Raw genomic sequence first — 42906 nt, forward strand, 5'->3', positions numbered from 1 at the left:
CAATGCTGTTCACTTAAGCGGTGCGGCGCGTCGATTTACTGGATATCGGGTTTTACTCATCTTCACCGTCCTGGGCCTTGAGGGTCTGGGACGGTAATTCACACAAAGCTCTCCAATACCTGACCTAAGATGGGCTAAGCGAGTGCCTGTTTTTGACACAGGATGTGCTTGAGCCATCACAATGAGTTGACTCGCGATATAGCAGCAAGCAGCTTTAAAGCTCATCTCACCAGGCGTTTTCTGATAAGCAATAGCCGCCTGTCCTGCCTCTCGGCGCACGACATTATATGCAAGCAATAAGCTCCAAACCTCCTGATAGATCAAGTCGACCTTTTTGCTACGTAGTGTCAGAGCATTGTGATTCATGGAACTTTTAATATCTCTGAAGCCCAACTCTATCTCCCATCTCTCATGGTATAACTCCGCCACCCTTTCGGTATCATATTGTGCGTAAGGCAATGAGGTATAAACGGTTTTCTCCACACCGTTGATGTCATAGGTCACTGCGCGAACGTCCCAGCTTTCGGGCAGACTCGGGTTACGTTTTCTTGCTTGAGCCGAAACCTTCATGCGAAGTAGCTTGTCGTGTGTGTTGTAACTCTCAACCTCCTCATAAACCAAGCCTTTACGTGCGGGAATCAACCAATGACGGTTATCTCCATGAATACCAATATTGAGTAAAAGATCCGCACCCCAAAAACCTTTGTCTAGCAACGTGACTGAATGATCTGGAATACGAGAGATAAAACTCTCTGCCATTCGTATTTCACCTTTACGGTAGGGGCTTATTTGAGCATCCAACATGATATGGGAGCGCGTATTCATGAGCCCAACTAAGCGCATCACAGGATACGGTGTTTTCCGATTAGTTGAGGTATTACCCGAGCCAAAATGCTCGCGTAACTCGGGCGTATCAGGGGTCCGAAACAGCGCACCATCAACCGCTAATACCTGCAACCCATTCCAATCATCATCGGGATATCGTTCTCGTCCCCAGTGTGAACCTGTTTTGCGAAATAGCCATTCAAGTGGTTGCGGCCCTAAGCGTTGGCGAGCTGTGGATATACCGCTTTTTGCCAGCAGGCTTTCATTAGCTAAGCCTTGTGCGCAGATGTTTAATCGCCGCGCCACATCAGACATAGGCTCATCCCTGAAGAGCGACATACCCAGCACCAACCAAAGCACTTGATCGGTCGGTAATCGTCTTCTGCGAATGGTGGCACTTTGAGTCAGGGTCAGGGCAGATTCAACCCATTCAACGGGAATATTCTGAGAGAAGGTGCTTTGATCTGAAAATTGATGAAGATCGTCAATATCGAGCAAGGTTTGGTGCAAAGGCATAAAAAAATCCAGCAGCCTGAATGGTTGCTGGATTTTAACTAATCATGCTGTTTTTTTCTTAAGTGAACAGCATTGCACTTTTTAGTGGCTTTTTTTGTGCTTCCTATTTTAGTTCTCTGTTCGAACAGCCTCTCTGGGGTATTCAATTAGAGCAATAAAGAGGCTCCCAGCCAGTATGCCTAATAGGTGTGCTGGGAAAAATAGAGTCCAGCCCTGAGATACAAAAGTGGCTTCTTGCGCGACGATCTCTATAAATGTTTTTGCTATGACCATCATAAGAGGCAATGCACCTAACAAGCCTCTATGCTCTTTATACCAGAGCCAACCCGCTAAGATCACAACAGTATAAAGAATGCCTGATAAACCACTGTATTGTGCAATCTCCGACCACGGGGAGAGTAGATAGCCATTTAATATCAAGATACTGCAAAGTAGGGCGATTTTGAAATACTTCACTCCTTTTCTTTCGACATAACAGCCACAGACTAAAAATGTGATTAGATCCCAAAATAGATGACTGTTGGAGCTGTGAACGATATGTCCCGTTAGCAATCGCCAGTATTGATGATCCTCAATAATGGCTCTGTAATCAAAACACAGTGATTGCAGTAGAGGGAATAGATTATCTATAGCGCCTATCACTAGGGCGATACAACCGACAGATAAAGATACCCAAGGCGTTGTTGTGCCACAGTGTTTAGCAATGCCACGACTACCGCCCCCAAGGGCGGTAGTCGTGGATAGGTTTAATCGACAGTTAGGCATGTGAGTCACCTGTAGGTTAACGTCAGTTTTCATCTGATGTCGCTCATGCTTAAAGCGAGTTTTGTTTGGTGCTTTTTTAAAAGCTTTGCTATTTATTTTTTAAAGCGATGTAGCTGCACCAGTGCAATCGCTGCGGCTATGAAGATTACTAGCCAGGGTGATACGGCACCACCACCTGAACCCGAACGGCTTGGCTGGACAGACGCACGCTGCTGGCTTTGTACTGGCTGGCTCGCTGCTGAATTGTTAGGCCTTTGTTTAGAAGAAGAGTGTTTAGAAGAAGAGTGTTTAGAGGAAGAGTGTTGTGAGGACGAAGGCTGAGCAGTTGATTGATCAACAAACATAGGTTTCTTTTGATCAACTCTATGCTGTTGAGATTGAATTGTGTTGTTTAAACGAAGTTCACGTGCTGTGTTTTCTTTAACCGTACGAGCCTTGTTTGTGCGCTGAATGTTAAGCGCTTTGAAAACCTCTTCACGAACAACCAGCATAGATGTGTAATCTGTCACAAGCCCGTACTCGACTGCTGTATCAACAATAGCTTGTTCGCTGTCTTTATCACTGCCTAAGTAGTCCAATTGGGCTTGTAACTCTTCTATCGCCGTGAATGCCCAAAGGCGTTCAAGTTCGGGATGATGTGATGCCTGTTCCGGTAGATTAAAACGTGTCATGTAAGTTTTCTTCTCTCCGTTGATAGTTCCTGTCAATTTTACGCTGGCTTCTCCAGCTTTATAGTAGTGGCCCAGAACAGTTAACTGTTGGCCGTGATAAAGCGTGTTCGATAAAGCGGGTGTTACAAGATCCTTGCTTCGTACGCCATCGACTTCAATGGTTACGTTACGCATGGCTGCATGGCTCATTTTTCCTTTGGCTAGCATTAACTGACCGCTAATATCATCAGCATTCGATATAGACATCGCAAAACCATTTGAAAGTTCAGTCATTCCCTCAAGTAGAGGACGGTTAGCGCTATTGCCCATTATGAAGGTGAATAAACGCACATCACGATTTTCAAGTAATTTAAGAAACTTTGACTTCTCAGTTGTACCGACATTAGCAACGCCGTCGGTGACTAGAACAACCGCAGTGCTTCGATCGCTATCTAGTTGATTAATACCATTCTTAAGGCCTGCATAAAGGTTAGTGCCCTTATTGGGTGTAACCTGATCAAGTTTCTGGATAATGCGATTCACATTGTTTTGATCTGCTGGAAGGTAGCCCTTGGTGAAGTTACTGGCTTGATCATTAAACAGAACCACTTTAAATCGATCTTGAGGGTTTAAATCACTTAAGCCTTGACGAACACCTTCAACCAGAGTGGAGAACTTACCCTGCATCGAACCAGAGATATCTAGAATGAAAACCCAATCACGCCCTTGTGTTAATGGCGGTAGATCTGTACCGGGTGTTAGGGTGAGTTTGTATGTGCCCTTAGAGTCATTTGATTCTTTATAAGCAATCATATCGACACTGGCTGGTAAATTTGGCGCATGCCTCCAATAGAGCAAAATGTCCTGATCGAGGCGCGTTACTGTTGTAGGGGCTTTTGTAGGTACAGCAGAGAACGATTCTGAGGTGACCGCTTGGGTTTGAGATTCAGAGCTATCAGTGGATGTCAGTTCACGCACACCTAATGGCAATGGAGCTACATTATCAGCAACATGGTTGTGATTTTGGCTTTCATGAGTGACCGTTATATCAATCGGCTGATCAGCTATTGCCGCTTTTAGAGCTCTTTGGTTTATGGATGTATCGTTTATTGAGTTAGTGTGATTGTTTGATGAGCTATTCATCTGTTTAGCAGAATTGATAAGACTCGCTTGCCACTCATGAGCGCCTGTTTGCTGTAATGAGGCGTTTGGGTGTTTAGGCATACGTAATCCATCTACTGGATAGCTGGTGCGTAGTTTAACGTTAAAAGAGAACTGCTCTTCTACTGTTTCGTTACGATCCCAAAAACTAAGCGCTTCCTGATCAACACCGCCATCTTCAAGCGGATAGACATAACGGCCAATGCCTGTATCTGTCTGTGTATTTTGCAGGTAGACCAGCCTGATTTTTACATCTTGATTGGCTTTGACAGGGAAGACTGAGATATCGAAGGTTTTATAACTGTCTTTTTCCACTAGCGCGGTTTCACGGCCTTGCTGTTTTTCTTGTTCATAGATCTGTCTGGCTTGTTTCTTTTCAACCACCTCACCTGTGACGGGCATACCATCGATCCAATAACTGAACTCTCCTACCGCTGCTTTGGCTGGAACTGGAAACGAATAAATTGCCTCTAGGTCTTGGGGGTTAGGGTTATGGAAAATCTGTTCTACTGTGGTGGTAGCGTACATGTCTTCGATAACAACATTAACGTGGTGCTCCTTAATACTGAGTTCTGAATAAGTAGAGTTACTAGGTTTTAGCAAACCTGCGGCTTCAACCGCAGGAGAATCTAGCAGCATCACCCCTAAACCAATACTAAGGCTGACGCCTAGAAAATGTTTGTAGCCGGAACTCTTTGGTTTTGGGTTTAAAGTTGTTTCATGTGAATTATTCATCACTGGCTCCTCGTGTAATCAGTGACTTCGAGGGTGATGGTTTTGACTGTTTTTAGTTACTATTTTTAGATAAGTGACGATGAGAGGGGCTTTAAGTATTGTATTTTAATACCTCAGTGTTTTGGCCTAGTTGATTAAAGCTACGGATCAAAGTGTGTATTAAGAAGTAGGGGCTTTCTTAGGGCGAAAAAAAACCGCTTATTAAAGCGGTTTTTTTTAAGAGGCAGTTCTACATCTGTTTAGCGTTTTAGGTACTCATTGAAGTCGATGTTACCGGCAGATAGAACGGCTTGAATTCGATTATGTACACCAAGCTTTCTCAAAATAGCTGAAACATGTGCTTTTACTGTCGTTTCTGCAATATTTAGGTTGTATGCAATCTGCTTGTTTGATTCGCCTTTAGACATACGTTCTAAAACAAGTAGCTGACGGCGTGTTAAAGATGAAAGAAGTTCCGGAGGGATCTGATTATCATCTTTACGCTGCATTCTTCTATTATCAGGCTGACTTGCTCGAATAATATCAGAAGGAAGGTAAACATTACCCGCAAGGATCTGCTTAAGAGCATCAGACATCTGCTCTCGAGGTGATGATTTAGTGATGAAACCTACAGCACCGTATGTAATAGCTTGTAGAACAATCTGTTTGTCTTCTTCTGCTGAAACAATGACGACCGGCACGGTAGGGAGATCGTTTCTTAATGTAATCAGGCCATTAAGGCCGTTCATCCCAGGCATATTTAGATCAAGTAAAATTAGGTCCAGCTCTTCTTCTTTTTGTGCAATCTCCAAAGCGCTATCTAAATCTTCTGTTTCAAGTGTTTGACATCCCTCGAAGCTGTTTTCGATAACATTACTAATGGCTTCGCGAAAAAGAGGGTGGTCATCTGCGATCAGGATCTTGTACACAATGTATCTCCAATCTCGTTATATTTATTATAAACACTATAAATAAGAGTCTTAACTCGTCCTGAGGTATCTTATCCCTAACATTAACGCTTACGCGCTAGTTATTACAGTAACTTTTAACGCTATTTTAATAAATTAGTTATTCTCTGCCTTAAATGGCACGGGCTGAGCAGTTACAGTGTCTAAATCATGCTCAATCCAGCCATCAGAACCGTTCCGATACCAATATAAGTTGGTGTAGCCCCAGGAAGACGCACGTTTTAGTGCATTCCAAGACATCCAGCAGTCGGCTCTACAATAAATGACTAATGGGTGCTCTTTGTTGCCTTTTGTTATGTTGACTAAATTTGAACGGAAATACTCTTCCCATGCAGGTTCAAGTTCGCCCAGACCGACATTTGGAGTCCATATACTCCCAGGAATATGTAGCCTGGGCTCTTTCTGAATGAAAACACGATTCCACTGAATGGGCTGTACATCCAAAAGAAGAACTTGGTCATCACGCTGAAGCAATTCAAGAAGTTCTTGAGTTGTCAGTGTAACTGCGTGCTCACTACTTTTAGGTGTTGGACTGCGGTATCGAACAAGTCGATAGCCATCAATGCTGAATAGCTCAAAGTTGTCTTCAGAGTCGTCAATATCTGCATACGCTGGTAGGCTGAATGCTCCTATTAGAGAAAGCAGAATAAGACATTTCTTGAGTAATATAATGATCACTTTCCCATCAACCTTTTAATGTCCCTATTACAACCTGCTAAAGTTGGGGTCAAAATTCTACCATCGATTAAAAAAACAGGTACGAAAGTATCATTTTGAGTCGTGAAGGGTAAGCATATGTTGGTATCTAGTTTTTTACATGCCATTAATAGCAGTTAGTAGGGCTCTTATGCGACCTTTCTTACCTTTGTTTTGTTCTTTGATCTTTTCCTTAATTTCGACCTCCTTGCTAGCAAAGGAGCTGCCATCATTGCGTATAACAGTTATTGCTTCTGGAACCGTTAATTGGGAATTACAACATATAAAAGATAATAAACTAGATCATAAATTTGGTTATGATCTAGTTATAAATAAAGTGGCAAGCTTGCCTGCTGCTCGAATTGCTATCACAGCAGGAAACGCTGATCTTATTGTTTCTGATTGGTTGTGGGCATCTGATAGAAATTCCAAAGGTGAAAATCTTCGCTTTATTCCATTCTCTAGGCAGATTGGGTCGGTTATCGCTGGAACAAGCAGTGAATTAAGAAGCTTTTCTGATCTCAAGGGGAAAAGAATAGGGATCGCAGGTGGGCCACTTAATAAGGGCTGGGTTTTGATCCGCGCAGCAGCGATGAATGATGGCGTAAATTTAGAGAAAGACGCTGAGATACAATTCGGTGCGCCGCCACTGTTGAATCAAGCAATGAAAAGCGGCCGCTTAGATATGTTAGTTACTTTTTGGCATTATGGCGCTCGTTTAGAAGCTGAGGGTTACAAAAAGTTATATAGCTTGAGTGATTTAATGAAAGGCTTAGGTCTTGAAAGTGATGTGCCAATGTTAGGTTATCTTTATGATGCTAAATTTGGTGATCAGAATAGTGAGTTAATTAGTGGTTTCTATTCTTCCATCAACGCTGCTAAATCTGAACTTCTTGAAAATGACAGTGCTTGGCAAGCGCTTAAGCCTATTATGAAGGCTGAAAATCAAGCCATCTATAGTGCGCTCATTAACGGTTACCGCGAGGGCATTCCAAGCAAGTTAAATGCACAGCAGATTGATGATGCCGTGCGTTTTTATGAAATAATTGATCGCCTGAAACCTTTCCCCGTGGGTGATTCACTCAATCCAGAGCTTTTTTATAAGGCTAATCAATGAATACCGGTCGTTTGTTGGATCAGGTCCTAGCGATTTTTGCTCTTGTCGTGCTGTGGTGGCTTGTTTCAGTACTTGTCTCAAGTCCCTTATTACCGACTCCTGCAGAGGTTGGTTTTGCTCTTAATAAAGAGTGGCAGCAGGACCGCCTTATGGAAAGTCTTGGTGTAACTTTACAACGAGTTGCGATTAGCTTTGTTTTCGCAATGCTGATCGGTGGAATCATCGGCGTGTTGATGGGGCGATACAAACTGTTAAATCGCGTTCTGGATCCGATACTCGTAATTTTGCTAAATATCCCTGCTTTAGTGGTCATCATTCTGCTATACATCTGGTTTGGCTTAATTGAAGTTGCAGCGGTTGCTGCGGTCATTATCAATAAACTACCCAATGTGGCTGTTACCTTAAGAGAAGGTGGAAGGATGTTTGATCATGAGCTTGAAGAGCTTGCGGTTATGTATCGCTTTACCTTTAAGCAAAAACTCTGTGATGTATGGTGGCCCCAGCTCTTTCCCTACATCATGATTGCTACACGCAGTGGTTTGGCTTTAATTTGGAAAATTGTACTGGTAGTAGAACTATTAGGGCGTTCTGATGGGGTGGGTTTTCAACTTCACTTAGCGTTTCAGGTGTTTGATGTTGCCACCATTTTAGCTTACAGCATTGCTTTTATCTCAGTTGTTCAGTTTATTGAATGGTTTATTCTTCAGCCCTTAGATCGCAGGGCATCACGCTGGCAGAAGGGTAGCAGCAGTGTTTAAATTTAGCGTTAACGGACAAATACTTTCTGGCAGGCAAGTTCTATCTGCTCTGGATGTTACGGTTAAGACGGGTGAGACTCACTGTCTACTTGGCCCATCAGGGAGTGGTAAAACTACTTTATTAAACTTGATGGCTGGGTTACAGAAGCAAAATAGTCAGCCCTATTCTGAGGGTAAAGATTCTGCTGATACTTTGTGGGGTCCAGCAAAACCTGACATTGGCTATCTCTTTCAGCAGCCTCGTTTGCTGCCTTGGCGCACAGTTTTACAAAACCTTTTGTTAGTCGAACCGGATAAACATATTGTTATCGACTTTTTGAAAGAGGTCAGGCTGGAGGAGTATGTTAATTATTACCCATCTGAAATTTCACTTGGAATGGCGCGACGTATAGCGCTTGTTCGCTGTTTGTTATTAAAACCTGATTTGGTTTTGATGGATGAACCGCTTACTTCGCTCGACCTTCCAACTGCACGAGAGATGAGAGGGCTGATCAAGCGTCTTATATGCGACGACCCGACACGTAGCATGATTTACGTAACTCATGATCTAGATGAAGTACTCGAGCTGGGTGATAGCGTCTCTATCATTGGTGGTTCTCCGTCCAAAATCATCTACGAAAATTCAGTTGAAGATGTTTCTCGCCAAGAGTTAGAGGATTTGCTTGAACATTAGTCATATTCTTAGACTGGATCTGTTAATGTCGAGTATATGAATACACGCCCTTGGTACATCTTACCCGCTATCGTAATGGCCCAGTTACTGGGAACTTCAACTTGGTTTGCTGGTAATGCTATATTGCCTGCGCTACAGGAGCAGTGGTTGTTACCCAGCTCTGCTGTAGCGGGGTTAACTAACTCCATACAGCTTGGTTTTATAGTGGGTGCTCTACTATTTGGCCTTATGGCACTTTCTGATCGAATCTCCCCCAGAATACTGTTTTTTATCTGTGCGTCAGGTACAGCGTTGTTTAATTTGCTTATTGCATTTTGGGGCAGTGATTTAGCAAGTCTATTGTTTTTACGATTTTGCGGAGGTTTGATGCTCGCAGGCGTTTATCCTGTGGGGATGAAAATCGCAACTGGATGGTATCCTGAAGGTCTCGGATTAGCGCTGGGCTATCTTGTAGGGGCGCTAGCGCTCGGAACTTCATCAGGTCATCTATTTGCTTCATTTCAATTTGAAAATTGGCATTTTGTTATTTATATGACCAGCGCCTGTGCATTAATAGGTGGATTGATAGTTTTCTTTGGGGTTCCTGATGGCCCAGCGCTTCATAAGGGAGCACCATTACGATTTAGAGATATGCTAAAGGCTTTTAAGCATAAACCCCTTCGTGCTTCTGCTGGTGGCTATTTCGGACATATGTGGGAGTTATACGCGGTATTAGCCTTAGCGCCTCTATGGCTGTCGGCCTGGCAAGATTTGACACATGTTGAATTCAATATCTCCTTATGGTCATTCTATATTATTGCTATGGGGGGATTAGGCTGTGTCATCGGTGGTTATGCGTCTCTTTTGTTTGGGAGTCGCAAGGTCGCAAGCTTCATGTTGTGCTGTTCTGGGGTCTGCTGTCTGCTATCACCGTTAATATTTAACTTCTCTTTTATCTGGGTGATTTTATTTTGGACTGTTTGGGGGATAACGGTTGTGGCTGATTCGCCTCAGTTCTCTGCACTAAGCGCGCAAACGGCACCTAAGGAAGTGATAGGTAGTGCCTTAACAATGATTACAGCAATAGGGTTTACTATTACGATGGTCGCAACACAGTTAACAGCGATGTTACTAGCAGTGGTGCCTGTTGAATGGGTTATGTTGTTATTGGCGCCTGGGCCGGTATTGGGATTGCTCAGCTTATATAAGCTTAAAAAAATACAGCCCGATCTTTGACCGGGCTGATAGTTGATCGTCTCTTTTACTTGGCTGATTTTTGTGGATTAAAGCCTGTTACTGCAAGCCCCGCAAATAACAGTGTTGCGCCGGCTGTAATCATTAACGAGTTAACATCTAATTTTACATATAGAGCGTGACGCACAAGCTCTACAGCATAAGTAAATGGATTAGCCATACAGATCCAATAGAGCCATTCGCTTGCTTCCTGCATCTTCCAAAGCGGATACAATGCTGACGATAGGAAAAACATTGGGAAAATGACAAAGTTCATAACTCCCGCGAAGTTTTCTAGCTGTTTGATTCGAGTTGATAGAAACAACCCTAATGAGCTAAGCAACAGTGCGACGAGCATCAGTGCTGGAAGTACAGTTATGTAACCTAGCAGAGGCGGCTCAACTTCTACCAATAGTGCGATTAACAAGAATGCGTAAACTTGTGTTAATGAGATCAACGCTGTTGAAACCATTTTACATAAGAGTAAATAGGGGCGTGGTAAAGGGCTCATTAACAACACGCGCATGCTTCCCATTTCACGGTCATACACCATTGAAAGACTGCTTTGCATGCCATTAAATAGAAGAATCATGCAGCATAAGCCAGGTGCAATATAGGTTTCATATGTAATATATGTCTCATAAGGTTCTATGATCGCTATACCTAGTGCTGCACGAAAACCTGCGGCAAAGACAATCAGCCAGAGAAGAGGGCGCACAAGGGCGCTAAGGAATCTAGAGCGCTGTTGTACAAAACGTAAGAATTCACGAACTAAAATGCCTTTAAAGCAATACCAGCCTGCCGTAAGGTTCATTTTGTACCTCCAAAAGAATCGCTATCTGTAAGCTGGTGGAAAGCATCAGTAAGGTTGTTTTCGCCTGATTGGTCAAGCATGACTGACGCTTTATCGTCTAAAAGAACCTCGCCTTTATGCAGCAGTACAACAGGATCATCAAGATCGATCTCTTCCATTAGATGTGTTGCCCAAAGAACAGTAAGGTTATCGGTTTTACATAATTGGCGAACATGTGTATTCAGCGAACGTCTGGTTTGAGGGTCAAGACCTACAGTGGGCTCATCAAGTAGTAAAATATCCGGATTGTGCAGGAGTGCGCGTGCAATCTCTACACGTCGACGGTGACCACCGTTAAGCCCTCTAACCTTTTCATTTGCTCTAGATTGCATCTCCATTCGCTCAAGTTCTGCGTCAATTCTTTTAGTAGCGGTACTTGTAGGAATACCATGTAACGATGCGTGATAAAGAAGGTTCTGCTTAACGGTAAGATCTAAATCTAAGGTACTTTGTTGGAAGACAACACCTATGCGTTTCATCGCACTAGCCGGTTGTTTTTTTATGCTTTGGTCATCAATTTGAATGTTCCCGCCTTGAAGTTCATATAAGCGAGTTAGTAAGGCGAATAGGGTTGATTTACCCGCACCATTTGGACCAAGAAGCGCATGAAACTTACCTTTCTCTAATTGAAATTCTACATCTTTAAGCGCAAGTTTAGGCCCATAACTAAAACTAAGTGACTCGGCTGTAATTGTCATTTTTATTCTCTAAAAGGAAAGGCCTCTATATAGAGGCCTTAGATATGACTAGGGTTTAAAGCGTTAAGGCTTAACGATAATACCCCAAGGGTAGCGTCCAACCTTAATACTTTTAATCGCTTTCATTTTGCTTACGTCAATCACGGATACATCACCACTGATACCGTTGGTGGTCAATAGGCGACTTTGATCACCATTGAATGCCATATGCCATACTCTTCGACCTACAAGTATATAGTCTTCTACCTCATAGGTTTTAGCGTTAACCACTGCGACATGGTTTGAAGGGCCTAAAGCAACAAATGCATAGCGACCATCATCTGATAGCTTGACACCTACAGGCTGAATTTTGTCTCTATGGACACCCTTTATCTCGAAATTAATTTTTTCGACAATTTGACGTTTTTCTGTATCTATAACCGATACTGTGCCACCAATTTCAGAGCTTGCCCAAAGTACTTTACTGTCTTTGCTGAATTCCACATGGCGCGGACGTTGGTCAACAAGTGTGTTGTCAATTAATTCATAGGTGGTTGTATCAATCCAGTGAACCATGTTGGTTGTCTCACTGGTGTTGACAGCGATTTTACCGTTTGGACTAACAGCCATGCCTTCAGGTTCAACCCCTACGTCAATTTGAGCAAGAACATCGCTTGTTTCTGTATCTACGATTGTTACAAGTGCATCATCTTCATTTGAGATATAGAGGTGTCTGTCATTAGGGTGTAGTGCGAACTGCTCTGGGTCTTCACCTGATGGCAACTCGCTAATTATCTGGTGAGTCTTAACGTCCATTACTTGAACGGTGTCAGAATCAGATGCGCAGATGTATAGCTTTGTATAATCTTTAGAAAAGATGATGCCGCGAGGGCGCTCACCCACATTTAGTGTTTCAGTAACCTCCATAGAATCCAGATCGATGACAGAAATAGTGTCATCCTTTTCATTAGAAACATAAACTGTTTCAGCATATAAAGATGTGGCTGCTAAAGTGCTGCAAATAGCCAGTGTTGTCAGTGTTTTTTTAAAATTCATAATTTTTCCAATGGTTAGCGACTTACTTGCAATCTACTTCTGCACGGTCGAAGCCTAAAGTATCAAGTTCATTTTTAGGATGCAGAAAGCCTTCCTGCGGAGATTGAGAAACCAAAGAGCGAGGATGGATCACTGGGATAGGTTGTCTTAGCTGCCCATTCCACTCTCTGTAATTTAATTTACGGCCTTTAAAAGCCGCTAGTTCGAACTGGTCCGATCTGATGTAGTCCCTGATATTAATAGCATCACTCTTATTTGTACGGGTGACTGCCTCAGCAACGCTTCGTACTGCCGCCCATGCAGCATAGTCCTTGTCATTCATCCAGCGGCTAGATAACTTATCAAAGCGGCTTTGTAGCTGTGCAGCACCATATTGCTCTACGACACGGTGCCAAGCTACCGGTGAAAGCCCTTGCGTGCCAATTACGGGGCGCGGAAGCCAAGTGTTATATAATACATATTCACCAAAGTCACCGCGTTCATCGGCAACAAATACAGCATCGTAACCTTTATGTTGAGTAAATAAAGGCATCTCTCTTTGTGCTGTACGGCGTAAATCAGTATCAAAGCTCCAGTTTTTCTCTTTTACAATTGATAAACCAAAGCGTTTAGCTGAGCGTTTAAAGGCATTGCTATAGGCGATGTCTTCAGGTTGCTCCCCAGTAATGACAAATATTTTCTGTAGTCGCTTCGCTTTAAGTAATTGCGCAAGAGCATCGTTCAACATTGCTCTACTGGCAGATGTGTGAAGCAGGTTAGGGCTGCAAAAGCTTTGTCTAAGGTCATCGTCTTGCGTCCCTGCATTAAAAAATAGAGCATCAGCAGGCAGGGCTTTGGTGATCTCTTTAAGGGTTTTAGCATCTGTGTTGAGAACGAAAAAACGGGTTCCCTCAGAATACTGTTGCTGTGCTTGCATCAATAACTGAGTTGCATCCGAGTGTGAATAATCTTTCAGATCGTATTTGTGCTTCAGGAAGCGTCCAGTTGTATTGCTGTCTTGGATGGCAAGCTTTGCGCCCTGAATACCGGCGTTCTCAGGTTCTGGGAGAATATTTGATAAGACGGGGCCTTTATCAATCTCTTGCTTAAGATAGCTTATGTTAACTTCTAGGTTTGCATATGCTTCGCTGCTGAGGAGCAAAGCCAGCGAGATCGCCAGAGTGTTCTTTTTTTTGTTTAAGCGCATAGGTATTAATGATTCGCTGTTATTATTTTAACCCCAGCATATGTGGGAATCCGTGAAGTCGGAATATGAAGAAAGTAGAAAACAATTACTACCTAAGTAGCATTCTTTTACCCAGTGCGACCTTTAGCATTAAGTCCATAAAAATTAAATCACCTTCGGAACCTACGAGCAAGTTCTAAACGGCTCTGTAATTGATAATTACCTATAATGCGTCATATTGTCTTGTTTCTGAGTCCTTATGAAGAGTTCGGGCTATTAAGTTACTTTTTCAAAATGAACAACTTATTACCAGAGTTAAAATTATCTGCTTTTATTGGGGTTTCCTTATATGCCAGAGGTTAAATATGAGTTTTGTTAAAACATTAGCAGTGAGTGCAATTGCATCGATTATGGCGGTTACAAGCGTAACCGCTGTTGCAAAGGGCGATCTGACTCGCCGTCCTGCGAAACTGCCTGATTTGGTATTGGGAACAGAGGACAACCGTTATCAGCTTTCACATAAAGACTATCAGCTAGAAACGGGTAAATCTTATAAGTTGAAGATAGTTTCAAGTGGTCAAACAGAATATGCATTAAAAGCTCCTGGCTTCTTCTCTTCAATTTTCTTACGTAAAATTGAAGCGGGCGATATGGAGATTAAAGCGACTAGCATTACTGAATTGGAATTTGAACAAGAAGGTGAGGCTGAGATTTATTTTGTTCCAATTAAGCCAGGTAACTTCGAGTTTTATGCTGAAGGCTTGGAAGAAAAAGGAATGGAAGGGACCTTCATGGTTAAATAGCTTCTTTGCTGTCAATCTCAAGCTTGTTACCCAGGCTTGAGATTTCCCTCTTTTTTTGTTCCCGACATTGTATTCACTGTATTCAAAAGATAACGCCTCTATTATTTCGTGATAGTATAGCTAGGCGCTTTTGCTTTATGGAGAATACATGAAAATCCTTATCACTGATGATCATTCTGTTGTACGTCAGGGCTATGCTAGCGTTCTTTCAACGGTTATTGACGATTGTGAAGTGCTTGAAGCCAGTGATAGCGATGAAGCATACAAGCAATTTTTAAGCGAATCCCCTGATCTTGTTATCATGGATATTAACCTTCCAGGGGTAAGTGGAATAGAAGCTGCGACGCGTATTCTTTCCTTAGACTCAACCGCAAAAATTCTATTTTTCAGCATGTATGATGAAGCGCCCGTAGTTAAGCAAGCGTTGGATGCTGGCGCTATGGGATATATCACAAAAACAGGATCACCTAAGGTGTTACTGGAAGCTGTTTCTAAAATAGCTGCGGGGGAAATTTTTATTGAGTATGAGCTTATTATGAAGCTTGCACTGAATAATCAGAACTTGTCTGATGGTGGCTTAAGGGATCTCACTCAGCGTGAGTTTGAGGTATTTATACTGTTGGCGCGTGGTAACAGTAATCAGGTAGTTGCTGAAACCCTTAATCTAAGCGTTAAGACAATCTCAAATTATGTCACGATAATTAAAAGTAAGTTGAACATATCTTCTACAGCGGAATTAGTTCACATCGCCGCTAATGCCGGCATTATTAAATTCATTACTTAAAGCGAATGAAGTTTTTTGCTTTGCTTCTTGGGTGAACTTCGGTACCTAAGTACAATAAAGTATACTCCTATGGAGGGGTACAGGCGCATCCCATAATCTCTGCATACTAGATGTCTGCATTATTAGATAATGATCTATGTGCAGATTTTTTTATTGCAGGTACATTAATGAACGCTGTTCTTCGTTTAAATCTAGTCGTCACTTTTGTTTTCATACTTGCTTTGTGTGTAACTCTATATGAGATGTTGCAGCAAGCGTCAAAAGATATAACAAGAGAAGTCTCTTCAGGGCTGACCTTTACACATCTTATTCTTAGCGCTGCAATTTCAGATCGAGAGCTTTTAGAGGAGGTTCTTGAGGGCGAAACTCGCCATGTAAAATTAACCATTCTGGATTCAAGAGAGTCCCCACTAATTAATTCGTCTGAAGAGGCATCATTGCTAAGTGAGGATGATGACATAACGTCAGAGTGGTTGGTTCAACTAATCCCAGATATCGAGCGTTTAGCAGATAAAGAGTATTTCAGGTATCTACCTGATGGAAGGGTTTTGAAGCTCACGGCTGATGTTCATGATGAGCTTGAAGAGGTATGGGAGTCTGTTGCGCTTGTCCTGATGCTGTTTTTAATGGGAGCGCTTCTTTCAAATATAGCTATCTATATCGGAGTTCGTCAGGGAATAAAGCCTATAACTGATTTTTTAAATGCGCTGAATCATATTGGGAAAGGTAATTTATCAGCTCGGCTTTCCGGATATTCCATAAAAGAAATCAATCTGTTATCTCAGTATTTTAATGTAATGGCTGAAGCGGTTGAGCTTGCGGAGGCTGACAATAAAAAGCTAACGCATGAGCTTCTTAATCTACGTGAATCTGAGCGCTCATACTTGGCTCGAGAACTACATGATGATCTTGGTCAGTACCTAACAGGTATAAAAGCACAAGCTTATTTAATAAAGGCTGCAGCGGATAAGCCAGAAATTATTGAAAAAGTAGGTGGGCAAATAGCCAGTAATTGCGATGCTATGCAGGTTAGCTTTAGGCAGCTAATTCACGATTTACATCCAGTCATTCTAGAGCAGTTAGGTTTCATTGAGGCGATAAAAGCGCTGATTGATACATGGCAACAGACTCATTCAATCAATGTTACATCCTCATTTATTGATGAAATGCCTGTAATGACCGATGAGCATAATACGCACTTATATAGAATCGTCCAGGAATCACTTAATAACGTTGCTCAGCACGCAGATGCGAGCAATGTTGATGTCACTTTAGCTATTGATAACTCAGAACTTGTCTTGTCTATACATGACGACGGGCGATGGAGCGAATCAAATACTACGAATGCAGGCATGGGGTTGCGCTCAATGAAAGAGCGCGCCCATTGTATGAATGGGAATTTCCAATTTACACATTCCGAAGCGGAAGGTACTACGGTAGTTCTTAGGATCCCGATCTTAAAGGAAGTTACATGAAAATTATTATTGCAGATGACCACGCCGTTGTAAGGCAGGGCTATGGGAGCTTGCTTTCGACAATGTTGGCACCTTGTGAGGTGATAGAGGCGGGAGATGGTGATCAGGCATATAGCCTTTGTCAGACTGAAACCCCGGACGTTGTTATCATGGATGTAAATATGCAAGGGATTAGCGGGATAGAGTCTACTCGACGTATTATGCAACGTAATCCAAACATCAATATTTTGTTTTTTAGTATGTATGATGAAATCCCTGTTGTCAGAAGGGCGATGGACGCCGGGGCTAAAGGTTATATTACTAAAAGCTGCACTCCTGATATTCTGATCGAAGCCGTCACAAAAGTTGCTTCAGGTAAGCTTTATGTAGAGCATGAACTTGCAATGAAAATTGCTGTAAACCGTCCAGAGCAAAAGGATCAGCGATTTAAGGATATGACTCAAAGAGAGTTTGAGGTGTTTGTAATGCTTGCTGAAGGTAAAAATATTAAGGAGATATCTGAGCAGCTGTGTATCAGTGCGAAAACTATCTCTAATTACACGGCGATTCTTAAAAGCAAGCTAGATGTTGTATCTACGGCTGAACTTGTTCATTTAGCAATAGAATCAGGACTCATCAAGGTAGGCGGGGAACTCGATTAGTTTTTTTTGCCGGTTTAAATAACTATAAAGGGGCATAATTCAGCCCCTTTTTTAGTCGCAGTGCGTTTGCTCCAAGAAGTTGTATTATCTGGCCCAATTAAATGGGCAGTCAGTACATCCATCCATATAAGTTGCTTGAAATGATGCGTAATGCTTCCTTACGCCAGTAAAAATAGCATTTTCCAGTGTCGCGCCATTCAGTTTTGCTTCTTGTAAATTAGCGTTCTTTAGATTTGCCCCTACCAGTTTTGCTTTTGTCATCCATGCCATTTCAAGGTTTGCTGCTTGTAGATTTGCATTATTAAATGTAGCGCCACTTAAACGTGAAAACTCGAGGTTTGCTCCAGCAAGGTTGGCGCTGGTAAAGTTCGCGCCTTGCGCAAATAATGCCCAGCCTTTAACTGATTCTAAATTTGCATTTGAAAGGTTGGCGCCTCTAGCCGTCGCGTGCCTTAAATCAGCACGTGCTAGGTTGGCATTTGCTAGGTTGGCTTTTTCAAGGTTCGTGTTTTTTAAAAGGCTGTGGCGTAGATTGGCGCCAGTTAGATTGGCCTTAGTTAGATCAGCCCCACTTAAGTCAATGTTACTTAAATCTGCACCTGATAAGTCAGCATTAGGGCATTGCGCGAATGGTTCGATAACGCATCCATTAATTGTTAATTTATCTTCGGCTAAAGAAGGGGTCGTAACTAATATTGTGCTTAAAATAATTGCTTTATACATATGTCATGCCCGAAAAGCCCCCTTAGCAAGACTAAGAGGGCTTTTTTGTGAGGTTAGGTTTTAGTTTTTAGTTAGTTTAAACACCCAGAACGAACCGCCTTGAGAAATTGGCTTAGTTAGTTCTGCCATATCTCCGCCCCATAGTGGTACAGCGCCACCATATCCGCTAGCGATACCGATATATTGCTCACCATCTTCAGTCCAAGTGATTGGGGATGATACGATGCCTGAGCCTGTCTGGAACTTCCAAAGCTCTTTACCTGTTTTAGCATCGAAAGCTTTAAAGTAGCCTTCACCTGTACCGGTGAATATTAGGTTGCCTTTAGTGGCAAGTACGCCTGACCATAAAGGTAGCTTTTCTTTATGAGACCATGCAATTTCGCCTGTTTTGGGATCAACGGCGCGTAATACACCTACGTGGTCATCATACATTTTACGGATACGGAACCCTTGTCCTAGATATGCAGCACCTTTGGTATAGTGAACCTCTTCAGTCCAATAATCTTCTTTCCAGTGGTTGGCGCCAAGGTAAAATAGGCCCGTATCTTGGCTGTAAGCCATAGGGTTCCAGTTTTTACCGCCTAGGAAAGGTGGAGATACCTCAATAGACTTACCTTTCTTCTTGCCTTTTTCTGGAAGTGCTGGGCGTTGGCCTTCAACTTCAACTGGACGTCCAGTTTTAGGATCAATATGTGTAGCCCAAGTAATATTGTCTACAAATGGGAAGCCTCGGATGAAGTCGCCATTTTGACGGTCAACAACGTAGAAAAAACCATTACGGTCAGCGTGACCTGTTGCTTTGATCGTTTTTCCGTTTTCTTCGTATTCAAATAATACGAGTTCGTTATTTCCTGAGAAATCCCATGCATCATTTGGTGTGTGCTGGTAGAACCATTTCACTTCACCTGTTGATGGGTCAACAGCAACCTGGCCTGATGTGTATAGGCTGTCGTAATCGGCTGGGTTGCCGCCTGGTGATGTACGTGCCCAGCCGTTCCATGGGGCAGGGTTGCCTGCGCCTACGATAATTGTATTGGTTTCAACATCAAAGCTTGCTGACTGCCATGGTGCGCCGCCGCCGTGGCTCCATGCTTCAACTTTACCTGTTGGAGAGTTTGGATCGTCTGGCCAAGATGGCGCTTTCGGATCACCAGTTGGTGTGCTCTTCTTGCCGTTAAGCGTGCCGTAGTGACCTTCAACGAATGGACGCATCCAGATCTCTTCGCCTGTTGCTGGGTCTCGTGCAAATAGTTTACCTACAACGCCGAACTCATCGCCAGATGTGCCATGAATAAGCATTACTTTGCCGGTTTTTTGGTCTTTGATGATGGTTGGGGCACCTGTCATCGTATAACCTTCAGTGTGATCTGCGAACTTCTTCTTCCATTTTACTTTACCGGTTTTCTTATCAAGTGCGACAATCGCAGCATCCAGCGTGCCGAAGTAAACTAAATCACCGAAAATAGCGGCGCCACGGTTTACAACATCACAGCAAGGGCGAATGTCATCTGGTAGTCGGTATGAGTAGGACCAGATTTTTTTGCCTGTCTTTGCATCAACAGCAAATATGCGAGAGTAAGAACCTGTTACGTAGATAATGCCGTCATGCACCAATGCTTGTGTTTCTTGGCCGCGCTGTTTCTCACCACCAAAAGAAAAAGACCAAGCAGGTGTTAGTTTGCTAATGTTTTTGTCATTAATTTGAGTGAGGTCACTCCAGCGCTGTGCCTTGGGTCCAATACCGTAACCTAGTACGTCTTCAGCTGTCGTAGCATCGTTTTTAATGTCGTCCCAAGTTACAGGTTTGGCCGTTACCGCAGTTGCACCTGTGATAAGGGTCATTGTGATAGCCGCGCATAATGGCTTTAATCCAGCAGAGATTATTTTTTTTGTCATTGTGTAAGCCTTGTTAATGGTTAAAAGCGATAGCGAGTGTTTATCGCGTCTTTTAATTCTCAGCTTCAAAGGTGATTTTCAGCAATAGATGTAATCCCGTCTGTGCTGGGCTCAAGTCATATGATCTAGGGAATGAATCCTAGCTGCTTGGGAGCTGTTGATATGAGAAATATACGCCGCTTATTTGTATTGATTTAAACCCACAACGATATCTTCGGTTCAAGAGCTATTTAGCAAGCTATTTACTTTAGGTTCATATATCAGATGGTATGTTCGTATGAATAGCATTGGTAATTAGTAGATCGCTTTGACGATATCTGGAGGAAAGGTGTTAATATGAAAATTATAACTGACTACGATAATTCGAACCACTCAATACTTATTTCGAGAATTGAGGGGGCGTTAGAACTTTGGAGGCGGCAGGACTGAATAATCAGATCAGACGGGTATTTGGCAGTATATTCATACAACCTAAGTCTTACTGTGAGGAGTTATTCATACCAAGGGAGTAGTTTATGAAACCCAAAGTACAATTCTTGCTGATTTTGTACAAGCAATATCATATAGGCCTGAAAACTGAAGTTGGGTGACATCAGTATTTCTAAGGATTTCTCGCCCATTGCAATTTGGATTGTTGCAGTGAGAAAAACTTGGTTGTTTGAAAAAATGTAATACCAAGTTGGCGAATCGAATAAAAACTAAGTGGTGAATAAGAATGTCTATAAATAAAAAATTATTAGGAATGGCTACTGCAGGTATGCTGACTGCGGCTCTTTCTACTCAAGCATTTGCTCATGGTGACGTAACACCTCAGAACGTTGATGTTGAAGGTCTTACACCACTAGGTGAAGAGTGGTTAGATCAAAACCCATACAATGCGGATTACGAAAACCGTGATCTTGCTGTGACAATCGGTACATCTGCTTACACGCAGAACTGTGCGCGCTGCCACGGTCTAGACGCAATTTCTGGTGGTATCGCACCGGATCTTCGTTACCTAGAACCAGGTATCGAAGGCGATGAATGGTACAAATACCGTGTTGTAAATGGGGCGGTTCGTGACGGTCGTGTTTACATGCCTAAAATGGCAGAGCACTTAAGCCAAGAAGCTCTTTGGGCTATCCGTGCTTACCTAGAGACTCGCTATACAGATGAATAATAAACGACTCTCAAAAGTCGTTATATTAACTTGCGCCAGCCTGCTTAGCAGCCTGGCGCAAGCGCGTTATTACGACGATGTAATTGATAGCGGGTATATCAAGGTTGGTTTCTATCGCGATTTCCCACCCTATTCGTTTCAAAAAGATGGGAAACCTGCTGGTGTCGATGTTGATGTTGGTAAGTTTATAGCCTCATCTATGGGTCTGGAGTTTAAACCACATTGGATTACACCGGATGAAAACCTTGAAGATGACCTTCGCAATAATGTCTGGAAAGGGCATTATTTAGATAAAGATGAAAAACAGGGTGCTTTGGCGCTTAAGAATATTGCAGATGTGATGATGCGTGTTCCTTATGATCGCGAATATTCTTATATGCAAGATTCAACGGGCGCGGTTATCAATGAAATGGTCGTGATGTTTGGGCCGTATCAGCGCGAGAGTTGGAAAGTTGTTTATGATTCAAGCAAACTAGATAACGTATCTACAGTTGCCGTGTTCCAATATCACCCGATCGGGGTAGAGATTGATAGCATGCCTGCTATGTATCTTACGTCTGCATTCGGTGGCCGTATGAGAGAAAAAACTCATCACTATGCAAATGCACGCAAGGCATTTGCAGGTATGGAAAGTGGTGAAGTTGATGCAGTGATGGCAATGAGGGCTGAAGTTGATTGGCTTGTAGCACAGTCGGGCAATGAAAGTTTTAAGCTCGGAAGTAACGGTTATCCGTCGATGGGCAAGCAAAAGTGGGATATTGGTATGGCAGTTAAGCATACGTATCGCCAGCTTGGTTATGCCATTGAAGAAGTTGTAGATGGCATGGTACGGAATGGTGATATGGAAAAGATTTATCACTCATACGGCTTAACTTATGAGATGCCTGAGTTTTATCAATCAGTAGAAAAATAGCTTTCAGCAAACTAACCTTTAACAATAATAATAGGGGTTTAATAATGAAAGGTCGATTAGCTGCGTTACTGGTGAGCGCAGCAGTGTCATTTTCAGCCAATGGTGCTGAGCCTGATCCGCTAGAGTCGCCTCTTTGGGACTATATGCGCACGCAATTTATTGGTGATGATGCCTATGTTTTTGATGATCGAGTCAAAGTAGGGCTTCCCGAGTTCGCTGAGGATCCAACACAAGTACCTATCATGGTTGATGCTTCTGCGCTTAGCGGTAACATTAAACAGATCATTACTTGGGCGGACCTTAACCCCATTCAGCATATTTTTACTTATTACCCCCATCCTGAAATAGTGCCCCGTATATCCTTAAGGATTAAGGTTCAGCAAGGAACTGCTGTACGCGCAGCCGTGCAAACAAAAGACGGTGTTTGGCACATGGGCGGGTCATACTTGGATGCTGCCGGTGGCGGTTGTACTGCGCCTAGCGCTGCTAATTCTGATCCTTATTGGGAAAGTCATCTTGGTGAGATGAAAAGCCGCTTCTTCGCAAAAGAGGAGGGTGGCCGTTACAAGTTTAAAGTCATTCACCCTATGGATACTGGTTTAGTAAATGCTATACCTGAATTCTATATTCAGCAGGTCGCTGTTCGAAATCAGCAAGGTGAATCTTTAGCGCGCCTGGAACTATCCCAGCCCGTCAGCGAAAACCCTGTAATCACTTTTGATGTGCGTGATAAGAACCAAAAACATAGTGTTTGGTTAAGAGATAATAGTGGTAATGAGTTTGGGCGAGATCTCTAGGAGAGTATCAATGTTTAATAAAAAGGCATTAACTTTAAGCTTGTTGCTTTCCGTCAATACCGCTGCTGTTGCCGCGCCGCTTACTTATGATTTAAAACCTCAGAAAATCGCAGAGAATACTTGGGTGCTAAAAGGTGCGCTTGAGGACTTTTCTAGAAAAAATGGCGGTAATATTGTCAATACCGGCTTTGTGGTAACGGAGGAGGGAGTCTTAGTTATTGATACGGGGCCTTCTTTAAAATACGGCGAAGAGATGAAAGCGGCCATAGCTGAAATCACTGATAAGCCGATTAAGTATGTACTCAATACGCACTCCCATCCTGACCATTTCTTGGGTAATCAGGCATTTTCTAATTCAGATATTTTGGCTTTACCCAAAACCAATGAGCAGTTAGCGCTGCACGGCGATGCTTTCGCAGGCAATATGTACCGTCTTGTTGGGGATTGGATGAGATCAACTGAAGTTAAACTACCAACCCAAGACCTTAAGGTCGATAAGCTTAAACTGGGTAGTCATCAGTTCTCATTGATGTCTTTTACTGGGCACACGGGATCCGATCTGGTTGTTTATGATCGTAAAACAGGGGTGTTATTTGCCTCTGATATGGTATTTTTTCAGCGAGCACTTACAACGCCTCACACACCGGGTCTCGATGTTTGGTTTAAAGAGATAGAAAAGCTAGAAGCAATTGATTATAAAGTTATCGTTCCAGGGCACGGGCCTGTCTCAAAAGATAAGGACTCATTAAAACAGATGAAGCGTTATCTTCTATGGCTCGATGAGACATTAATCGATGCTGCCCAAAAAGGTTTAAGCATGACTGAGGTTATTAGAATACCTATCAATGAAGTATTCCCAGATATTAAGCTAACGCGACATGAGTTCATAAGGACGGTTGCACATCTTTACCCCCTTTATGAGGATAAGTATTTTTGATAATGGGGAAAGGGCTGTAGTGCTGAAACTGAGTTAAACGACCGTTTCATTGTGGCTTTCTGTGTGTTTAGTAGCCTTTTATAGCCTATGGTCTACCCTTAATTAGCAAGAATTCCGAGTATTACTACCAAGTGATGAGAAAACTACTTCTGGGGTTTAATTGTTGTAAAACCCCTAAAGAAAAACAATGTGTTGCATGATTCGGGAATTTTTCCCGGCTCTCTCTGAACACCAATAATAAATATCCGTAGAGGAGCTTACAATGAAGAGATTCGCACTGTCTGCCTTAGTTACAGCAATGACTGTTGCAGGCGCGGCACAAGCTGGCGTTACTGATAAAGATATCCTTAATGACCAGATGAGCACAGGCGATGTATTGACTAACGGCATGGGTCTTCGCGCTCAGCGTTATAGTCCTATGGACAAAATCAATACAAAAACTGTTAAAGATATGCGTCCAGTTTGGGCGTTCTCTTTTGGTGGTGAAAAACAGCGTGGTCAAGAATCACAGCCAATGGTTAAAGATGGCGTAATGTACGTTACTGCATCTTACTCACGTGTATTCGCTGTAGACACTAAAACTGGTGACGAGCTTTGGGAATACAATGCACGTCTTCCTGATGGCATCATGCCATGCTGTGACGTTATCAACCGTGGTGTAGCACTGTATGATGACCTAGTTATCTTCGGTACTCTTGACGCTAAACTAGTCGCTCTTAATAACAAGACTGGTAAAGTTGTTTGGAAGAAAACTGTTGAAGATTACAAAGCTGGTTACTCTATCACTGCAGCGCCTATCGTTGTAAAAGGTAAAGTAATTACAGGTGTATCTGGTGGTGAATTCGGTATCGTAGGTAAAGTAGAAGCTTACGACGCTAAGACTGGTAAACTTGCTTGGACTCGTCCAACAGTTGAAGGCCACATGGGTTACATCTGGAAAGATGGCAAGAAAATGGAAAACGGCATTTCTGGCGGTGAAGCAGGCAAAACTTGGCCTGGCGACCTTTGGAAAAGCGGTGGTGCTGCTACATGGTTAGGCGGTACTTATGATCCTGATGTAGATCTTCTTTTCTTCGGTACTGGTAACCCAGCACCATGGAACTCTCATCTACGTCCTGGCGACAACCTTTTCTCATCTTCTCGTCTAGGTATTGATCCAGATACTGGTAAAATCGCTTGGCACTTCCAGACTACTCCACACGATGGTTGGGATTACGATGGTGTAAACGAGCTGATCTCTTTTGACTACAAAGCTAACGGTAAAACAGTTAAAGCAGCAGCTACAGCTGACCGTAACGGTTTCATGTATGTCTTGAATCGTGAAAACGGTGACTTCATCCGTGGTTTCCCATTTGTAGACAAGATCTCTTGGGCTAAAGGTTTGGATGCTAAAACTGGCCGTCCAATCTACGACGATGCTAACCGTCCAGGTAACCCAGCTGATTCTAAAGATGGCAAAAAAGGTAAATCTGTACTTGCTATCCCATCTTTCCTAGGTGGCAAAAACTGGATGCCTATGGCATACAGCCAGGATACTGAGCTGTTCTACGTACCTTCTAACGAATGGTCAATGGATATCTGGAACGAGCCAACTGCATATAAGAAAGGTGCAGCTTACCTAGGTGCTGGTTTCACTATCAAAGCACTGAAAGATGAATACATCGGTGTTCTTCGTGCGATGGATCCAAAAACTGGTAAAGAAGTATGGCGCTTCAACAACTACGCTCCTCTATGGGGTGGTGTTTTAGCGACTAAAGGTAACTTGGTATTCTTCGGTACTCCTGAAGGTTATCTACGTGGCCTGAATGCTAAAACTGGTGAAGTTGAATACGAATTCAACACAGGTTCTGGTATCGTTGGTTCCCCAATCACTTGGGAAGAGAACGGCGAACAGTTCTTGTCTGTAGTATCCGGTTGGGGTGGTGCAGTACCTCTATGGGGTGGCGAAGTTGCTAAACGTGTTAAGCACCTAAACCAAGGTGGCACAGTTTGGACTTTCAAACTACCTAAATAATTCTTATGAATTATGACTGAGTATTACAATTTGGTGATGCTCAGCCTGTCCCAGCAAGAAAAAGCCAGCTTATAGCTGGCTTTTTTTGTGCCTTTGATTTGTGTTGATCAAACGAATAACAGGAGGAGTAATTGATGACCAGTTAATTTATCTTATGAGAAATCTATAACGCTATTGAAAGCAATCACTATACGGTCAGCCTCTCCGAAATAAGGGAGTGCCGAATGCTTTAAGTAAGAAGGGAATATAACGAGTTGTCCCTCTACAGGTTCAAAATCCCAAAAGCCATGCTCGCCTAGATATGCTGTACCTACATCAGAATAGTGATCTGCGTTAATACGAGGGTCGTAGAAGCGATTTACACCATTCCTTGAGCCTAATTCACACTCGCCAGGCTCTAGGTAGTAGATGCCACACCAGGAGCAATTGGGGTGAGAGTGAATGTCGTGATATCCACCGTTTTTGGTTACGTGATACCAGGATTCAATAATTGTTGCATCTCCTTCACTTTCTTCTGGCCAATAGGGTGCATTTACCTCTGTCGCGATGGCTGAAACCACTTCCTCAAACAACCTTCTAACTTCCATCACCGCTGCATTTTCGGCTTCAAGGAAATTTAGTTTGCTTTCAAATAGCTGATGCTTAGCTGTAACTGCAACCTGGCTAGCGATTGGGGCTTCTTGACTCTCTTGATCCTTATAGATATATGAGAGCAGATCTTCTTTTAAAAAATCATGATCTGGATTGGTTGTTACAAATAGAGGTGATGTCCATGCATTAATAGGCTCAATGATAGGCGCTTCAGAATACATAAGGTTGCCTTGTAAAATTATAGTTAGCGATACCCATACGGACCGCTATTGGATTGGGCTATTCTAGCGATAGTCCATTTACAAGGCTATGTAATATGCAGTGATCTTATTAGCTAGGGTCTGGAAGAGCCAATCCAGCTAGCCTCAAGCTCATAAGAAATAGAGCGTGCAAGTCCGTCTAAGTCAGGAAAAAGTGTGGCATGACTAATATTCATTCGATATAGAGCTTCCATGGCTTGAGTCCTGATCTCTTTCGGAATGATTATTTTTGCAAGCAGGGGCTTGTCGTAGTTATAGCTGTTCAGGAGATCTTCAACGGATACATTAATTTGACCTGGCAGCATAAAAGTTCCTGCCTGAGCAACGATTCGACGATCCATTGACCATGGCTCTCCAGGCCAAACGACTGAATACTGATTGGATAAGTAGTATTTATCTAAGTGACCTCCGTTGCGGGGGCTGATCGCTTCCCTTGTAAGGTCGGGATGGTTAGGCGGTGTTGCTTCATGCCAAAGCGCGGGCGTATTAACTGCGAATACTGCCGCCGTTGAAATACACGAGTGTAAAGCAAAATAACTCGCGACAAATGGAGACTTGGTGAAATCAAGTAAGCGGGTGGGAGCGCCATGATGTTGCATGAGTGCTAAGCACCTGAAGTCATCGTCTAACACGCTTGTATCATCAAGAAAGTAATGCGCCTTACGTTTAAATACTCGAATAGCACGAGCTTCTTGCTCTGCCCATTTCTTTTCTGGCACATATTGCTTCAGTCGACGAGTCAGAGAGCTTTCAAGACTCCACTCAGCATCGCTTTGTCCGCGGAAGGCCCAGCCTCTAAATTGGTCAGACTCAACTAACTCTAAAAACTCTTGCCAGCTTTGAACCTCGTACCGTGATGTCATACGTATGCTCCTTAGTGAGTATTATCTGAGTATGCTCTAAACTGCATCTGTTTTGAATTAATGGCGGTTAGTATAATTTGAACCCGTTTTTCTGATTCAATTTCATTTAATAACCTTAAAATAGTTTAGTTCTTAAATATCAATAGGTTAGGATTTTTCTTGGTTGTGTTTGGGTGATTGTTATAAGGCTTACGTAGGGGGAGGGCCGCCATAACTACTACCAAATAAGTATTTTTTTGATGCCAAGGGATGATATCTGTGTTTCTTCCTGCGTAGCTAATATAGTTGGGTAAATAAACGATACTGTCCAACACTCCTGACAGTAGATAAAAACAAGAGGCACATAGAAGATGATTTACGCTAAGCCGGGTACAGAAGGCTCTGTTGTTACCTTTAAAGAACGTTATGGAAACTTCATTAATGGTGAGTGGGTTGCTCCTGTTAATGGCCAGTATTTTACTAACACTACGCCTATTACTGGTGAGTCTGTTTGTGAAATCCCACGCTCCGATGCTGCCGATATTGATCTGGCGCTGGACGCTGCACATGCTGCACAAATGACTTGGGGTAAAACTTCTCCAATCGAGCGTCAGAATGTTCTATTAAAATGTGCTGAACTAATTGATGCAAACCTAGAACGTCTAGCTGTATCTGAAACTTGGGATAACGGTAAAGCAGTACGTGAAACTCTAGCTGCAGACGTACCTCTAATGGCGGATCACTTCCGTTACTTCGCTGGTTGCATCCGTGCACAGGAAGGTACTATCGGTGAAATCGACGAAACTACGGTTGCTTACCATTTCCATGAGCCTCTAGGTGTTGTTGGTCAGATCATTCCTTGGAACTTCCCACTATTGATGGCTGCATGGAAAATTGCACCAGCACTAGCGGCAGGTAACTCTATTGTTCTTAAGCCAGCTGAAGCAACTCCGCTTTCTATTCTAATCCTAATGGAATGCATCTCTGAAGCATTGCCAAAAGGTGTACTAAACGTTGTAAACGGTTTTGGTGGTGAAGCAGGTCAGGCATTAGCATCTAGTACTCGTATTGCTAAGATCGCATTCACTGGTTCTACACCAGTAGGCTCTCACATCATGAAATGTGCTGCTGAGAACATCATCCCATCTACTACAGAACTGGGTGGTAAGTCTCCAAACGTTTACTTTAACGACGTTATGGCTCAGGATGATGAGTTCGTAAGCAAAGCTGTTGAAGGTGCTGTACTAGCATTCTTTAACCAAGGTGAAGTTTGTACTTGTCCTTCACGTCTATTGGTTCAGGAAGATATCGCTGATGAATTCCTAGCTAAAGTTGTTGAACGTATTGGTCAAATCAAACGTGGTGACCCACTAGATACTGAAACAATGGTTGGTGCACAGGCTTCCCAAGAGCAGTTCGATAAGATCCTAGGCTACATCGATATCGGTCGTGAAGAGGGCGCTGAAGTCCTTGCAGGTGGCGGTATTGAGAAGCTTGATGGCGAATATGGTTCTGGTTACTACATCAAGCCAACTCTTCTTAAAGGAACAAACGACATGCGCGTTTTCCAGGAAGAGATCTTTGGTCCAGTAGTAGCTGTTACTACTTTTAAAGATGAAGCTGAAGCACTCGCTATCGCAAACGACACTGAGTTCGGTCTTGGTGCCGGCGTATGGTCTCGTGATACTAACATTGCTTACCGTATGGGTCGTGGCATTCAGGCTGGTCGTGTTTGGATGAACTGCTACCACCTTTACCCAGCACACGCTGCATTCGGTGGTTACAAGAAGTCTGGTGTAGGTCGTGAGACTCACAAGATGATTCTTGAGCATTACCAGCAGACTAAAAACATGCTAGTAAGCTACAGCGAAAAACCACTAGGTTTCTTCTAAGGAATCCTCTGAAGAGCTAGTGTAGTTCCTATGCTGGCTCCCTATAGGCTATAAATTTAGCTTATTGAGTTATAGCGACCTTAGGGTCGCTTTTTTTATGCCTGATTTTTATTAAAGTGTTGTTGCTTTCTATTTTTAGAAACTTCAAAAGCCTATCTTACGTTTACTTTTTCCAATAGCGATTCACGCTCAAAGTAAGTAAATTCGGACTTTTCTGTTCCTCCGAATTGGTTCCATCACTGCAGGCAGAGAGAGTACGCAAAGGGAAATTATTAGATATTTCTTCTTAACTGCTGTTTTACCTATATCAGTACTTTATCTAGTTATAATCTATTTAGATAATTCCATCAAAGACATGAAAGGTTAAAACGTGTGGGCTGTAGAGTTTTTAAGTATGAAGAGAGAAGAGAGCAATCCATTGCATCTCTATACGTTACTTATCCTTGAACGTGATAACACTATAAATGAGCTATGTTACGGTTATGTGATGTTTTGATTATTCTTTAATCAATGCTTTAAGTTCTTCAATGATCATTTTGCGAAGCTTGAGTGTTAATGCACCTCTAGAGTCTTCTGTCTTAATGATGCCCTGTATGCTGGTTGCCACTGAAGGGTCGAATTTACGTTCGCTTCCTGCCTTCTCATAAAACAGATTAACTAATTCAGTCCCTTGTTTTGCATCTGCTTCTACCATTAGCATCGCTTGTGCGAGCACCCCTTGTTTAAGATGTTTAACGTTGGGGGGGGACAGCATTATTTTTTGTGCGGTGCCTGTGATTTTGAGTCCGCTAATATTTAAGTTATAGCGTCCATCGCAGTATGAACCTGGTGTTTCACCATATTCAGGCTTAAGACCTAATTTAATTAAAGCCCTGTTTATTGGTTCACACAAAGCTAAATACATATCATCAAGGTCGAACGTTGATATAGTTGTTTGCGGTACAATAATGGATAAATTTAAAATGCCCGGATGCAGAGGAACAGCTGTTCCTCCACTACTGCGAACGATAGGCGGCCATTTTCTTTTTGACATCTCAATGACGGCTTCATCGTAATTAGGAAATCGAGTCTCTTTTTTCGTGACAACTAGGCACGGAGGGGTCTCCCAAAGGCGAGCAGTTGCTCCTCGCTTACCTTTTGCGATCTCTTGTAACAAAGCCGTGTCGTGTTCAAGAGCTTGTTGAGGGTCACGGGAAAGAGGCTCATCAATGATCCGCCATCGATCATGTTCAGTATATAATTCTAAAAAACGACTATCTTGCTTCATAAACCATCAGGAAGATTATTTGTTAGGTTATAAGATGATGCTATCATCGCGATCCAATTTATAGCATAGCAATAACTCAGTCTAAATGAATAAGCCAATTCCAGCAGCCAATGTTGATGATTTACAAACATGGGTAAAGTATAAAAGTAAAATGTGTCAGTCTTGTCGCGGGACCTGCTGCAGCCTGCCTGTAGAGGTTAGGTTCAACGATCTTGTTCGTATGGGTGTGCTTGATGAGTTTGACTCTCACGAGCCCGCAAAACGCCTTGCAAAGCGTTTAATGAAAGAGGGTATTGTGGGGCACTTCAATAATAAAACTGAGGTGTATACGCTTTCTCGCTATGCCAATGATGATTGTATTTACTTAGAGCAGAAAAGCCGGTTGTGCAGTATTTATCAAAATAGGCCCGATACTTGTCGCAAGCACCCAATTGTTGGTCCTAAACCTGGTTTCTGTGCTTACCAGCCTAAATAATATGAATGATACTCTTCAGCCAATTTTGTACTCCTTTCGACGTTGCCCTTATGCAATGAGAGCGCGCTTAGCGATTGCCTATAGTCAGGTAAGTGTAGAGCTACGAGAGATCGTTTTGCGTAACAAGCCTCAATCAATGCTTAATATTTCCCCTAAGGGAACCGTACCTGTTTTGCTGTTAACAGATGGGACAGTTATTGATGAGAGTATCGATATTATGCGCTGGGTGCTCAGTCAGAATGATCCTGATTGCTGGTACGGGGCACAGTATGTTGCTGCCATCGATAAGCTAATAGATGAAAATGACACAGTGTTTAAGCCCTGTCTGGATCGTTATAAATATGCTGATCGTTATCCAGAACATTCGCAGGAATATTATCGCTCGCAGTGTGAACAGTGGTTTGTAAAGCTGAATGATTTGCTAGGATCGAACGATGGTTATCTGCTCACCAATCAGCCAACACTCGCAGATATGGCGCTCTTTCCCTTTATAAGGCAGTGTGCGCATGTTGATTTGGAATGGTTTGAAGCAACATCCTACGAACATTTACAGTGCTGGTTAGCAGACCTCAAATCCTCAGCCCTTTTTTCAAGTAGTATGACCAAGTACCCAGCTTGGAAATGTGGCGACCCTAAGACCTACTTTTCTGGTTGAATACGACTGAATAAATTATATGAATCTCACCTGTCATTAATCATGACACGTTAACTATCTGATAGTGTAATCACCACTTCAAAACCATCTGGGCGGCCCGTCGCGGGGGAGTTAAGCAACATCGATGCGCCTATGCCTGTTACGATCGCGTCAGCAATAGCTAAACCCAAACCAGAGCCATGTGCTGTTGTCTTTGATCGAACAAAACGTTGGCGTAGCTTTGCTAGATGCTCTGCTGGGACGATATTCCCTGCATTTACAATTCTCAATTCATCTTGTCTTGAAAAGTGTATCTCCACTGGTTGGTTTTGACTTCCATGTTTGATCGCATTATCCAGTAAATTTCTGACTAAAATAGCAAATGCATCGGGATCAATCTTTGACTTAATCCCTAAGCTTTCCGGCGGGAAATACTCAATAATTTTTACGTTCGAGGAGCGTCTTAGATCATCTGTAACCAGCTGTATTATAGATGTCAGATCATGTTGTTCATTCGAAAAAAGCCCGCCGCCTTCCGCTTTAGCAAGTTGCATTAATTTCTCAGACAGATTAGATAAGGTGCGCACTGTTTTTTCAATTTTAAAGGCCCTTTCTTTGCTATCTCCTTCAGGAAGCTCTTTTTCTAATCGCTGTATTTGTGCCAATGCGGTCGCAATGGGTGTACGTAATTCATGAGCGCTATTGGCCGTGAATGATCTTTCTGACTCAAGCGCTCGGCGCAAGCGATCTAGCAAATCATTGACAGGTTCTGCAATCGTCAGAATCTCAGTTGGTAGGCCTGTTACGCTGACAGGCGATAAGTCGCCACTACCTCGAGATTCAATTTCATTACGGTAGATCAAAATTCGACGTAGGCTGTAATGAACAAATGCCCATGTACCGATGAAGCAGAGAGGGATAATTAATATTAATGGCCATAATAGGGTAATCGCCATCTCTGTGATTGCGGCTTTCCTTTGGCTTAAAGGTTCAGCAATTTCAATATGTATTGTTTTCTGTACAGCCCAAGCACCATAGAGCCTGTGGGTGCCTGAAGTGTTAAACCCTTCAAGTAACACTTGATTGAAGATGCTAGGTTCAGCGTTATGAGATTGTAGTAATATCTTTCCCGACCGATTTCTCACAAGATAGGTCAGGGGCTCATCATGCGTTTCAAATGACATGATGTTCTGAGGCAGCCCAGTTTCATCTCTGTTCATTATCTCCACAACGGCTAGAGGCATGATACGTTGAGCCGTTTCTGCCAGAGCACTATCAAATAATTCATTCAGTTTATTTTGTGAAACAAGTATTGCGCCTGATATGGCCATTATCCACAGAAGAATAGCGCCCAGTGTTAATCCAATCCCTAGGGTTTTTTGAAGGCTGCGTGACTGTGTCATCAGGGAGTCATCCTGTAACCCAAACCACGTACGGTTTCTAACTGATTTTTGCCTAATTTTTTACGCAATCGGCTGATATAAACCTCAATAGTATTACTTTCGATTTCTGCTCCAAAGGCGTAAAGATGGTCCTCTAATTGTGGCTTTGAAAGTAAAGTGCCCGGACGTTGGATAAACGCCTCCAGTAAAGCCCATTCACGTGCGGTTAGTTCTATAGGCACTTGATTACGGGAAACAATATGTTTCGTTAGATCAATCTCTAATGACCCTATTTTTAGCAGAGGATTTGGATTGCCTGAGTACCGTCTCGTTACCGCGGCTATTCGCGCTGATAACTCAGTAAGGTCGAAGGGTTTTACGAGGTAATCATCAGCTCCGGCATTGAGTCCTTTAATACGATCAGAAATTTGATCTCGGGCGGTCATGATAATCACAGGGGTGATACTGCCTGAGCGGCGTAAATTGATTAAGAAGTCGATACCGCTCCCGTCAGGTAGCATAAGATCAAGTAAAATTAGATCGTAGTCTGTTGTCTCTTTGCTCGTTTCTGCGTAAGCAAGGGTTTTAACCCAGTCAACGGCATTCCCTTCATCAGCGATCTGATCATGGATTACTTCACCTAAGTCTTCAGCATCCTCGACCAATAATATGCGCATCTTCGACCTCTGAGAGCTGTGTCATGGTAATAAACGGCATCAAATCATATCAACACGCAGTCTATTTTGCATGCTCTCATCATCGGTGCTTTGCGTTCAGGTAGGTGTCAGTAAAGTCATTTACTATGAACAAAAATATAAAGGAGAGCCCTCATGAATAAGAAAATATTAACCATTTTTATCACTTCCTGCGTGTTAACTGGTGCAGCTTTTGCGAGCGAAGATTGCACGGACCCTGTGTCAGATTGGCAACCGCGCCAACACCTTAGACAAATGGTAACCGATAGGGGATGGCAGGTTGACCGCATAAAAGTAGACGACGGTTGTTATGAGGTCAAAGGATTGGACCGTAAGGGCAATCGTATTGAAGCTAAATTCTCACCTGCTTCGTTTAGTCTTATAGAGCTTGAGATTGAATTTGATGAGTCAGGCGATGCCTCGGATTACTTGAAAGGTTGGGATGGTGTTACAAAAACTGATGGCATGAATCCTAAGGCGCACAGGTCTAATAAACCTAAAGTCACGATTGAATAAAGCGTCTTCAGTTAGCAAGCAGAGAGATAAACAATGAAATATATAGCAATGACATTATGCCTGCTTAGTGGGGCATTTCTTACGACAACCGCTTCAGCTCGTGAAGTAAATCTAACCACTGAAATGAAAAATTATGGTGGTGATGGCGCTTATTTAGCGATTTATCTAACTGATGAGAAAGGGATATATCAAGAAACGGTTTGGGTTGCGGGTCAGAAATCAAAATATTACAAACATTTAAGTGGTTGGGTACGCGGTACTCGTAAGCGCGAGAGTGAATACGATGGATTGACTGGCGCAAGCGTCACTAGCGGTAAAACGTTAACGGTTACCCTAGACCTAGCTGATAGCTATATCGATTCTGGTTTTCAGCTTAGGATTGATTCCGCCGTCGAAGACATGCGTGATCACCGCAATGACATCGTTGTTCCATTTACGAGCGAGGGTGTAGGCCAACCAATTTCTGGGCGCGGGTACGTTAAAACCTTCACTTATTCGTTTTAGTGACAGGCCTGGAGTTATTACATGTTACGTAAATTTCATTCTGTTTTAGGCTTGATAGCAGCGGCTTTAGTTGTGGTGATCTCCATTACAGGAGGGATTCTGGCTCTTGATCCGTTTCTGGAACGAACTCAAGCCAAGGTAGTCGGTACCTCTTCTACTAGCGTTGCGGAATTGACGGCGAAACTTACATCGCGTTACCCGGGTGCTGAACAGATACAGCGAACCTCCTCTGGTACGGTTATTGTCTATTTTGCGAATGCTGATGGCACGGGTGCTGATATTATCAACCCGTTAACAGGAGAAACCATAGGGCCATATACAGCGTCGCCTGTTATGGTGTGGGTTAAACGTTTACATCGCTCATACCTACTAGATACACCTGGGCGAGTCGCTACGGGTATTGGCGCATTGCTGATGCTGTTGATAACGTTTTCAGGCGTATTTATGTTAGCGAATAGACTTGGCAGTTTTCGTCAGATTTTTCGCCCAATTAAAGGATCTTTTAAACAGCAATTACATTGTCAAATGGGTCGGGTAATCGTGCTTGGGCTACTGCTTTCTTCCGTGACTGGCCTATATATGTCAGCCGTATCCCTTGAGTTATTGCCTGAACCTCAATCGATCGAACCTTCTTTTCCCGAGAGCGTCAGTGGTGGTATTCCATTACCCACGGATAAGCTTCAAGCATTAAAAGAAATACCTGTCAGTGAACTAAGAGAGCTGGTTTATCCTTACGCAGAAGACCTGACTGATGTGTATACAATCAAAACAAAACAGGGCAGTGGTTTTATCGATCAATCAACAGGACAGCTACTTTCTTATCAAGCCTACGGTACAAAGCAAGCGTTCTATGAGTTGATTTTTATGTTACATACCGGTGAAGGGTTATGGTGGCTAGGCTTGCTTCTTGGTCTCTGTGCGCTTGCTGTACCTATGATGTCATGGACAGGGATTCAAATATGGTGGGAGCGTCACAAGTCAGATACTGAGTTGAATAACAATACAGCAATTCGTATGGCAGACACGGTTATATTAGTAGGTAGCGAAAGCAATAGTACTTGGGGTTTTGCTAAGACGCTGCATGACTCACTTAATAAGGCTGGGTACCTTGTACATACAACTGCGATGAACAATTTTGTGAATCATTACCCCCATGCTAAAAGATTGTTTGTTCTTACTTCAACTTACGGGGATGGCGATGCGCCTTCGTCAGCCAACCACTTTATGGCAATACTTGAGATGATAACCCACACACCCAACCTTCCAGTTGCCGTTTTAGGGTTTGGTGATAATCAATTTCCTCACTTCTGTCAGTTCGCCAAAAATGTAGACACTGCACTCAGGGCAAAAGGCTGGCAGGTATTACTGCCTTTTGAGACGATCAACCAGCAATCCCCTCAAGAGTTTGCGCGTTGGGGTGTCGAGCTTAGCAAGGTGCTTGGTACTGAGTTAGTGTTGGCGCACAGTCCCGCACTACCGCGTTGTAATAAACTCGTGCTTGCCGAACGGATTGATTACGGCGCAGAGGTTCAGGCTCCGACAACCGTGTTTCGCTTTAAAGAGGAGCCTCGTGAAGGTGTTGTTGGATTATTTGATAAGGTGGCAGGGCGTTCGGGCCTAAGCCATTTTGAGGCAGGCGATTTAGTGGGGATATTGCCTCCAGAAAGTAACATGCCTCGCTTTTATTCGCTCGCTTCTGCATCCAAGGATGGCATGTTAGAGATTTGTGTACGCTACCATTTGGGGGGGGTGTGCTCAAGTTATCTTCATGCGCTTTCGATAGGCGACAGTATCAACGCTTTTATAAAGCCTAATCCTAGCTTTCGGCCTTCATCAAGCAATGCACCTATTGTACTGATTGGCGCAGGTACAGGTATTGGCCCCTTGGTTGGATTTATACGTCATAATACAGCGCATCATGCTATGCACCTCTATTGGGGAGGTCGTTGTCCAGAATCTGATTTTCTCTACAAAGCTGAGTTGAACTCTTACCTTGAGGATAAGAGACTAACCAAGTTGAACGCTGTGTTTTCCCGTGTAAGCCAACGTGCCTATGTTCAAGACAAAATCACTCTTGACGGTGACGAGTTACGCAGGTTGATTGAGGAGGGTGCTCAGATACTTGTTTGTGGCGGACGGCGCATGGCAAACAGCGTTATGGCGGCATTAAATGAAGTGATCTTACCACTTGGAATCGATGTGCAAACGCTTAGGGAGCAGGATCGCTACCGCGAGGATGTTTATTAACAAATCGGATCATGCAAGTACGTATTTAATCGCGTATAAGAAAAAGCCCGTTATTCATACTGAATAGCGGGCTTTTTATCAAACGCTCAGAAATAGGGAGATTATTTCCGTTCCTGAATGAGCTGCTTCAGTTCAGCTATCTGCATAGAAAGGTCTTCGATTGTAAGCTGTCCTTCATCAAGGGCTTTTTGCTTTGCTTCTTCAGCATGTTCATTTTCCATAACATTTACCACGATGCCAATAACCATATTTAGAAAGGCGAAAGTGGTTAGGAAAATAAAGGTTAAGTAATACAGCCAGCTAAATGGATAGACAGCCATCGTTTCATACATGACATCCGTCCAATCCTCAAAGGTCATTACCCTAAATAGGGTAAGCATTGCAATTGATATATCACCCCAAAGATCTTCATTGATGTGCATAAAAAACGAAGCACCAATAGCAGCGTATATATAAAAAATTATAAACATCAATAAGATAACGTAGCCTAGTTGAGGTAAAGCTTTAATAAGTGAGTTAAGTAATAAGCGTAACTCAGGGACAATCGAGACCATCCTTAAAACACGGAAAATACGGATTAATCGACCAACTAATGCCAACTCACTATCTTGGATAGGTATTAAGCTGACGACCACAATTAAGGTGTCAAATATGTTCCAAGGGTTTTTAAAGAAATCTTTCTTGTTCGGCTCACCAATAAATCGGATGCATATCTCTATTAGGAAGAACACGGTTATAGCGCGGTCTAACCAGGTAATCATTGTTAGAAAGTGGCTAGGGATATTGTAAGTTTTTGCACCGATAACCAGTGCCGAAAATAGGATCACAGAAACTACAAAGAATTCGAATATGCGATTACTGCGTATCTTGTCGAAGTTTGCTTGAAGATTGCTGCTATTCATTATGGCTCTTTAATGCTTAGAAGTTTAGAAAAAGTGAACTGTACTTGTCTTTAACGTAAATGGGTAGCGCAAATCTGATCAAGATAAGCGGAAGTCTTAAACAAACCCTATTAGATATATATTTTAGAGACAGCCGTACTGTCTCTAATTATTAAAAGTTGATTAACACTGGGTAGATAACAGTACCGAAGTGGAATACTTTTTTTTGTGTCTGTTATGAAATTGTGGCGCCCTAAAGAGCAAATTTGATGAAAGGGAGCTTATTGAATCGTGAAAAGTCTAGAAAAAATATGTGGTCGTTACGCTGGGTCATATTGTTAACCGTTATGGCAATTATGGCAGGCGCGCTGCTTTTAGTCGGATTCGTTGTTTATGACTTTATACATTTGGTTGATGTCGCCATTAATAAAGGTTTAGGACTTGATGCTCGCATTGAGCTGCTTTTGATCTTAATTGAGATTATCGTTCAGTCGCTTGTCTTATGCTGATGTTTGGTTTTGGTATCTATGAAATATTCATCAGTAAAATCAAAATTGATAAGCGTTCCGAAGATCTGCATTCAAACCTATTGGTCATAAATAGTATTGATGAACTTAAAAGAAAACTGGGTTCTATGGTAATCATGATGTTAATACTCCAGTTTTTATCATTGACTACTAAGATGGTGATTGAGGAACCTTCTGATCTATTAATGTATGCGACATCAGTAGCGTTACTAGGCTTAGCTGTTTTCTTAACCAATGTTAAATTCAAAGCTTCTAAGTAACTCGAATTACCTAATAACTAACGAATTCTCGATAGTTATAGGTTCGCTGTTTATCGCTTATTCTTAAACAAGGCTCTATTATTTAACAAAGATGGATCTATCCGTTTTTTCTTTTCTGTACTAGCAAGCCCTCAACACTAAAAATTACAAGCGCTAACCAGATTAAGATAAAGGTTATAAGACGTTCCGAGTTCATAGGCTCATCATAGTAAAAAACAGCGATTAAGAATGCGATGCTTGGACCAATGTATTGTAGTAAACCAATAAGTGTAAGGCTTAAACGCCGCGCTCCGGATGCAAAGGCTAAGAGTGGAAAACTTGTCACTAAGCCAGCGCCTAATAGAAGCCACATTGTTGCATCGTCTTCATTAATAAACTGTAGATTTCCGTTGCTTAAGAGCCAGACCATATAGGCCAATGATATAGGGAGGAGCCATAAGGTTTCTATAAATAGACCACTGATAGAATCCACAGGAATTTTCTTTCGAAGCAAACTATAAATTGAAAAACTGAATCCTAACGTTAATGCTACCCAGGGCAGTTCTCCTAAAAGTATCACTTGATAAGTAACAGCAATGGCTGCCAGTGCAACGGCTGCCCATTGCATAGGTCTAAGGCGTTCACTGAAGATAAAATATCCGAATACGATATTAATCAATGGGTTGATGAAATACCCCAATGTGGATTCAATGATTCGATCTTGACCAACAGCCCATATAAATACTAACCAGTTAAGGGCGATGACCGCAGCAGAGGCCGCTAAGCTGTATATTATCTTTGGGCGATTAAACAGAGCGTAAATTTCTTTCATTCTGTTTGTGAGCGCAATAAAACCGGCTAGAAATACAACAGACCAAACAACTCTATGTGCAAGTACTTCAAGCGGTGATACATGCTCAATAGACTTAAAATATACAGGGACTATGCCCCACATCCCAAAAGCTGCGAGAGCAAAGTAAACACCTTTTTTGTGTTCGGTAGAGGTCTCTATATGTATCAAAGTTTGTCACCAGAGCTCACAGTTTCAGTGTGAGTCTTATCATTAGATGCAGGCGTTGATACATCTCTAAAGAGGTAGCGTTGTTGAAATTGAACACTGGTATTGAGTAGTAATCGAGTGATTAGGCTTACAACAATTAAGCTAAACAAAAGCCTTGCCCATAAGACGCCAGATAAATCAGCCCCCATAGTTAATACAAGTAGAGTATCTTCTATGATGCTGTGGCAAATACTTAATAGGCATAGAGCGGAAAAGCAGTCCTTAGGGCTTACACTACCGCTTTGTGCTTCTTTTATTAATAACCCACCTCCAAACGAGAGCCCAAGCGTGACCCCAATAATGGCAAGGGAGGTCGCCTGCCTGCCTATCCCCATTAGCTTTAACAGAGGTTGAAGTAGCCATATCATTAAGCGCTCAACGTGTAGCCATCGCAATAAACGCAGCAATGAGAGTAAGGCGGTGACAATCATAACGATCATTCCTAGACCTTTCAGCTGAATTATTACCCAGTCATAAAAGCTTTGTGGCCCAGTATTATCTGGCTGCCAGATCAGTTCTACCGGTTCCTGTAACCATCCCCCTATACGGTAGATATGATATAGCAGCGCGCCTAGTAGTAAGGCTGATAAAACACGCAGTAAAAATGAAAAAACAAAACGCATTCCGGCCATCTGAGTGATTCTCAACTCAAGTGGCAAGCTATGCGCCATTAATAGCATGCTGCTTAGTACAGTCACTTGTGCGACTGTCAGGTTTTCACTCGGAGCAATTTGAAAAAAGAGAAGCATTCCACCATAGATATTAGTGAGAAGTGTTGTCGTCCATATAATGCCCATGCTTTCAGGAAGCCCCACCAGCTGCATGAGTGGGGATAAAGCTGCGCTCAGATACGGAATGGCTCCAAGCTCTTCAAGCACTTTAACGGCTATGATGACAGGGATAGTGAGCTTAAATAATAAAAGGCAGACCTCATATATCTCTTTACCCAACCCGATGAGAGTCGCACGCATAGAAGTAAGAGAGAAAATAGGCGGGCGCATGATCTGTTTAGCCTTGATAATGTTAAATGAAGGCTCTAGTTTAAATGACTGGATTTAGTTAGGATTTCTTTTGTTTCTTGTATTAAGAAATAATATTCAATTATAAATTATCATTTTTAATATAATTAAAATTAATGAGTGTGATGTGTAATTTATGACTAATGCGTTGGATAGAATTGATCGTCATATTCTGCGTTGTCTGCAGCTAGATAATAAAGTCAGCAACTTACAGCTTGCAGAGGAAGTAGGCCTCTCTCCACCTGCATGTTTGCGACGTGTTCGTAGGTTGCGAGAAGAGGGTATTATCGTTGCGGATGTCTCACTGGTTAATCCAAGACTCCTTGGACGAGTCATAAATATCATTGTCGAAGTGGAAATGAACAGAGACCAGCTTGATGTGCATGATGCTTTCATGCTGAAGATGCAAGCGGCACCTGAAGTGACACAGTGTTATCAGGTTACAGGTGATGTCGATTTTGTGTTAGTGGTTATGGTGGCTGATATGGAGGCTTATGAAGCATTTGCACGCAGAGAATTGGCCAGCGATATTAACCTCCGAAAGTTTCGTTCTCTTATTTCACTTAAACGTAACAAGTTTTCAACCGCAGTAGATTTAGACCAAATTTAAGTTATCTAACAAAAATGTCATCAGGCCTTAATCAATCGGTCACATAAAAACGTTTTTATATGCTTGTTTGCTATCTACATGAATTATGTAGATGTCTGAATTTTTAATATTTCGGGAAAAGAGAATGAGCAGTAAATTGAGAATGGATGAGATTGTCTTTGATGACGAACTAGAGGGGCGCTTTAACTCCAATTACACTGAGACTCACACCAGAAGAAAGCCAGTTAAGAGTAAGCGCAAAAAGCAAGATTCAGAAAACTACATTTATGAAAGAAGCATGAAACGTAATGCTGCTGATCAGTTTGAGAATCGATAATTTGTATCAAGCTTATGCAGTTAGGATTTGTGCTTAACTACTGAGTATTAAATTCTTGAAGGTTATAAAGTACATAACCATGGGGTTAAGTTGTCCATTGATAGCTGTAGATCTTGTAGCGCATAGAAGCGGTTCTCCCGATTAAGAATCGCTTCATACTCGCTTGTAATCAAAGCGTGCGATACTCTTAATTAGCGTTTTTTCTTTTTTACGCTTGCTGTTTTGTTAGCAGAGCGCTTACTTATAATTTTAGTTCTCGTTTCTTTGTTAATGCGTTTTTTAGGGCCTTTTTTACTGATTCGCTTACGTAAGCCTTCTCTGCTTCCGACTTCAAACCCCTTCATATGAATACGACGTATGCGAGCACCGATCAGGTGTTCGATATTATCCAGTGCACTTTCTTCTTCACGACTCACAAATGAAATGGCTTGTCCTTTTTGACCTGCACGCCCAGTACGACCGATACGATGGACATAATCTTCAGCTAAGTAGGGAAGGTTATAGTTAACGACGTGTTCAAGGCCTTTAATATCTAGGCCACGTGCCGCAACTTCAGTTGCGACAAGGACTTGAACTTTACCCGCTTTAAAATCAGCGACTGCGCGACGACGTGCGCCTTGGCTTTTGTCACCATGACAGATAACCGCATCAATACCATCGTACTTAAGGTCTCTCATAAGCTCATCGGCTTGACCTTTAGTGCTTGTAAAAACTAAAACCTGAAACCAGTTATGTTTCTTAATAAGCTCAGCGAACAGATCAGCTTTGCGTTTCTCTTCTACTGGGTAAACCACATGATCGACTGTATCTGCAGTAATATTTGCTTTAGCAGCACTAATTGTTTCATGTCGAGTTAAAATCTGGCGTGAAAGCTTATGTACGGCGCTGGATAGTGTGGCAGAGAACAGCATTGTCTGGCGCTTTTTAGATATGCTTTCTAAAATGCCTAAAACGTCACCTACGAAGCCCATATCGAGCATACGGTCAGCTTCATCAAGTAC

At 42.5% G+C, this 42906-nt stretch carries 43 protein-coding genes; 23 read left to right on the forward strand and 20 right to left on the reverse strand.

Annotation, left to right across the window (positions count from 1 at the left end):
* Positions 1–9 precede the first annotated feature (9 nt).
* The 5 genes from B4K11_RS06995 to B4K11_RS07015 form a co-directional block, all read right to left on the reverse strand.
* Positions 10–1341, reverse strand: a complete 1332-nt coding sequence (locus B4K11_RS06995) for an IS4 family transposase (RefSeq protein ID WP_292959304.1) — start codon at positions 1339–1341, stop codon at positions 10–12.
* A 108-nt stretch (positions 1342–1449) separates the two neighbouring features.
* Entirely contained in the window at positions 1450–2139 is a 690-nt protein-coding gene (gene rrtA, locus B4K11_RS07000; RefSeq protein ID WP_292955745.1) for a rhombosortase, read from the reverse strand.
* A 59-nt stretch (positions 2140–2198) separates the two neighbouring features.
* The gene (locus B4K11_RS07005) at positions 2199–4652 is read right to left on the reverse strand and encodes a VIT and vWA domain-containing protein (RefSeq protein WP_292959305.1); all 2454 of its coding nucleotides are present in this window, start codon (positions 4650–4652) and stop codon (positions 2199–2201) included.
* A 239-nt stretch (positions 4653–4891) separates the two neighbouring features.
* Positions 4892–5560 carry a response regulator gene (locus tag B4K11_RS07010; protein WP_292953814.1) on the reverse strand — a complete coding sequence of 223 codons (669 nt, stop codon included), beginning with the start codon at positions 5558–5560 and terminating at the stop codon, positions 4892–4894.
* A gap of 135 nt (positions 5561–5695) precedes the next feature.
* Complete coding sequence (locus tag B4K11_RS07015) at positions 5696–6277, reverse strand: rhodanese-like domain-containing protein (RefSeq protein WP_292953817.1); 582 nt, start codon at positions 6275–6277, stop codon at positions 5696–5698.
* A 250-nt stretch (positions 6278–6527) separates the two neighbouring features.
* Between B4K11_RS07015 and B4K11_RS07020 the strand changes: the two genes are divergently transcribed.
* The 4 genes from B4K11_RS07020 to B4K11_RS07035 are packed head-to-tail and all read left to right on the forward strand — an operon-like array spanning position 6528 to position 10058.
* Positions 6528–7412, forward strand: coding sequence for an ABC transporter substrate-binding protein (locus tag B4K11_RS07020; RefSeq protein WP_292953820.1), 885 nt, complete (start codon positions 6528–6530; stop codon positions 7410–7412).
* Positions 7409–8170 (forward strand): ABC transporter permease, encoded by a 762-nt coding sequence (locus B4K11_RS07025; protein WP_292953823.1) that lies wholly within the window; start codon positions 7409–7411, stop codon positions 8168–8170. The genes B4K11_RS07020 and B4K11_RS07025 overlap by 4 nt, the downstream gene beginning before the upstream one ends.
* Positions 8163–8843, forward strand: coding sequence for an ABC transporter ATP-binding protein (locus B4K11_RS07030; RefSeq protein WP_292953826.1), 681 nt, complete (start codon positions 8163–8165; stop codon positions 8841–8843). Before B4K11_RS07025 ends, B4K11_RS07030 begins: the two co-directional genes overlap by 8 nt.
* 36 nt (positions 8844–8879) lie before the next feature.
* Positions 8880–10058: an MFS transporter gene (locus B4K11_RS07035; protein WP_292953829.1), complete on the forward strand. Its 1179-nt coding sequence runs from the start codon at positions 8880–8882 to the stop codon at positions 10056–10058.
* A 25-nt stretch (positions 10059–10083) separates the two neighbouring features.
* Here B4K11_RS07035 and B4K11_RS07040 read toward each other — a convergent pair whose 3' ends face one another.
* The 4 genes from B4K11_RS07040 to B4K11_RS07055 form a co-directional block, all read right to left on the reverse strand.
* Positions 10084–10869 (reverse strand): ABC transporter permease, encoded by a 786-nt coding sequence (locus B4K11_RS07040; RefSeq protein ID WP_292953832.1) that lies wholly within the window; start codon positions 10867–10869, stop codon positions 10084–10086.
* Entirely contained in the window at positions 10866–11606 is a 741-nt protein-coding gene (locus B4K11_RS07045) for an ABC transporter ATP-binding protein (protein ID WP_292953835.1), read from the reverse strand. The genes B4K11_RS07040 and B4K11_RS07045 overlap by 4 nt, the downstream gene beginning before the upstream one ends.
* Positions 11607–11669: 63 nt before the next feature.
* Complete coding sequence (locus tag B4K11_RS07050; RefSeq protein ID WP_292953838.1) at positions 11670–12641, reverse strand: YVTN family beta-propeller repeat protein; 972 nt, start codon at positions 12639–12641, stop codon at positions 11670–11672.
* A gap of 22 nt (positions 12642–12663) precedes the next feature.
* The gene (locus tag B4K11_RS07055) at positions 12664–13827 is read right to left on the reverse strand and encodes an ABC transporter substrate-binding protein (protein WP_292953841.1); all 1164 of its coding nucleotides are present in this window, start codon (positions 13825–13827) and stop codon (positions 12664–12666) included.
* Positions 13828–14171: 344 nt separating this feature from the next.
* On the opposite strand from B4K11_RS07055, the gene B4K11_RS07060 reads away from it, so the two are divergent.
* From B4K11_RS07060 to B4K11_RS07075, 4 genes are all read left to right on the forward strand, one after another.
* On the forward strand, positions 14172–14609 hold the full coding sequence (locus tag B4K11_RS07060; RefSeq protein WP_292953844.1) for a copper-binding protein: 438 nt from the start codon (positions 14172–14174) through the stop codon (positions 14607–14609).
* A gap of 148 nt (positions 14610–14757) precedes the next feature.
* Positions 14758–15393: a response regulator transcription factor gene (locus B4K11_RS07065; protein WP_292953847.1), complete on the forward strand. Its 636-nt coding sequence runs from the start codon at positions 14758–14760 to the stop codon at positions 15391–15393.
* 110 nt (positions 15394–15503) lie between these two features.
* The gene (locus B4K11_RS07070) at positions 15504–16868 is read left to right on the forward strand and encodes a sensor histidine kinase (protein ID WP_292959306.1); all 1365 of its coding nucleotides are present in this window, start codon (positions 15504–15506) and stop codon (positions 16866–16868) included.
* Positions 16865–17509 carry a response regulator gene (locus B4K11_RS07075; RefSeq protein WP_292953853.1) on the forward strand — a complete coding sequence of 215 codons (645 nt, stop codon included), beginning with the start codon at positions 16865–16867 and terminating at the stop codon, positions 17507–17509. The genes B4K11_RS07070 and B4K11_RS07075 overlap by 4 nt, the downstream gene beginning before the upstream one ends.
* 84 nt (positions 17510–17593) lie before the next feature.
* On the opposite strand, the gene B4K11_RS07080 is transcribed toward B4K11_RS07075, so the two are convergent.
* Both B4K11_RS07080 and B4K11_RS07085 read right to left on the reverse strand, forming a co-directional pair.
* Complete coding sequence (locus tag B4K11_RS07080; protein ID WP_292953856.1) at positions 17594–18232, reverse strand: pentapeptide repeat-containing protein; 639 nt, start codon at positions 18230–18232, stop codon at positions 17594–17596.
* A gap of 60 nt (positions 18233–18292) precedes the next feature.
* The gene (locus B4K11_RS07085; RefSeq protein WP_292953874.1) at positions 18293–20074 is read right to left on the reverse strand and encodes a PQQ-dependent methanol/ethanol family dehydrogenase; all 1782 of its coding nucleotides are present in this window, start codon (positions 20072–20074) and stop codon (positions 18293–18295) included.
* A gap of 769 nt (positions 20075–20843) precedes the next feature.
* On the opposite strand from B4K11_RS07085, the gene pedF reads away from it, so the two are divergent.
* The 5 genes from pedF (at position 20844) to B4K11_RS07110 (ending at position 25948) form a co-directional block, all read left to right on the forward strand.
* Positions 20844–21287 carry a cytochrome c-550 PedF gene (pedF, locus tag B4K11_RS07090; protein WP_292953859.1) on the forward strand — a complete coding sequence of 148 codons (444 nt, stop codon included), beginning with the start codon at positions 20844–20846 and terminating at the stop codon, positions 21285–21287.
* A complete protein-coding gene (locus tag B4K11_RS07095; protein ID WP_292953862.1) occupies positions 21280–22200 on the forward strand; it encodes a substrate-binding periplasmic protein in 921 nt (306 codons plus the stop codon). Before pedF ends, B4K11_RS07095 begins: the two co-directional genes overlap by 8 nt.
* A 44-nt stretch (positions 22201–22244) precedes the next feature.
* Positions 22245–22997 carry a quinoprotein dehydrogenase-associated SoxYZ-like carrier gene (locus B4K11_RS07100; RefSeq protein WP_292953865.1) on the forward strand — a complete coding sequence of 251 codons (753 nt, stop codon included), beginning with the start codon at positions 22245–22247 and terminating at the stop codon, positions 22995–22997.
* Positions 22998–23007: 10 nt separating this feature from the next.
* Positions 23008–23934 carry a quinoprotein relay system zinc metallohydrolase 1 gene (locus tag B4K11_RS07105; protein WP_292953868.1) on the forward strand — a complete coding sequence of 309 codons (927 nt, stop codon included), beginning with the start codon at positions 23008–23010 and terminating at the stop codon, positions 23932–23934.
* Between the two features lie 262 nt (positions 23935–24196).
* Positions 24197–25948, forward strand: a complete 1752-nt coding sequence (locus B4K11_RS07110) for a PQQ-dependent methanol/ethanol family dehydrogenase (protein ID WP_292953871.1) — start codon at positions 24197–24199, stop codon at positions 25946–25948.
* A 152-nt stretch (positions 25949–26100) separates the two neighbouring features.
* Here B4K11_RS07110 and B4K11_RS07115 read toward each other — a convergent pair whose 3' ends face one another.
* Together B4K11_RS07115 and B4K11_RS07120 are read right to left on the reverse strand one after the other, a co-directional pair.
* Positions 26101–26760, reverse strand: a complete 660-nt coding sequence (locus B4K11_RS07115; protein ID WP_292949355.1) for a putative 2OG-Fe(II) oxygenase — start codon at positions 26758–26760, stop codon at positions 26101–26103.
* Positions 26761–26873: 113 nt separating this feature from the next.
* The gene (locus B4K11_RS07120) at positions 26874–27662 is read right to left on the reverse strand and encodes an FRG domain-containing protein (protein WP_292949356.1); all 789 of its coding nucleotides are present in this window, start codon (positions 27660–27662) and stop codon (positions 26874–26876) included.
* 350 nt (positions 27663–28012) lie between these two features.
* On the opposite strand from B4K11_RS07120, the gene B4K11_RS07125 reads away from it, so the two are divergent.
* Positions 28013–29533, forward strand: a complete 1521-nt coding sequence (locus tag B4K11_RS07125; protein WP_292949357.1) for an aldehyde dehydrogenase family protein — start codon at positions 28013–28015, stop codon at positions 29531–29533.
* A gap of 496 nt (positions 29534–30029) precedes the next feature.
* On the opposite strand, the gene B4K11_RS07130 is transcribed toward B4K11_RS07125, so the two are convergent.
* Positions 30030–30800 (reverse strand): lipoate--protein ligase family protein, encoded by a 771-nt coding sequence (locus B4K11_RS07130; protein WP_292949360.1) that lies wholly within the window; start codon positions 30798–30800, stop codon positions 30030–30032.
* A gap of 85 nt (positions 30801–30885) precedes the next feature.
* Here B4K11_RS07130 and B4K11_RS07135 point away from each other — a divergent pair, with 85 nt between their 5' ends.
* On the forward strand, positions 30886–31275 hold the full coding sequence (locus tag B4K11_RS07135; RefSeq protein WP_292949362.1) for a YkgJ family cysteine cluster protein: 390 nt from the start codon (positions 30886–30888) through the stop codon (positions 31273–31275).
* Between the two features lies 1 nt (position 31276).
* On the forward strand, positions 31277–31930 hold the full coding sequence (locus tag B4K11_RS07140; protein ID WP_292949363.1) for a glutathione S-transferase: 654 nt from the start codon (positions 31277–31279) through the stop codon (positions 31928–31930).
* 50 nt (positions 31931–31980) lie between these two features.
* Here B4K11_RS07140 and B4K11_RS07145 read toward each other — a convergent pair whose 3' ends face one another.
* Together B4K11_RS07145 and B4K11_RS07150 are read right to left on the reverse strand one after the other, a co-directional pair.
* Positions 31981–33312: a sensor histidine kinase gene (locus tag B4K11_RS07145; RefSeq protein ID WP_292949365.1), complete on the reverse strand. Its 1332-nt coding sequence runs from the start codon at positions 33310–33312 to the stop codon at positions 31981–31983.
* On the reverse strand, positions 33312–33968 hold the full coding sequence (locus B4K11_RS07150; protein ID WP_292949368.1) for a response regulator: 657 nt from the start codon (positions 33966–33968) through the stop codon (positions 33312–33314). Before B4K11_RS07150 ends, B4K11_RS07145 begins: the two co-directional genes overlap by 1 nt.
* A 153-nt stretch (positions 33969–34121) precedes the next feature.
* Here B4K11_RS07150 and B4K11_RS07155 point away from each other — a divergent pair, with 153 nt between their 5' ends.
* The 3 genes from B4K11_RS07155 to B4K11_RS07165 are packed head-to-tail and all read left to right on the forward strand — an operon-like array spanning position 34122 to position 37253.
* Positions 34122–34502 carry a PepSY domain-containing protein gene (locus tag B4K11_RS07155; RefSeq protein ID WP_292949370.1) on the forward strand — a complete coding sequence of 127 codons (381 nt, stop codon included), beginning with the start codon at positions 34122–34124 and terminating at the stop codon, positions 34500–34502.
* Positions 34503–34535: 33 nt separating this feature from the next.
* Positions 34536–35006, forward strand: a complete 471-nt coding sequence (locus B4K11_RS07160; protein ID WP_292949371.1) for a DUF2271 domain-containing protein — start codon at positions 34536–34538, stop codon at positions 35004–35006.
* A 21-nt stretch (positions 35007–35027) separates the two neighbouring features.
* Positions 35028–37253, forward strand: coding sequence for a PepSY domain-containing protein (locus B4K11_RS07165; protein ID WP_292949374.1), 2226 nt, complete (start codon positions 35028–35030; stop codon positions 37251–37253).
* Positions 37254–37354: 101 nt separating this feature from the next.
* On the opposite strand, the gene B4K11_RS07170 is transcribed toward B4K11_RS07165, so the two are convergent.
* Positions 37355–38155, reverse strand: coding sequence for an ion transporter (locus B4K11_RS07170; RefSeq protein ID WP_292949377.1), 801 nt, complete (start codon positions 38153–38155; stop codon positions 37355–37357).
* Positions 38156–38403: 248 nt separating this feature from the next.
* Between B4K11_RS07170 and B4K11_RS07175 the strand changes: the two genes are divergently transcribed.
* Together B4K11_RS07175 and B4K11_RS07180 are read left to right on the forward strand one after the other, a co-directional pair.
* Positions 38404–38643, forward strand: a complete 240-nt coding sequence (locus B4K11_RS07175) for a hypothetical protein (RefSeq protein WP_292949380.1) — start codon at positions 38404–38406, stop codon at positions 38641–38643.
* Positions 38637–38921, forward strand: a complete 285-nt coding sequence (locus B4K11_RS07180) for a YqhA family protein (protein ID WP_292949383.1) — start codon at positions 38637–38639, stop codon at positions 38919–38921. Before B4K11_RS07175 ends, B4K11_RS07180 begins: the two co-directional genes overlap by 7 nt.
* Positions 38922–39018: 97 nt before the next feature.
* Here B4K11_RS07180 and rarD read toward each other — a convergent pair whose 3' ends face one another.
* Entirely contained in the window at positions 39019–39921 is a 903-nt protein-coding gene (gene rarD / locus B4K11_RS07185) for an EamA family transporter RarD (protein WP_292949386.1), read from the reverse strand.
* Positions 39918–40961 (reverse strand): hypothetical protein, encoded by a 1044-nt coding sequence (locus B4K11_RS07190; RefSeq protein WP_292949388.1) that lies wholly within the window; start codon positions 40959–40961, stop codon positions 39918–39920. Before B4K11_RS07190 ends, rarD begins: the two co-directional genes overlap by 4 nt.
* Positions 40962–41115: 154 nt before the next feature.
* Between B4K11_RS07190 and B4K11_RS07195 the strand changes: the two genes are divergently transcribed.
* On the forward strand, positions 41116–41589 hold the full coding sequence (locus tag B4K11_RS07195) for an Lrp/AsnC family transcriptional regulator (protein ID WP_292949391.1): 474 nt from the start codon (positions 41116–41118) through the stop codon (positions 41587–41589).
* 124 nt (positions 41590–41713) lie between these two features.
* Complete coding sequence (locus tag B4K11_RS07200; protein ID WP_292949394.1) at positions 41714–41905, forward strand: hypothetical protein; 192 nt, start codon at positions 41714–41716, stop codon at positions 41903–41905.
* Between the two features lie 191 nt (positions 41906–42096).
* Here B4K11_RS07200 and B4K11_RS07205 read toward each other — a convergent pair.
* The coding region (locus tag B4K11_RS07205) for a DEAD/DEAH box helicase (protein ID WP_292959307.1) at positions 42097–42906 on the reverse strand (810 nt) is incomplete at its 5' end.

The sequence above is a fragment of the Neptuniibacter sp. UBA6509 genome, from assembly GCA_002435145.1.
Classification (GTDB): Bacteria; Pseudomonadota; Gammaproteobacteria; order Pseudomonadales; family Balneatricaceae; genus Neptuniibacter.

Bases quoted from the DNA above. Each gene is read 5' to 3' on its own strand.
- B4K11_RS07085 (WP_292953874.1), bottom strand. From the start codon at position 20,074: ATGACCCTTATCACAGGTGCAACTGCGGTAACGGCCAAACCTGTAACT.
- B4K11_RS07040 (WP_292953832.1), bottom strand. From the start codon at position 10,869: ATGAACCTTACGGCAGGCTGGTATTGCTTTAAAGGCATTTTAGTTCGT.
- B4K11_RS07005 (WP_292959305.1), bottom strand. From the start codon at position 4,652: ATGAATAATTCACATGAAACAACTTTAAACCCAAAACCAAAGAGTTCC.
- B4K11_RS07060 (WP_292953844.1), top strand. From the start codon at position 14,172: ATGAGTTTTGTTAAAACATTAGCAGTGAGTGCAATTGCATCGATTATG.
- pedF (WP_292953859.1), top strand. From the start codon at position 20,844: ATGTCTATAAATAAAAAATTATTAGGAATGGCTACTGCAGGTATGCTG.
- B4K11_RS07055 (WP_292953841.1), bottom strand. From the start codon at position 13,827: ATGCGCTTAAACAAAAAAAAGAACACTCTGGCGATCTCGCTGGCTTTG.
- B4K11_RS07095 (WP_292953862.1), top strand. From the start codon at position 21,280: ATGAATAATAAACGACTCTCAAAAGTCGTTATATTAACTTGCGCCAGC.
- B4K11_RS07135 (WP_292949362.1), top strand. From the start codon at position 30,886: ATGAATAAGCCAATTCCAGCAGCCAATGTTGATGATTTACAAACATGG.
- B4K11_RS07155 (WP_292949370.1), top strand. From the start codon at position 34,122: ATGAATAAGAAAATATTAACCATTTTTATCACTTCCTGCGTGTTAACT.
- B4K11_RS07195 (WP_292949391.1), top strand. From the start codon at position 41,116: ATGACTAATGCGTTGGATAGAATTGATCGTCATATTCTGCGTTGTCTG.
- B4K11_RS07125 (WP_292949357.1), top strand. From the start codon at position 28,013: ATGATTTACGCTAAGCCGGGTACAGAAGGCTCTGTTGTTACCTTTAAA.
- B4K11_RS07170 (WP_292949377.1), bottom strand. From the start codon at position 38,155: ATGAATAGCAGCAATCTTCAAGCAAACTTCGACAAGATACGCAGTAAT.
- B4K11_RS06995 (WP_292959304.1), bottom strand. From the start codon at position 1,341: ATGCCTTTGCACCAAACCTTGCTCGATATTGACGATCTTCATCAATTT.
- B4K11_RS07120 (WP_292949356.1), bottom strand. From the start codon at position 27,662: ATGACATCACGGTACGAGGTTCAAAGCTGGCAAGAGTTTTTAGAGTTA.
- B4K11_RS07035 (WP_292953829.1), top strand. From the start codon at position 8,880: ATGAATACACGCCCTTGGTACATCTTACCCGCTATCGTAATGGCCCAG.
- B4K11_RS07075 (WP_292953853.1), top strand. From the start codon at position 16,865: ATGAAAATTATTATTGCAGATGACCACGCCGTTGTAAGGCAGGGCTAT.
- B4K11_RS07130 (WP_292949360.1), bottom strand. From the start codon at position 30,800: ATGAAGCAAGATAGTCGTTTTTTAGAATTATATACTGAACATGATCGA.
- B4K11_RS07150 (WP_292949368.1), bottom strand. From the start codon at position 33,968: ATGCGCATATTATTGGTCGAGGATGCTGAAGACTTAGGTGAAGTAATC.
- B4K11_RS07110 (WP_292953871.1), top strand. From the start codon at position 24,197: ATGAAGAGATTCGCACTGTCTGCCTTAGTTACAGCAATGACTGTTGCA.
- B4K11_RS07025 (WP_292953823.1), top strand. From the start codon at position 7,409: ATGAATACCGGTCGTTTGTTGGATCAGGTCCTAGCGATTTTTGCTCTT.
- B4K11_RS07100 (WP_292953865.1), top strand. From the start codon at position 22,245: ATGAAAGGTCGATTAGCTGCGTTACTGGTGAGCGCAGCAGTGTCATTT.
- B4K11_RS07080 (WP_292953856.1), bottom strand. From the start codon at position 18,232: ATGTATAAAGCAATTATTTTAAGCACAATATTAGTTACGACCCCTTCT.
- B4K11_RS07175 (WP_292949380.1), top strand. From the start codon at position 38,404: ATGAAAGGGAGCTTATTGAATCGTGAAAAGTCTAGAAAAAATATGTGG.
- B4K11_RS07145 (WP_292949365.1), bottom strand. From the start codon at position 33,312: ATGACACAGTCACGCAGCCTTCAAAAAACCCTAGGGATTGGATTAACA.
- B4K11_RS07160 (WP_292949371.1), top strand. From the start codon at position 34,536: ATGAAATATATAGCAATGACATTATGCCTGCTTAGTGGGGCATTTCTT.
- B4K11_RS07165 (WP_292949374.1), top strand. From the start codon at position 35,028: ATGTTACGTAAATTTCATTCTGTTTTAGGCTTGATAGCAGCGGCTTTA.
- B4K11_RS07105 (WP_292953868.1), top strand. From the start codon at position 23,008: ATGTTTAATAAAAAGGCATTAACTTTAAGCTTGTTGCTTTCCGTCAAT.
- rrtA (WP_292955745.1), bottom strand. From the start codon at position 2,139: ATGAAAACTGACGTTAACCTACAGGTGACTCACATGCCTAACTGTCGA.
- B4K11_RS07045 (WP_292953835.1), bottom strand. From the start codon at position 11,606: ATGACAATTACAGCCGAGTCACTTAGTTTTAGTTATGGGCCTAAACTT.
- B4K11_RS07140 (WP_292949363.1), top strand. From the start codon at position 31,277: ATGAATGATACTCTTCAGCCAATTTTGTACTCCTTTCGACGTTGCCCT.
- B4K11_RS07200 (WP_292949394.1), top strand. From the start codon at position 41,714: ATGAGCAGTAAATTGAGAATGGATGAGATTGTCTTTGATGACGAACTA.
- B4K11_RS07065 (WP_292953847.1), top strand. From the start codon at position 14,758: ATGAAAATCCTTATCACTGATGATCATTCTGTTGTACGTCAGGGCTAT.
- B4K11_RS07180 (WP_292949383.1), top strand. From the start codon at position 38,637: ATGCTGATGTTTGGTTTTGGTATCTATGAAATATTCATCAGTAAAATC.
- B4K11_RS07070 (WP_292959306.1), top strand. From the start codon at position 15,504: ATGTCTGCATTATTAGATAATGATCTATGTGCAGATTTTTTTATTGCA.
- B4K11_RS07190 (WP_292949388.1), bottom strand. From the start codon at position 40,961: ATGCGCCCGCCTATTTTCTCTCTTACTTCTATGCGTGCGACTCTCATC.
- B4K11_RS07050 (WP_292953838.1), bottom strand. From the start codon at position 12,641: ATGAATTTTAAAAAAACACTGACAACACTGGCTATTTGCAGCACTTTA.
- B4K11_RS07115 (WP_292949355.1), bottom strand. From the start codon at position 26,760: ATGTATTCTGAAGCGCCTATCATTGAGCCTATTAATGCATGGACATCA.